Annotated in this window: 56 protein-coding genes and 1 riboswitch (1 of these 57 running past the window's edge); of the genes, 38 read left to right on the top strand and 18 right to left on the bottom strand. The window is 60.2% G+C overall.

Features of this window, described 5'->3' with window-relative positions; genetic code table 11:
- Positions 1–257, bottom strand: partial view of an MFS transporter gene (locus WA225_RS01035; RefSeq protein WP_008088041.1) — the 5' end (the start) only. 1,066 nt of this gene lie to the left of the window's left edge; only the first 257 of its 1,323 coding nucleotides appear in the window; it begins with the start codon at positions 255–257; the stop codon falls past the left edge of the window.
- A gap of 193 nt (positions 258–450) precedes the next feature.
- On the opposite strand from WA225_RS01035, the gene WA225_RS01030 reads away from it, so the two are divergent.
- Complete coding sequence (locus WA225_RS01030; protein WP_422606535.1) at positions 451–2,187, top strand: IlvD/Edd family dehydratase; 1,737 nt, start codon at positions 451–453, stop codon at positions 2,185–2,187.
- Positions 2,188–2,372: 185 nt separating this feature from the next.
- A complete protein-coding gene (locus WA225_RS01025) occupies positions 2,373–3,092 on the top strand; it encodes a FadR/GntR family transcriptional regulator (RefSeq protein ID WP_047598391.1) in 720 nt (239 codons plus the stop codon).
- Positions 3,093–3,369: 277 nt separating this feature from the next.
- On the opposite strand, the gene WA225_RS01020 is transcribed toward WA225_RS01025, so the two are convergent.
- Both WA225_RS01020 and WA225_RS01015 read right to left on the bottom strand, forming a co-directional pair.
- The gene (locus tag WA225_RS01020) at positions 3,370–5,754 is read right to left on the bottom strand and encodes an efflux RND transporter permease subunit (protein WP_422606534.1); all 2,385 of its coding nucleotides are present in this window, start codon (positions 5,752–5,754) and stop codon (positions 3,370–3,372) included.
- Positions 5,751–6,794, bottom strand: coding sequence for a WD40/YVTN/BNR-like repeat-containing protein (locus WA225_RS01015; RefSeq protein WP_422606533.1), 1,044 nt, complete (start codon positions 6,792–6,794; stop codon positions 5,751–5,753). The genes WA225_RS01020 and WA225_RS01015 overlap by 4 nt, the downstream gene beginning before the upstream one ends.
- A gap of 437 nt (positions 6,795–7,231) precedes the next feature.
- Here WA225_RS01015 and WA225_RS01010 point away from each other — a divergent pair, with 437 nt between their 5' ends.
- The 7 genes from WA225_RS01010 to WA225_RS00980 all read left to right on the top strand — a co-directional run bounded on the left by WA225_RS01010 (position 7,232) and on the right by WA225_RS00980 (position 12,559).
- Positions 7,232–7,822 carry an amino acid synthesis family protein gene (locus WA225_RS01010; RefSeq protein WP_098964278.1) on the top strand — a complete coding sequence of 197 codons (591 nt, stop codon included), beginning with the start codon at positions 7,232–7,234 and terminating at the stop codon, positions 7,820–7,822.
- Between the two features lie 31 nt (positions 7,823–7,853).
- The gene (locus tag WA225_RS01005; protein WP_175554561.1) at positions 7,854–8,687 is read left to right on the top strand and encodes an alpha/beta fold hydrolase; all 834 of its coding nucleotides are present in this window, start codon (positions 7,854–7,856) and stop codon (positions 8,685–8,687) included.
- On the top strand, positions 8,684–10,165 hold the full coding sequence (locus WA225_RS01000; RefSeq protein WP_422606532.1) for an aldehyde dehydrogenase: 1,482 nt from the start codon (positions 8,684–8,686) through the stop codon (positions 10,163–10,165). The genes WA225_RS01005 and WA225_RS01000 overlap by 4 nt, the downstream gene beginning before the upstream one ends.
- A gap of 12 nt (positions 10,166–10,177) precedes the next feature.
- Positions 10,178–10,663 (top strand): flavin reductase family protein, encoded by a 486-nt coding sequence (locus tag WA225_RS00995; protein ID WP_007917997.1) that lies wholly within the window; start codon positions 10,178–10,180, stop codon positions 10,661–10,663.
- Positions 10,664–10,794: 131 nt separating this feature from the next.
- Entirely contained in the window at positions 10,795–11,199 is a 405-nt protein-coding gene (locus tag WA225_RS00990; RefSeq protein WP_034155594.1) for a carboxymuconolactone decarboxylase family protein, read from the top strand.
- Between the two features lie 42 nt (positions 11,200–11,241).
- Positions 11,242–11,994 (top strand): GntR family transcriptional regulator, encoded by a 753-nt coding sequence (locus WA225_RS00985; protein WP_422606531.1) that lies wholly within the window; start codon positions 11,242–11,244, stop codon positions 11,992–11,994.
- Position 11,995: 1 nt separating this feature from the next.
- Positions 11,996–12,559, top strand: a complete 564-nt coding sequence (locus WA225_RS00980; RefSeq protein WP_422606530.1) for an NUDIX hydrolase — start codon at positions 11,996–11,998, stop codon at positions 12,557–12,559.
- 145 nt (positions 12,560–12,704) lie between these two features.
- Here WA225_RS00980 and WA225_RS00975 read toward each other — a convergent pair whose 3' ends face one another.
- The gene (locus tag WA225_RS00975; protein ID WP_422606529.1) at positions 12,705–13,001 is read right to left on the bottom strand and encodes a DUF1330 domain-containing protein; all 297 of its coding nucleotides are present in this window, start codon (positions 12,999–13,001) and stop codon (positions 12,705–12,707) included.
- A gap of 68 nt (positions 13,002–13,069) precedes the next feature.
- Between WA225_RS00975 and ribBA the strand changes: the two genes are divergently transcribed.
- The 5 genes from ribBA (at position 13,070) to WA225_RS00950 (ending at position 18,501) form a co-directional block, all read left to right on the top strand.
- Positions 13,070–14,179 carry a bifunctional 3,4-dihydroxy-2-butanone-4-phosphate synthase/GTP cyclohydrolase II gene (gene ribBA, locus WA225_RS00970; protein WP_064119862.1) on the top strand — a complete coding sequence of 370 codons (1,110 nt, stop codon included), beginning with the start codon at positions 13,070–13,072 and terminating at the stop codon, positions 14,177–14,179.
- A 365-nt stretch (positions 14,180–14,544) separates the two neighbouring features.
- On the top strand, positions 14,545–15,570 hold the full coding sequence (locus WA225_RS00965) for an ABC transporter substrate-binding protein (RefSeq protein ID WP_422606528.1): 1,026 nt from the start codon (positions 14,545–14,547) through the stop codon (positions 15,568–15,570).
- Complete coding sequence (locus WA225_RS00960) at positions 15,567–16,514, top strand: ABC transporter permease (protein WP_422606546.1); 948 nt, start codon at positions 15,567–15,569, stop codon at positions 16,512–16,514. Before WA225_RS00965 ends, WA225_RS00960 begins: the two co-directional genes overlap by 4 nt.
- Positions 16,515–16,520: 6 nt before the next feature.
- Positions 16,521–17,330 carry an ABC transporter permease gene (locus WA225_RS00955; RefSeq protein WP_422606527.1) on the top strand — a complete coding sequence of 270 codons (810 nt, stop codon included), beginning with the start codon at positions 16,521–16,523 and terminating at the stop codon, positions 17,328–17,330.
- Between the two features lie 16 nt (positions 17,331–17,346).
- Positions 17,347–18,501 carry an ABC transporter ATP-binding protein gene (locus tag WA225_RS00950; RefSeq protein WP_422606526.1) on the top strand — a complete coding sequence of 385 codons (1,155 nt, stop codon included), beginning with the start codon at positions 17,347–17,349 and terminating at the stop codon, positions 18,499–18,501.
- A gap of 202 nt (positions 18,502–18,703) precedes the next feature.
- Here WA225_RS00950 and WA225_RS00945 read toward each other — a convergent pair whose 3' ends face one another.
- Positions 18,704–19,429: a transporter substrate-binding domain-containing protein gene (locus tag WA225_RS00945; RefSeq protein WP_422606525.1), complete on the bottom strand. Its 726-nt coding sequence runs from the start codon at positions 19,427–19,429 to the stop codon at positions 18,704–18,706.
- 81 nt (positions 19,430–19,510) lie between these two features.
- Positions 19,511–20,086 carry a TetR/AcrR family transcriptional regulator gene (locus WA225_RS00940; protein ID WP_008088096.1) on the bottom strand — a complete coding sequence of 192 codons (576 nt, stop codon included), beginning with the start codon at positions 20,084–20,086 and terminating at the stop codon, positions 19,511–19,513.
- A gap of 149 nt (positions 20,087–20,235) precedes the next feature.
- On the opposite strand from WA225_RS00940, the gene WA225_RS00935 reads away from it, so the two are divergent.
- Together WA225_RS00935 and WA225_RS00930 are read left to right on the top strand one after the other, a co-directional pair.
- Positions 20,236–21,033, top strand: coding sequence for a crotonase/enoyl-CoA hydratase family protein (locus tag WA225_RS00935; protein WP_159814598.1), 798 nt, complete (start codon positions 20,236–20,238; stop codon positions 21,031–21,033).
- A gap of 31 nt (positions 21,034–21,064) precedes the next feature.
- Positions 21,065–21,958 carry an alpha/beta fold hydrolase gene (locus WA225_RS00930; protein WP_422606524.1) on the top strand — a complete coding sequence of 298 codons (894 nt, stop codon included), beginning with the start codon at positions 21,065–21,067 and terminating at the stop codon, positions 21,956–21,958.
- Positions 21,959–22,067: 109 nt separating this feature from the next.
- Here WA225_RS00930 and map read toward each other — a convergent pair whose 3' ends face one another.
- The 3 genes from map to WA225_RS00915 form a co-directional block, all read right to left on the bottom strand.
- Positions 22,068–22,859 carry a type I methionyl aminopeptidase gene (gene map, locus WA225_RS00925; RefSeq protein ID WP_212546102.1) on the bottom strand — a complete coding sequence of 264 codons (792 nt, stop codon included), beginning with the start codon at positions 22,857–22,859 and terminating at the stop codon, positions 22,068–22,070.
- Positions 22,856–23,083 (bottom strand): ParD-like family protein, encoded by a 228-nt coding sequence (locus WA225_RS00920; protein WP_007918027.1) that lies wholly within the window; start codon positions 23,081–23,083, stop codon positions 22,856–22,858. The genes map and WA225_RS00920 overlap by 4 nt, the downstream gene beginning before the upstream one ends.
- 64 nt (positions 23,084–23,147) lie before the next feature.
- Entirely contained in the window at positions 23,148–24,005 is an 858-nt protein-coding gene (locus tag WA225_RS00915) for a LysR substrate-binding domain-containing protein (RefSeq protein WP_422606523.1), read from the bottom strand.
- 109 nt (positions 24,006–24,114) lie between these two features.
- Between WA225_RS00915 and phnD the strand changes: the two genes are divergently transcribed.
- From phnD to WA225_RS00860, 11 genes are all read left to right on the top strand, one after another.
- A complete protein-coding gene (gene phnD, locus WA225_RS00910) occupies positions 24,115–24,981 on the top strand; it encodes a phosphonate ABC transporter substrate-binding protein (protein ID WP_422606522.1) in 867 nt (288 codons plus the stop codon).
- A complete protein-coding gene (gene phnC, locus WA225_RS00905) occupies positions 24,978–25,769 on the top strand; it encodes a phosphonate ABC transporter ATP-binding protein (RefSeq protein ID WP_422606521.1) in 792 nt (263 codons plus the stop codon). Before phnD ends, phnC begins: the two co-directional genes overlap by 4 nt.
- A 2-nt stretch (positions 25,770–25,771) precedes the next feature.
- A complete protein-coding gene (gene phnE, locus WA225_RS00900; RefSeq protein ID WP_422606520.1) occupies positions 25,772–26,590 on the top strand; it encodes a phosphonate ABC transporter, permease protein PhnE in 819 nt (272 codons plus the stop codon).
- Positions 26,591–26,699: 109 nt separating this feature from the next.
- On the top strand, positions 26,700–27,791 hold the full coding sequence (gene psrA / locus WA225_RS00895) for an iron-containing alcohol dehydrogenase PsrA (RefSeq protein WP_422606519.1): 1,092 nt from the start codon (positions 26,700–26,702) through the stop codon (positions 27,789–27,791).
- A gap of 131 nt (positions 27,792–27,922) precedes the next feature.
- Complete coding sequence (locus WA225_RS00890; protein ID WP_422606518.1) at positions 27,923–29,218, top strand: MFS transporter; 1,296 nt, start codon at positions 27,923–27,925, stop codon at positions 29,216–29,218.
- Between the two features lie 10 nt (positions 29,219–29,228).
- On the top strand, positions 29,229–30,098 hold the full coding sequence (locus WA225_RS00885) for a LysR substrate-binding domain-containing protein (RefSeq protein ID WP_422606517.1): 870 nt from the start codon (positions 29,229–29,231) through the stop codon (positions 30,096–30,098).
- A 74-nt stretch (positions 30,099–30,172) separates the two neighbouring features.
- The gene (gene phnX / locus WA225_RS00880; RefSeq protein WP_422606516.1) at positions 30,173–31,000 is read left to right on the top strand and encodes a phosphonoacetaldehyde hydrolase; all 828 of its coding nucleotides are present in this window, start codon (positions 30,173–30,175) and stop codon (positions 30,998–31,000) included.
- A 367-nt stretch (positions 31,001–31,367) separates the two neighbouring features.
- Positions 31,368–32,303 carry a Ppx/GppA family phosphatase gene (locus tag WA225_RS00875; protein WP_422606515.1) on the top strand — a complete coding sequence of 312 codons (936 nt, stop codon included), beginning with the start codon at positions 31,368–31,370 and terminating at the stop codon, positions 32,301–32,303.
- A gap of 42 nt (positions 32,304–32,345) precedes the next feature.
- Positions 32,346–32,540, top strand: a riboswitch (cobalamin riboswitch).
- A 144-nt stretch (positions 32,541–32,684) separates the two neighbouring features.
- Positions 32,685–33,698, top strand: a complete 1,014-nt coding sequence (locus tag WA225_RS00870) for an ABC transporter substrate-binding protein (protein ID WP_422606514.1) — start codon at positions 32,685–32,687, stop codon at positions 33,696–33,698.
- 8 nt (positions 33,699–33,706) lie between these two features.
- Positions 33,707–34,711: a FecCD family ABC transporter permease gene (locus tag WA225_RS00865; RefSeq protein ID WP_172828195.1), complete on the top strand. Its 1,005-nt coding sequence runs from the start codon at positions 33,707–33,709 to the stop codon at positions 34,709–34,711.
- Positions 34,708–35,472 carry an ABC transporter ATP-binding protein gene (locus WA225_RS00860; protein WP_422606513.1) on the top strand — a complete coding sequence of 255 codons (765 nt, stop codon included), beginning with the start codon at positions 34,708–34,710 and terminating at the stop codon, positions 35,470–35,472. The genes WA225_RS00865 and WA225_RS00860 overlap by 4 nt, the downstream gene beginning before the upstream one ends.
- Here WA225_RS00860 and WA225_RS00855 read toward each other — a convergent pair.
- Entirely contained in the window at positions 35,411–35,962 is a 552-nt protein-coding gene (locus tag WA225_RS00855; RefSeq protein WP_422606512.1) for a GNAT family N-acetyltransferase, read from the bottom strand. The two genes, WA225_RS00860 and WA225_RS00855, sit on opposite strands and share 62 nt — an antisense overlap.
- Before the next feature lie 138 nt (positions 35,963–36,100).
- Positions 36,101–38,389, bottom strand: a complete 2,289-nt coding sequence (gene metE / locus WA225_RS00850) for a 5-methyltetrahydropteroyltriglutamate--homocysteine S-methyltransferase (RefSeq protein WP_422606511.1) — start codon at positions 38,387–38,389, stop codon at positions 36,101–36,103.
- Between the two features lie 424 nt (positions 38,390–38,813).
- Here metE and WA225_RS00845 point away from each other — a divergent pair, with 424 nt between their 5' ends.
- The 6 genes from WA225_RS00845 (at position 38,814) to yecR (ending at position 43,411) form a co-directional block, all read left to right on the top strand.
- Positions 38,814–40,190: a pyridoxal-phosphate dependent enzyme gene (locus tag WA225_RS00845; protein WP_422606510.1), complete on the top strand. Its 1,377-nt coding sequence runs from the start codon at positions 38,814–38,816 to the stop codon at positions 40,188–40,190.
- A complete protein-coding gene (locus WA225_RS00840; RefSeq protein WP_007918059.1) occupies positions 40,187–41,359 on the top strand; it encodes a cystathionine gamma-synthase in 1,173 nt (390 codons plus the stop codon). Before WA225_RS00845 ends, WA225_RS00840 begins: the two co-directional genes overlap by 4 nt.
- Before the next feature lie 664 nt (positions 41,360–42,023).
- Positions 42,024–42,161: a hypothetical protein gene (locus WA225_RS00835; protein ID WP_422606509.1), complete on the top strand. Its 138-nt coding sequence runs from the start codon at positions 42,024–42,026 to the stop codon at positions 42,159–42,161.
- Positions 42,162–42,167: 6 nt separating this feature from the next.
- Positions 42,168–42,521, top strand: coding sequence for a hypothetical protein (locus WA225_RS00830; RefSeq protein WP_422606508.1), 354 nt, complete (start codon positions 42,168–42,170; stop codon positions 42,519–42,521).
- A 234-nt stretch (positions 42,522–42,755) separates the two neighbouring features.
- Positions 42,756–43,070 (top strand): hypothetical protein, encoded by a 315-nt coding sequence (locus tag WA225_RS00825; RefSeq protein WP_422606507.1) that lies wholly within the window; start codon positions 42,756–42,758, stop codon positions 43,068–43,070.
- A gap of 32 nt (positions 43,071–43,102) precedes the next feature.
- Positions 43,103–43,411, top strand: coding sequence for a YecR family lipoprotein (gene yecR / locus WA225_RS00820; protein ID WP_422606506.1), 309 nt, complete (start codon positions 43,103–43,105; stop codon positions 43,409–43,411).
- An 85-nt stretch (positions 43,412–43,496) separates the two neighbouring features.
- On the opposite strand, the gene WA225_RS00815 is transcribed toward yecR, so the two are convergent.
- Entirely contained in the window at positions 43,497–45,125 is a 1,629-nt protein-coding gene (locus tag WA225_RS00815; protein WP_422606505.1) for a hybrid sensor histidine kinase/response regulator, read from the bottom strand.
- Between the two features lie 114 nt (positions 45,126–45,239).
- Here WA225_RS00815 and WA225_RS00810 point away from each other — a divergent pair, with 114 nt between their 5' ends.
- Positions 45,240–45,842 carry a LuxR C-terminal-related transcriptional regulator gene (locus WA225_RS00810; protein ID WP_422606504.1) on the top strand — a complete coding sequence of 201 codons (603 nt, stop codon included), beginning with the start codon at positions 45,240–45,242 and terminating at the stop codon, positions 45,840–45,842.
- A gap of 34 nt (positions 45,843–45,876) precedes the next feature.
- Here the strand turns inward: WA225_RS00810 and WA225_RS00805 are convergent, their stop codons facing one another.
- Complete coding sequence (locus WA225_RS00805; protein WP_422606503.1) at positions 45,877–46,875, bottom strand: bile acid:sodium symporter family protein; 999 nt, start codon at positions 46,873–46,875, stop codon at positions 45,877–45,879.
- 84 nt (positions 46,876–46,959) lie between these two features.
- On the opposite strand from WA225_RS00805, the gene WA225_RS00800 reads away from it, so the two are divergent.
- Positions 46,960–47,748 carry an AraC family transcriptional regulator gene (locus tag WA225_RS00800; RefSeq protein WP_422606502.1) on the top strand — a complete coding sequence of 263 codons (789 nt, stop codon included), beginning with the start codon at positions 46,960–46,962 and terminating at the stop codon, positions 47,746–47,748.
- Here the strand turns inward: WA225_RS00800 and WA225_RS00795 are convergent, their stop codons facing one another.
- The gene (locus WA225_RS00795) at positions 47,749–48,693 is read right to left on the bottom strand and encodes a Dyp-type peroxidase (protein ID WP_422606501.1); all 945 of its coding nucleotides are present in this window, start codon (positions 48,691–48,693) and stop codon (positions 47,749–47,751) included.
- Between the two features lie 164 nt (positions 48,694–48,857).
- On the opposite strand from WA225_RS00795, the gene WA225_RS00790 reads away from it, so the two are divergent.
- Entirely contained in the window at positions 48,858–49,832 is a 975-nt protein-coding gene (locus WA225_RS00790; RefSeq protein ID WP_422606500.1) for a TerC family protein, read from the top strand.
- Between the two features lie 126 nt (positions 49,833–49,958).
- On the opposite strand, the gene WA225_RS00785 is transcribed toward WA225_RS00790, so the two are convergent.
- Both WA225_RS00785 and WA225_RS00780 read right to left on the bottom strand, forming a co-directional pair.
- Positions 49,959–51,059: a polyamine ABC transporter substrate-binding protein gene (locus tag WA225_RS00785; RefSeq protein ID WP_422606499.1), complete on the bottom strand. Its 1,101-nt coding sequence runs from the start codon at positions 51,057–51,059 to the stop codon at positions 49,959–49,961.
- Positions 51,060–51,308: 249 nt separating this feature from the next.
- Positions 51,309–52,715: a purine-cytosine permease family protein gene (locus WA225_RS00780; RefSeq protein ID WP_422606498.1), complete on the bottom strand. Its 1,407-nt coding sequence runs from the start codon at positions 52,713–52,715 to the stop codon at positions 51,309–51,311.
- Between the two features lie 324 nt (positions 52,716–53,039).
- Between WA225_RS00780 and WA225_RS00775 the strand changes: the two genes are divergently transcribed.
- Positions 53,040–53,525, top strand: a complete 486-nt coding sequence (locus tag WA225_RS00775) for a flavin reductase family protein (RefSeq protein WP_016987069.1) — start codon at positions 53,040–53,042, stop codon at positions 53,523–53,525.
- A 148-nt stretch (positions 53,526–53,673) separates the two neighbouring features.
- On the top strand, positions 53,674–54,717 hold the full coding sequence (locus WA225_RS00770; protein WP_422606497.1) for an LLM class flavin-dependent oxidoreductase: 1,044 nt from the start codon (positions 53,674–53,676) through the stop codon (positions 54,715–54,717).
- Positions 54,718–54,779: 62 nt separating this feature from the next.
- Here the strand turns inward: WA225_RS00770 and WA225_RS00765 are convergent, their stop codons facing one another.
- On the bottom strand, positions 54,780–55,142 hold the full coding sequence (locus WA225_RS00765; RefSeq protein ID WP_422606496.1) for a hypothetical protein: 363 nt from the start codon (positions 55,140–55,142) through the stop codon (positions 54,780–54,782).
- 65 nt (positions 55,143–55,207) lie between these two features.
- Complete coding sequence (locus tag WA225_RS00760; protein WP_277761771.1) at positions 55,208–55,456, bottom strand: hypothetical protein; 249 nt, start codon at positions 55,454–55,456, stop codon at positions 55,208–55,210.
- Between the last annotated feature and the right edge of the window lie 283 nt (positions 55,457–55,739).

Raw genomic sequence — 55,739 nt, 5'->3', positions numbered from 1 at the left:
ATGATCCGCGCGAACCAGCGTCGTGCGCCGAAGCGTTCGAGCATCAGGTTGCTGGGAATTTCGAGGAGGAAGTAACCAATGAAGAACAGCCCGGCGCCGAGGCCGTAAGCCGCATCGCCAATGCCGATGTCGGCGCCCATGTGCAGCTTGGCGAAGCCGACGGCGGAGCGATCCACATAGGCGATCAGGTACAGCAGGATCAGGAAGGGAATCAGTTTCAGCGTGATGCGCCGTATCAGCCGCAGTTCCTGGCTCATGAGATCGGTCTCCGATTGTTGTTTTTATAGAACCTCGGGGGACGCCTCTCACGGAAAACCGTCAGGGCCATCCCTCCGTCGAAAACGACTATATAGTAATACTAATTCACCAACAACACTTCCAAACCTAGGATTTTGCGCTTAGATTAAGCCGTAGCTGGAACACTATAGTCATACAATAAGAGAATCGATCATGTCTGATAAGAAACCCACTCTGCGCTCCGCCCAATGGTTTGGCACGGCCGACAAGAACGGCTTCATGTACCGCAGCTGGATGAAGAATCAGGGCATCGCCGACCACCAGTTCCACGGCAAGCCGATCATCGGCATCTGCAACACCTGGTCGGAACTGACCCCGTGCAACGCGCACTTCCGCCAGATCGCGGAGCACGTCAAACGCGGGGTGATCGAGGCTGGCGGTTTTCCAGTGGAATTCCCGGTGTTCTCCAACGGCGAATCGAACCTGCGCCCGACCGCCATGCTCACCCGTAACCTGGCGAGCATGGACGTTGAAGAGGCGATTCGCGGCAACCCGATTGACGGCGTAGTGCTGCTGACCGGTTGCGACAAAACCACCCCGGCGCTGCTGATGGGTGCGGCCAGCTGCGATGTGCCGGCGATTGTTGTGACCGGCGGGCCGATGCTCAACGGCAAGCACAAGGGCAAGGACATCGGTTCGGGCACGGTGGTCTGGCAGCTCAGCGAGCAGGTCAAGGCTGGCACCATCACCATCGACGATTTCCTCGCGGCCGAGGGCGGCATGTCGCGTTCGGCGGGCACCTGCAACACCATGGGCACCGCATCGACCATGGCCTGCATGGCTGAAGCACTGGGCACTTCGCTGCCGCACAACGCGGCAATTCCGGCGGTGGATGCGCGGCGTTATGTGCTGGCGCACATGTCTGGCATGCGTGCGGTGGAGATGGTTCGTGAAGATTTGAAGCTGTCGAAGATTCTGACCAAAGAAGCCTTCGAAAACGCTATCCGCGTAAACGCCGCCATCGGTGGTTCGACCAACGCGGTGATTCACTTGAAAGCCATCGCCGGGCGCATCGGTGTCGAGCTGGATCTGGACGACTGGACGCGCATCGGTCGCGGCATGCCGACCATTGTCGACCTGCAACCGTCGGGGCGTTTCCTGATGGAAGAGTTTTATTACGCCGGTGGTTTACCTGCGGTGTTGCGCCGTCTCGGTGAAGCCAATCTGATTCCGCATCCGAATGCGCTGACCGTCAACGGCAAATCCATCGGCGAGAACACCAAGGACGCGCCGATCTACGGCGAAGACGAAGTGATCCGCACGCTCGACAATCCGATTCGCGCCGACGGTGGCATCTGCGTGTTGCGCGGTAACCTGGCGCCACTGGGCGCGGTGCTCAAGCCGTCCGCAGCGACCCCGGAATTGATGCAGCACCGCGGTCGCGCGGTGGTGTTCGAGAACTTCGACATGTACAAGGCGCGCATCAACGATCCGGAGCTGGACGTCGATAAGGATTCGATTCTGGTGATGAAGAACTGCGGGCCGAAGGGTTATCCGGGCATGGCCGAAGTTGGCAACATGGGCTTGCCGGCCAAGCTGTTGGCACAGGGCGTGACCGACATGGTGCGCATTTCTGATGCGCGGATGAGCGGCACGGCGTATGGCACCGTGGTTTTGCACGTGGCGCCGGAGGCGGCGGCCGGCGGGCCTTTGGCGACGGTGCAGGAAGGCGACTGGATCGAGCTGGATTGCGCCACCGGGCGTTTGCATCTGGATATTCCGGACGCCGAACTGGCCGCGCGCATGGCGGATCTGCAGCCACCGCAGCAATTGTTGGTGGGCGGCTATCGTCAGCTGTACATCGACCATGTGCTGCAGGCGGATCAGGGCTGTGACTTTGACTTCCTCGTTGGCTGCCGAGGCGCCGAAGTGCCGCGCCACTCTCACTGATCACACAAATCCCTGTGGGAGCGAGCTTGCTCGCGAAGACGGCGGTACATTCAACAGTTATGTTGTTTGACCCGCCGCTTTCGCGAGCAAGCTCGCTCCCACAGTTGTTCTTTACCCGCCTCAAGATTGTGCCGTGCCTGCTATGATGCGCGGCATCTCCATCGCTCAGGATTGCCCCGCTCCCCATGGATTACCGCAAACCTTCCGACCGTAAAAGCATGCACTCGCGCATCGTCCAGGAACTGGGCATGCAGATCGTCTCCGGACGCTTCTTGCCCGACGACAAACTGCCCGCCGAAGCCTTGCTCTGCGAGGAGTACGCGGTCAGCCGGCCGGTATTGCGTGAAGCCACGCGGGTGTTGGTGGCCAAGGGGCTGGTGTATTCCAGACCGCGAGTGGGAACGGTGGTCAAGGCGCGCCGCGAATGGCACATGCTCGACCCGGACGTACTGCACTGGCTGATGCAAAGCAGCCCGCAGAATGAGTTCTTCAATGTGCTGACCAGTGTGCGCAGCATCATCGAACCGGCGGCCGCCGCCCTCGCCGCTCAACACGCGACCGAGGCGGATATTGCCGCGATTGGTGAGGCGTACCAGCGCATGGAAGCGGCGCCGACCCCGGAAGCGTTGTTGCAGCCGGATCTGGATTTCCATAGCCGGATTGCCGATGCGACGCACAATGATCTGTTGGCGAACCTGTGCAATATGTTGTCGGTGGCGATTGCCGAGGCGTTGAAGCATTCGAATCAGCGGCCGAATCTGCATGAATTGGCGTTGCCGCGGCATAAGGCGATTTTGACGGCGATCGAGAATCGTGATGCGCTGGGTGCTCGGCATGCGACGTTGGTGCAGCTGGATGATGCGCGTAGTGCACTAAGTGTCGTGCTCGGAACAGAACTGTCTTAACGCTTGAATCCTCTTGCCCTCACCCTAGCCCTCCCGAAACGTCGGACCGCCCAGAGGTAGAGGGGACCGACCGAGTTGTGCTTCGTCATACATCGACCTGAAAAACCGAGTCGATTATGGATTCACAGCAAATCGTTCAAGTCGGTGTAAATCGCCAATCTCCCCCAATCAGTCCCCTCTCCCTCCGGGAGAGGGCTAGGATGAGGGGCTCTTGATCTTAAAACACAAAAAAAGCCGCAACCCTAAGGTTGCGGCTTTGTCATTTCAGCCTTTCAGATCAGTGGGCAAACAGCGAATTGCCCTTCTGCCCCGCCAGTTTCTCCGGCTTGATCAGGAACTTCGCCAGTGCCGGCAGCAGCCACAGCGCACCGAACATGTTCCATAGCAGCATGAAGGTCAGCATCAAGCCCATGTCGGCCTGGAACTTGATCGCCGAGAAGATCCAGGTGCACACACCGATCGCCAGGCACAGGCCGGTGAACAGTACCGCTTTACCGGTGGATTTCAGCGTTTGGTAATAGGCTTCCTGCAACGGCAGCCCGGCACGCAGGAAACTCTCCAGACGGCTGTAGATGTAGATGCCGTAGTCGACACCGATCCCCACACCCAGCGCCACCACCGGCAGGGTCGCAACCTTCACGCCGATGCCCATGAACGCCATCAGCGCGTTGCCGAGCACCGAGGTCAGCACCAGCGGCAGGACGATGCACAGGGTCGCCGCCCACGAACGGAAGGTGATCATGCACATCACCGCCACGCAGATGTACACCAGAATCAGGATGGTCAGCTCAGCCTGTTTGATGACTTCGTTGGTGGCCGCTTCGATCCCGGCGTTACCGGCCGCGAGGATGAATTCCAGGCCGTCCTTGTTATTGTCCTTGGCGAATTCCTGTACCGCATGCACCGCCCGATCGAGGGTTTCAGCCTTGTGATCGTTGAGGAACACCAGCACCGGCGCCAGCGAGCAACTGTTGTTGTACAGACCGTCGGCGCGGGCGATCGAGTTGTTCAGCACGTCCGGGTTGCGCGACAGGGTTTCCCATTTCAGGTTGCCCTCGTTCATGCCCTTGATCATCTGCTTGGACACGGTCACCAAAGAGATCGCCGACTGCACGCCCTCGGTGTTCTGCATCTTCCACATCAGTTCGTCGATCGGCGCCATGGCTTCGTAGCGTGAGCAGCCTTCAGCCTTGGTCTTGACCATCACCACCAGCACGTCGGAACTGGTCGAGTAGTTGTTGATGATGAAGTTGTTGTCCTTGTTGTAGCGCGAATCCGGACGCAGTTCCGGTGCGCCCTGGTCGAGGTCGCCGATTTTCAGGTTCTGGCTGTACCAGAGACCGCCACCGAAGGCGATCAGCGCCAGCACCACCGAGATGCGTGCGACTTTCGGATTGGCGAAATTCGACAGCAGGCGCCAGAACGGGTGTTCGCGGTTGGCGTCCTTCTTGCTCCTGGCAATCGCGCGTTTACTGATGCCGACATAGGAGATGGCGACCGGCAGCAGAATCAGGTTGGTGAACACGATCACCGCCACGCCGATCGACGCGCCGATGGCCAATTCACGGATCACGCCGATGTCGATGATCAGCAGTGTGATGAAGCCCACCGCATCCGCGAGAATCGCGATCATCCCCGGCAGGAACAGTTGCCGGAAGGTGCGCCGCGCGGCAGTCAGCGCGTTGTCGGCCTCGCTGGATTGCAGGGCGATACCGTTAATCTTCTGCACGCCGTGGGAAATGCCGATGGCGAAAATCAGGAACGGCACCAGCATCGAATACGGATCGAGCCCGAACCCGAAGAAGTGCATCAGGCCGAGTTGCCAGACCACCGCCACCAGCGTCGTACTCAATACCGCGATGGTGCTGCGCAGGCAGTTGGTGAACCACAACAGCAGGATCAGGGTGATGACGAAGGCGATGCCGAAGAACATCACCACCATCACCAGACCGTCGATCAGGTCGCCGACCTTCTTGGCGAAACCGACGATGTGGATCTTGACGTTGGGGTTCTGCGCTTCGAACTTGTTGCGGATCTTGTCTTCGAGTTCATGGGAGAACTTGCGATAGTCCAGGGCGAGCAACTTGCCCTGGTCTTCAGGGTCCGGGTAAGACTCCAGCAACGGGATGTCGACGATGCTCGACTTGAAGTCGTTGGCCACCAGACGCCCGACCTGGCCGGACTTGAGCACGTTGTTGCGCAGCAGGTCGAGGCTGTCCTGCGAGCCGTTGTAGCTCTGCGGGATCACTTCACCGCCGGCGAAACCCTCTTCGGTCACTTCGGTCCAGCGCACGCTCGGGCTCCACAGCGACTTCAGCCCGGAGCGGTCAACGCCAGAGATGTAGAACACCTCGTCGTTGATCTGACGCAGGGTCTCCATGTATTCCTTGGAGAAGATGTCGCCATCTTTGGCCTCCACCGAAATGCGCACGGTGTTGCCCAGGTTCGCCAGATCGTTGCGGTGCTCCATCATCTTCTCGATGAACGGATGCTGGAGCGGGATCATTTTTTCAAAACTGGTCGACGGCCGGATCAGCGTCGCCTGCCAGAACAGGAAAATACTCACCACCAGGCAGATGAGGATGACTGCCGGGCGGTTATTGAAGATCAGACGTTCAAGATACGTCGCCTTTTCCTGCTGAGGAGTGATCAAGGAAGTCATAGCCCCGCCTTCTTATTATTTACTTCGGCGCCGTTTGGCTGCGTGGTGTGAACGCCACCCTGCCCGGTCAGAATCAGGTTGCCGTCGCCGGCAGCGGTGACGGAAGACAGCGAGATGCGATCCGGGCGGTTGAACACGCTGAAGGTTTCGCCATTGTCACTGCTGCTGATCACCGAACCGCCGTTGCCGACGATGACGATCGAACCGTCGGGGAGCAAGGTTGCGCCGGACAGACCGAACTCCAATGCACCACGGGCGGCTTTCAGTTCGACCTGCTCCCAAGTGCTGCCGAAATCGGTGGAGCGGTAGAGGTTGCCGCGCAAGCCGTAGGCCAGCAGGGTTTGTGGTTGCGCCGTGCCGATCACGCCGAACAGCGAGCCTTCGTATGGGCCTTCGAGTTTTTCCCAGGTCTGGCCCCAGTCGGCGGAGCGAAACATGCTGCCCGACTCGCCAACGATGAACAGCCCGGCGTCTTTCACCGCGGCGATAGCGTTGAGGTGGAATTGATCTTCGTTGTCGAGGCGGTCGCTGACGTCTTGCCAGTTTTTGCCGCCATCGGTGGTTTCCAGCAGTGCGCCATAAGCGCCCACGGCCATGCCGCTGTTGACGTCCTTGAACCAGACATCGAGCAGCGGCGATTCACGTTTGAGGTCTTCGAATTGCTTGGTCCAGGTCAGACCGCCGTCTGCGCTGGCGAGGATTTGCGCGTCGTGCCCGACCGCCCAACCGTGCTTGTCGTCGACAAAATACACCGCGGTCAGCAGTTGCCGGCTCGGCACTTTGGCCTGGGTCCAGGTCTTGCCCTGGTCGTCGGAGTAGACAATGTGCCCGCGATCCCCGACCGCCACCAACCGTGTGCCCGCGTGGACAACATCGAGAATCAGGCTTTTCGCGGCTTTGGCGGATTCGGTGGCATAGACCACGTCGGCTGGCGCCTCGGCGGCCATCACCGGTGCCGATAACGTGGCCAAGCCCAGCAGAGAGAGTGCTGTGGCCAGCAACGCGGTGTTGCGTAACGCCGGCGGGCGGCAACGACTCATAGACCTTCCCCTATTTATTATTGTTAGGCCATCTGGCCTTCAAGGGCGCCGCAAGTGTGCTCCGCTGATGGCTGGTCAGAAGCATAGTCCTGAAACCCGCAATCCAGAGCCACTTCGGAAGCTGGCTCATCCTATCGGGCTTTCGAAACGTCTGACAATCGGCGCCACGTTATCTTTTGTTAACCGAAAGCGGCCTCTGTAACAAAGAAATTCCCCTGTGCTCGCGAAGGCGCTGGGTCAGGCAATGAACATGTCGACTGGAAGGGCCTCTTCGCGAGCAAGCTCGCTCCCACAGGGGTTGGTGGTGGTGGTGGGATTTGAATACATGACCATTCGCCGGAGTGATGCGGCAAAAGTCATCGAGAGGACTTGCACGATCGGTATTATGGTATACCATCAGACGCACTGACACTCTCAATCCCCCAACGGAGCAGCTCATGAGTTTCGAAATTCGCAAGATCGTCAGCTATGTCGAAGAAACCTTCATCGAAGGCGGCAAGGCCACTGACAAGCCAGTGACCATGGTCGGCCTCGCCGTGGTGATGAAAAACCCTTGGGTGGGCAACGGTTTCGTCGAAGACCTCAAACCGCAGATCCGCGCCAATTGCTCAGACCTCGGTGCACTGATGGTCGAGCGTCTGGTCGGCATCATCGGCGGCGCGGAGAAGATCGAGGCCTACGGCAAAGCCGCCGTGGTCGGCGCGGATGGCGAGATCGAACACGCCTCCGCGGTGATCCACACCCTGCGCTTCGGCAACCACTACCGCGAAGCGGTCAAGGCCAAGAGCTACCTGAGCTTCACCAACAAGCGCGGCGGCCCGGGCACCTCGATTCAGATCCCGATGATGCACAAGGACGACGAAGGTCAGCGTTCGCACTACATCACCCTGGAAATGCAGATCGAAGATGCGCCGCGTGCCGACGAAATCGTCGTCGTGCTGGGTTGCGCCGACGGTGGCCGCCTGCACCCGCGCATTGGCAACCGCTACATCGATCTGGAAGAACTGGCCGCCGAAAAGGCCCAGTAATCACAATAAAAAGGCATTGCAGGAGCGCTCCATGATTCGGCTCACCGCTGAACTCACCCCGGCTGGCACCAGTTACCTGGCGACCGGCCAAGGCCAGCCCGTGGTTTTGATCCACGGCGTGGGCCTCAATAAAGAAATGTGGGGCGGCCAGATTGTCGGCCTGTCCAGCCAATACCGGGTGATCGCCTACGACATGCTCGGCCATGGCGCCAGCCCGCGACCGGCCAGCGGCACCAACCTGCTCGGTTATGCCGATCAGTTGCTGGAGCTGCTCGATCACCTGAATCTGCCGCAGGCAGCGGTGATCGGTTTCTCCATGGGCGGTCTGGTCGCGCGGGCCTTTGCCCTACATTACCCGCAGCGCCTGCAAAGCCTGGTGGTGTTGAACAGTGTGTTCAATCGCAGCGAAGAACAGCGTGCCGGCGTCATCGCGCGCACCGCGCAAGCCGCTGAACATGGCCCGGACGCCAATGCCGAAGCCGCGCTGTCACGCTGGTTCAGCCGTGAATATCAGGCGGCCAACCCGGCGCAGATCGCCGCATTGCGCCAGACCCTCGCCAATAATGATCCGCAGGGTTACCTGACCACCTACGAATTGTTCGCCACTCAAGACATGTACCGCGCCGACGACCTGGGCAGTATTCAGGCGCCGACGCTGATCGCCACCGGCGAACTCGATCCGGGTTCGACTCCGGAAATGGCCGAGCAACTGGCCCGGCGCATCCCCGGTGCGAAGGTTGCCGTGCTGCCTGAGCAACGGCATATGATGCCCGTAGAGTCGCCGCGTCTGGTCAATCAGACGCTGCTGGAATTTCTCCAATTCGCACACTCCCGACAAAACCATATAAAGGGGATCGTTGCATGACACTCGCACGCTTCCAGATGTGCATCGGCGGAGAATGGGTCGACGCCCTCTCCGGCAAGACTTTCGAAAGCCTCAACCCGGCGACGGCACAAGCCTGGGCCGAACTGCCTGACGCTGATGAAGCGGACGTCGAACGTGCCGTGCAATCGGCACAGACCGCTTTCGACAGCCCGGCATGGCGTGGCCTGACTGCCACCGCACGCGGCAAGTTGCTGCGCCGTCTCGGTGATTTGATCGCCGAAAACAAGGAACAACTGGCGCAGCTGGAAAGCCGCGACAACGGCAAGCTGATCCGCGAAACCCGTGGCCAGGTCAGTTATCTGCCGGAGTTCTTCCACTACACCGCAGGCCTCGCCGACAAGCTCGAAGGCGGCACGCTGCCGCTGGATAAGCCTGACCTGTTTGCCTACACCGTTCACGAAGCCATGGGCGTGGTTGCTGCGATCATTCCGTGGAACAGCCCGCTCTATCTGACCGCAATCAAACTCGCTCCGGCCCTCGCCGCCGGCAACACGATTGTGATCAAACCGTCCGAGCACGCCTCGGCGACCATTCTTGAGTTGGCGCGGCTGGCCCTCGAAGCCGGGATTCCGCCGGGCGTGGTCAACGTCGTCACCGGTTACGGGCCGAGCACCGGCTCCGCCCTCACCCGCCATCCGCTGATCCGCAAGATCGCCTTCACCGGCGGCGCAGCGACGGCGCGGCACGTGGTGCGCAGCAGCGCGGAGAACTTCGCCAAGCTGTCGCTGGAACTCGGCGGCAAGTCGCCGAACATCATCTTCGCCGACGCCGATCTCGACAGCGCGATCAACGGCGCGATTGCCGGGATCTACGCCGCGTCCGGGCAGAGTTGCGTGTCCGGTTCGCGCTTGTTGGTGCAGGACGAAATCTACGACGAATTCGTCAATCGCCTGGTCGAACGCGCCCAGCGCATCCGCATCGGCAACCCGCAGGAAGACAACAGTGAGATGGGCCCGATGGCCACCGCGCAGCAACTGGCGGTAGTGGAAGGTCTGGTGGCTGATGCTATCGCCGAAGGCGCGCGTTTGCGCACTGGCGGCAAGCGCCCGACCGATCTCGGCGACGGCTGGTTCTACGAGCCGACGCTGTTCGAATGCGACCGCAATTCGATGAAGATCATGCAGGAAGAAGTCTTCGGCCCGGTGGCGTCGGTGATCCGCTTCAAAGATGAAGCCGAAGCGCTGGCGATCGCCAACGACTCGCAATTCGGCCTTGCCGCCGGCATCTGGACTCGTGATCTGGGCCGCGCCCATCGTCTGGCGCGCGATGTGCGCTCGGGGATCATCTGGGTCAACACTTACCGCGCGGTGTCGGCAATGGCGCCGATTGGCGGCTTCAAGAACAGTGGCTATGGACGCGAAAGCGGCATCGATTCGGTGCTGGCCTACACCGAACTGAAAACGGTGTGGATCAACCTTTCCCAGGCGCCAATGCCTGATCCGTTTGTGATGCGCTAGGAGTCCTGCGAAATGATCGAACCCGGCATTTACAAAGACGTCATGAGCTCGTTCCCGTCCGGCGTCACGGTGGTCACCACCCTCGACCCGGATGGCGGCATCGTTGGTATCACCGCCAGCGCCTTCAGCGCGCTGTCGATTGACCCGGCGCTGGTGCTGTTCTGCCCCAACTACGCTTCCGACACTTACCCGGTGCTGCGTGACAGCAAGAAGTTCGCAATCCATTTGCTGTCGGCTGACCAGACGGCTGAGGCCTATGCGTTTGCCGGTAAAGGCAAGGACAAGGCCAAGGACATCGAGTGGCATCTGAGCGAACTCGGTAACCCGATTCTGGCCAAGGCGACGGCGATCATCGAGTGTGAGTTGTGGCGTGAATATGACGGTGGTGATCACGCGATTATCGTTGGCGCTGTGAAGAACCTGATCCTGCCGGCGCAACCGGTGACGCCGATGATTTACCACAAGGGCAAGCTCGGGCCGTTGCCGACCCTGGCCTGAGGCGACAATGCAAAACCCTGTGGGAGCTGGCTTGCCAGCGATGAGGGCTTAACGTTCAACATTGATGTTGGCTGATAGTCCGCTATCGCTGGCAAGCCAGCTCCCACAGGGATTGAGGTGAGGCAAAGAATATGAGTAACGAAAAGTACGAAAAAGGCCTGAAGATCCGCACTCAGGTATTGGGCGAAGCCTACGTGCAGCGTTCGATAGAGAACGCCGACGACTTCACCCGTCCCCTGCAGGAAATGGTCACCGAATACTGCTGGGGCCATGTCTGGGGCCGCGAAGGTTTGTCGCTCAAGGAGCGCAGCATGATCAACCTGGCGATGATCTCGGCACTCAACCGTCCGCATGAACTCAAGCTGCATGTGCGTGGCGCCTTGCGTAACGGCCTGAGTCGTGAGCAAATACGCGAAATTCTGCTTCAGGTCGGCATTTATTGCGGCGTTCCGGCAGCCGTGGACAGTTTCCGGCTGGCCCGTGAAGCCTTTGCCGAAGCCGACGCCGAAGCCTCAGTTAACCCCTCGGCTGTTTAGATGCCCGTCTGGCATGGACAGCCAACCGAAAGAGCGGACCCCATGAAACGCCAGCCACTCGACGACAGCTTCAAGGTCAATCGCAACCCCGTTACCCTGCGCGAAATCGTGCTGGATAAACTGCGTAGCGCGATCATGAATTTCCAGCTCATGCCAGGCGATCGTCTGGTCGAACGCGATCTGTGTGATCGCCTGGGCGTCAGCCGCACCTCTGTGCGTGAAGCCCTGCGCCACCTTGAATCCGAAGGTTTGGTCGAGTTCGCCGATGCCAAAGGCCCGCGTGTCGCCATCATCACTTTGGCCGACGCCGTCGATATCTACGAATTGCGTTGCGTGCTGGAAGGCTTGATCGTTCAGCTGTTCACCCTGCGCGCCAAGGCCAAGGACATCAAAGCCCTGGAAAAAGCCCTCGACGACAACCGCAAGGCGCTCAAGGACGGCGAACTGCAACAGGTGATCGACTCGGTGCAAGGCTTCTACGACGTGCTGCTCGAAGGTTCGGGCAACCATGTCGCGGCAACGCAACTGCGTCAGTTGCAGGCGCGCATCAGCTACTTGCGCGCGACTTCGGTTTCGCAGGAAAACCGTCGCGGCGCGAGTAATCAGGAAATGGAAAAAATGGTCGCGGCGATCAAAAGCGGCGATCCGCTGGTGGCGCATCAGGCCTGCGTCGATCACGTACGCGCGGCGGCTGCCGTGGCCCTCGATTACCTAAAGCGCAAGCAGGAAGAGACTGGCGCTACGCCTGCGATCACCCTGCCGATCGCGCTGAAAGAACCCCGTATAGGTCACTGATATGTTCAGCCCGAGCTTTTGCCCGAAATGCGGTGGCCCTGACCTCGGTCAGCAGATACCGGCGGGCGATACGCACGAGCGCCTGATGTGCCGCGGCTGCGGCTACATCCACTACGTCAATCCGAAGATCATTGCCGGCTGCATCATCGAGCAGGACGGCAAATATCTGCTGTGCCAACGGGCGATTCCCCCGCGCCCGGGCACCTGGACGCTGCCGGCCGGTTTCATGGAAAGCGGCGAAACCACCGAACAAGCGGCGATCCGTGAAGTCTGGGAAGAAAGCGGCGTGCGCGCGGAAATCGTCTCGCCGTATTCGATTTTCAGCGTGCCGAAGATCAGCGAGGTGTACATCATCTTCCGCGCGATCGCGCTGGAGATTACCGGGCAGTTCGGGCCGGAGACCATGGATTACAAATTCTTCGCACCGGAAGAGATTCCGTGGGAACAGATCTATTACCCGGCGATCCGGCAGATTCTCGAGCGCTATATCGAAGAGCGCCAGGCTGGGGTGTATGGGATTTACATGGGCAATGACGACAGCGGCAAGATCCACTTTATCCGCTGATCACCACCTATCCCCCTGTCTGATCGTTCCCACGCTCCGCGTGGGAATGCAGCCCGGGACGCTCCGCGTCCCTTTCAAAGCCGAACGCGGAGCGTCCGAAGAGGCATTCCCACGCGGAGCATGGGAACGATCAATACCCTAGGCTTCAGAGTGGGGCGATGCCTTCGACGATGACGATTTCCGCCCGCGCCCATTCTTCGCGATACCTTTTCGCCTCCTGGTACGCCGCCGAGTGGTAGCACGCCACAGCCTTCTCATAGCTCTCGAACTCGATCACCACGCTGCGTTGTGGCGTCTCGCGCCCTTCCATCGCCTCGTTGCGCCCGCCTCTGGCCAGAAACTTCGCGCCAAACTCGGCAAAGGCGGCCGGCGCGCGCTGGGTGTATTGGCTGTAGTGATCGGCATCGGCTATATCCACATGAGCAATCCAGTACGCCTTCATAGTGACCTCTTTGTTGATTTTGTATTATGGTATACCAATATATTTCCAACGAACCCTGAGAGTCCAGCATGGCCTTCAATAGCATCGAAGAAATCATCGAAGATTATCGCCTCGGCAAAATGGTCCTGCTGGTCGATGACGAAGACCGCGAAAACGAAGGCGACCTGCTGCTGGCCGCCGACCGCTGCACGCCTGAGGCGATCAGCTTCATGGCCCGTGAAGCGCGCGGGCTGATTTGCCTGACGCTGACCGACGCACATTGCCAGCGTTTGGGCCTGGAGCAAATGGTCCCGGCCAATGGCAGCGTGTTCAGCACCGCGTTTACCGTGTCGATTGAAGCGGCGGTTGGCGTGACCACCGGCATCTCGGCGGCAGATCGCGCCTGCACCGTTGCTGCCGCTGTCGCACCGAATGCCCGCGCGGAAGACCTGGTGCAGCCGGGCCATATCTTCCCGCTGCGGGCCAAGGAAGGTGGCGTGCTGACCCGTGCCGGGCATACCGAGGCGGGTTGTGACCTGGCACGCCTCGCCGGGTTCACCCCGGCCTCGGTGATTGTCGAGGTGATGAACGACGACGGCACCATGGCCCGTCGCCCGGATCTGGAAGTGTTCGCGCGCAAGCACGGGATCAAGATCGGCACCATCGCCGACCTGATCCACTATCGCCTGAGCACCGAGCACACCATCGAACGGATTGGCGAACGTGAGCTGCCAACGGTGCATGGCACCTTCCGCCTGATCACCTTTGAGGATCGCATCGAGGGCGGCGTGCACATGGCGATGGTCATGGGCGATTTGCGTCGTGAAGAACCGACGTTGGTGCGCGTGCACGTGATCGATCCGCTGCGCGATCTGGTCGGTGCCGAATACAGCGGGCCGACGAATTGGACGCTGTGGGCGGCGTTACAACGGGTTGCGGCTGAAGGGCACGGGGTTGTGGTGGTGCTGGCCAATCACGAGTCGTCGCAGGCGCTGCTTGAGCGGGTGCCGCAATTGACTCAGCCGCCTCGGCAGTTCAGTCGTTCGCAATCGCGGATTTATTCGGAGGTGGGGACTGGGGCGCAGATTTTGCAGAATCTGGGGGTGGGTAAGCTACGTCATCTGGGCCCTCCTTTGAAATACGCTGGCCTGACCGGGTATGACCTGGAGGTGGTCGAAAGTATTCCGTTCACTGAATAAAGCTGCCCTCACCCCAGCCCTCTCCCGGAGGGAGAGGGAGCTGACCGAGTTGTTTAGTCGCTATACGCCGACCTGAGATACCGAGCCGAACTCAGGTTTTGAACAGCCTCCAATCAGCCCCCTCTCCCGAAGGGAGAGGGCTGGGGTGAGGGGCTGGATCTGACATTCACAAAAAACATCCAAGCCGAACGCATCAAATAACCGCCCGGCCAGATAACCGGTAAGGCAAAGTGCTTGCACAAAGTTTGGAATACCATAATATGATATTCCATAGACCGGACACTCCAACGAACGTCCATCTACTGCTCCCGACAGGCGGGCAACAACGCAAGCCCGCTCAAAAACACAACAATGAGGGCGTAAAAATGGTGTTGAACAAAGCTGCAACCGCGATCTTTTTTGCGGGACTGCTCAGCGTCACCGGCCAGGCTGCAATGGCGGCCGACAGCGTGAACTTCGTCAGTTGGGGCGGAAGCACCCAGGACGCGCAGAAACAGGCCTGGGCCGATCCGTTCAGCAAGGCCAGCGGCATCACCGTCGTGCAGGACGGCCCGACCGACTACGGCAAACTCAAAGCCATGGTCGAGAGCGGCAACGTGCAGTGGGACGTGGTCGATGTCGAAGCCGATTTTGCCCTGCGCGCCGCGGCTGAAGGCCTGCTCGAACCCCTCGATTTCAAAGTGATCCAGCGCGACAAAATCGACCCGCGTTTCGTCAGCGATTACGGCGTCGGCTCGTTCTTCTTCTCCTTCGTCCTCGGCTACAACGAGGGCAAACTCGGCACCAACAAGCCGCAGGACTGGAGCGCGCTGTTCGACACCAAGACCTACCCCGGCAAACGCGCGCTCTATAAATGGCCAAGCCCTGGCGTGCTCGAACTGGCGCTGCTGGCCGACGGCGTGCCTGCCGACAAGCTCTACCCGCTGGATCTGGACCGCGCCTTCAAGAAACTCGACACCATCAAGAAAGACATCGTCTGGTGGGGCGGCGGCGCGCAGTCGCAGCAACTGCTGGCGTCCGGTGAAGCGAGCATGGGCCAGTTCTGGAACGGTCGCATTCACGCCCTGCAAGAAGACGGCGCGCCGGTCGGCGTGAGCTGGAAACAGAACCTGGTCATGGCCGACATTCTGGTGATTCCAAAGGGCTCGAAAAACAAGGACGCAGCGATGAAGTTTCTCGCCAGCGCCAGCAGCGCCAAAGGCCAGGCCGACTTCTCCAACCTGACCGCCTACGCCCCGGTCAACCTCGACAGTGTGGAGCGTCTGGATTCGGCGCTGGCCCCCAACCTGCCGACTGCCTACGCTAAGGATCAGATCACTCTTGATTTCGCGTACTGGGCCAAAAACGGCCAGGCCATCGCGACACGGTGGAACGAATGGCTGGTCAAATGAAAATGGCGGCCACCGCGTCCCGTCCCTCCACTGCCACCGGCAGCGCCCAAAGCGCTGCCGGCTCGGCCCACGGAACACAGGCGGTTGCGATGCAGCAAGCCCCGTCCCTCAGACAACGCTGGCGCGGCGCCGGCAACCTCGTGCCAGCGCTGCTGTTCATCGGCCTGTTCTTTCTCGCGCCGTTGATTGGCCTGCTGTTGCGCGGCGTGCTTGAACCTGTGCCCGGCCTTGGCAACTATGAACAACTGTTCGCCAACTCGGCCTATGCCCGAGTACTGCTGAACACCTTTTCGGTGGCCGGGCTGGTAACGCTGTTCAGCCTGTTGCTGGGTTTTCCGCTGGCCTGGGCGATCACTTTGGTGCCGCGCGGCTGGGGTCGCTGGATCCTCAACATCGTGCTGCTGTCGATGTGGACCAGCCTGCTCGCCCGCACCTATTCGTGGCTGGTACTGCTGCAAGCCTCGGGCGTGATCAACAAGGCGTTGATGGCGATGGGCATCATCGATCAGCCGCTGGAAATGGTGCATAACCTGACCGGCGTGGTGATCGGCATGAGCTACATCATGATCCCGTTCATCGTCCTGCCGTTGCAGGCAACGATGCAGGCCATCGACCCGATGATTCTGCAGGCTGGCTCGATCTGCGGCGCCAGTCCGTGGACCAACTTCTTCCGGGTGTTCCTGCCGCTGTGCCGGCCGGGTCTGGCCTCCGGTGGCTTGATGGTGTTCGTGATGTCGCTCGGTTACTACGTGACCCCGGCGTTGCTCGGTGGGGCGCAGAACATGATGCTGCCGGAGTTCATCATTCAGCAGGTGCAATCGTTCCTCAACTGGGGCCTGGCCAGTGCCGGCGCCGCGTTGCTGATCGCGATCACTTTGGTGCTGTTCTACTTCTACCTGAAGCTTCAACCGGAATCCCCGGTTGGCGCCAGTAACGCGAGGTAAGCCGACATGCTCCTGACTCCCAATGCGATGAGCCGCCGGATGCGTTTCGGCCTCTATGCCACTACCGGGCTGATCGGTTTGTTTCTGCTGTTGCCGATCGTGTTTATCGTGCTGCTGTCGTTCGGTTCCTCGCAGTGGCTGGTGTTTCCACCACCGGGCTGGACGCTGAAATGGTACGGCCAGTTCTTCTCCAACCCGGACTGGATGAACGCCGCAGCCGCCAGTCTCAAGGTCGCTGTGCTGACCACGATCTGCGCCGTGGCCCTTGGTATGCCGACGGCGTTTGCACTGGTGCGCGGACGTTTTCCCGGCCGGGAAATGCTCTACGGTCTGTTCACCCTGCCGATGATCGTGCCGCTGGTGATCATTGCCGTGGCGGTGTATGCGCTGTTCCTTAAGCTCGGTTACACCGGGACCATGTTCGCATTTGTCGTCAGCCATGTGATCGTCGCGTTGCCGTTCACCATCATCTCGATCATCAACTCGCTGAAGCTGTTCGATCAGTCGATTGAAGACGCCGCGGTGATCTGCGGTGCTTCGCGCCTGCAAGCGGTGTTCAAGGTGACGTTCCCGGCGATCCGCCCGGGCATGGTCGCCGGCGCCCTCTTCGCCTTCCTCGTTTCGTGGGACGAAGTGGTGCTCAGCGTGATGATGGCCAGCCCGACCCTGCAAACCCTTCCCGTAAAAATGTGGACCACCCTGCGCCAGGACCTGACGCCAGTGATCGCCGTCGCTTCGACGTTGCTGATCGGCTTGTCGGTGTTGGTCATGGTCATCGCCGCCGCGCTGCGCCGGCGCAACGAAATCAGCGCCTGAGCGCCAGGAGTACGACATGAGTGCCGTGATCAAAGATGCTTCCCAGCAGAACGACAAACCCCTGGTCAGCCTGCGCAACCTGAACAAGCACTACGGCGACTTTGCCGCCGTCGACAACATCTCGCTGGACATCAAGGACGGCGAGTTCCTGACCTTCCTCGGCTCCAGCGGCTCGGGTAAAAGCACCACACTGTCGATGCTCGCCGGGTTTGAAACACCGAGTAGCGGCGAGATTCTCGTCAACGGCCAGTCGCTGGTGAACGTGCCGCCGCACAAGCGCGACATCGGCATGGTGTTCCAGCGCTATTCGCTGTTCCCGCACCTGTCGGTGCGCGACAACATTGCCTTCCCGTTGGCGATTCGCAAACTGGCGACGGCTGAGCGCGAGAAGCGTGTCGATGCGATGCTGAAACTGGTGCAACTGGAACAGTTCGCCCATCGCCGCCCTTCGCAACTCTCGGGCGGCCAGCAACAACGCGTGGCTATTGCCCGGGCGCTGGTTTACGAACCGCGCATTCTGCTGATGGACGAACCGCTCGGCGCGTTGGATAAAAAGCTGCGCGAGGATTTGCAGGATGAATTGCGCCAACTGCATCGTCGTCTGGGCATCACCATCGTTTACGTGACCCACGACCAGGAAGAAGCCATGCGTTTGTCGCAGCGCATTGCGATTTTCAGTCACGGCAAGATTGTGGGATTGGGCAGCGGTTATGACCTTTATCAGAATCCGCCGAATGCGTTTGTGGCGTCGTTCCTCGGTAACTCGAACTTCCTCAAGCTCAAGGCGCAGGGTAATGCGGCGGCTTCGTTTGAAGGGCAGTCATTGTCGATTCGACTGACCGCTGGTTTGCACACCGATCAGGATGTGTTGCTGATGGTGCGGCCGGAAAAGGCACTGGCGTTGAGCGTGGCGCAGGCGAGCAGCGAACCGCTGCCGTCGGGGTGGAATGAGGTTTCAGCGAAGGTGGTGGAAGTGTTGTTTCTCGGTGAGAGCCAGACGTGCAGTGTGGTCACGTCGGGCGGGACTTCGATGACGGTGAAAGCGTTGTCGGCTGCTGGCATGCCGCTCAAGGCCGGGGATCCGGTGCAGGTGCGCTGGGCTACTGCCGACGCCTGTGTCTACACCGAATGGACTGAAAGCGACCTGAACAAAGCCGCCGGCTCCCACTGAAATCCCCTGCGGCAGCTCCTACAGGAATGCATTCCGAATGTGGGAGCGAGCTTGCTCGCGAAGGGGCCGTGTCAGTCACCAGCAATATTGAATGACACACCACATTCGCGAGCAAGCTCGCTCCCACAGGGTCTGCCGTCATTTCAACAATGTCCCCCTCAGGGCCACCCCAGCGTCGGGCTGCGGTGGCTCTTTTTTTATCTCAAGGCGCCACCGTCACATCGCCCTGCCCGCTCTCGGCGAGCGCTGCAGCGACAAACCCTTCAGCCTTCTTGCGCTCAACGAACGCCCGCACATACGCCGCGCCGGCCCTGCGCCCACGGGGCACGGCCATGGCCTGGCGAATCGCCGTGAATGCACCGTCCAGCACGCGGTAACGCGCGTCGGCATCCGCGACTTTCTGCAATGGCTGACGAACCCCGGCGGCGGCATCCAGGTGTTGCTCGATAAACAGGTCAACGGCACCCGCCGAGGTTTCGGCACGCTCCAATTGTGCGTGCTTCAGCGTGCGACTGAGGAACAGGTCATAGGCTGCGCCTTTGCCAACGGCCAGTCGCAATCCTGGCTGATCGAGATCCTCGACGTTGCGATACGGTGCCTGCGCTTCGATCAGATAAGTCCCTTCAATAATCACGTACGGCTCGCTGAACGCGATCTGCGCCTCACGCACCGGCTCGATCGCAAGAAACGCCAGATTCCATACGCCCTCTTCCAACGCCGCGAAGACCTTGCCCGCCGCATCAAAGGTGCGCATCTCCAATTCGACACCCAACTCGGCAGCCAATGCTTTGGCCAATGCCACCGAAACACCCTGCGGCGCACCGTCCGCCCCGCGCTGTGCCAGCACCGGGTTGCCAAAATTGATGGCGGCATGCAGCACGCCGTCGGGCGCGAGATCGGCCATTACGGCCGGGGTGATTGCACTCATGGTGTTGCTCCCTGATCGGATAAAAAGTCAGTGTGCGTCGTGGCTGACACTGTCGAGGACACAACACACAGCGCGTAAGCCTTATGTCGGTGCCTGACAGGCACTCAAGTGTTCCAGCGCCCGACGCGTCACCGCATCGATGTAAGCCGCGTCACCATAGACCCGCGCCAGCAGAATCGCCCCCTCGTAATCCGCCACCCATTGTCGAGCGGTCAGCAAGGCTTGTCCCTCATCGACCTGGCCTTCCAGCAAATGCGCAAACGCCTTGGCCCATGCATCGAAAAATCCGCGAATCGGCTCCAGCAATTCACTTTTACCGTACGCCGCATCGACCGCCACCACGCCCATCAGGCAACCAATCGAGTCATCCTGAAACAGCCGCGCAGCCTTGCGGCCCATTTTGCTCAGGCGTTCTTGTGGCGTGAGTTTTTCGTCGAAGGCAACGGCAAACAAGGTCTGGTTGATGACCTGATGCGTCCAGTCGAGCACGTCACGCAGCAAGGCCTCCTTGTTCGGATAGTGGTGATAGAACGAAGCCTTGGTAAAGCCGCAAGCGGACGCGAGTACGTCCATGGTGGTGCCATGGTAGCCGAGGCGTTTGAAGGTATTGGCGCACCGCAGAAGCAGCTCTTCACGGGGGATTTTCAACGGTCGCACGGGTATTTCCTGATCCGGATAACTGGCGGTGATTCTATGACATAAGCCTGCCCTTCTCAATTTGACGGTTACCAACTGTTCGTTTAGTTTCTATTAACCGAACAGATGGTCAGTAACTGGCCGCCGACAAAAAATCAGGGAGAGCAGAGATGAACGAAGCCAACAGTGGCCCCGGCCGAGTCACCCGCGAACAACGCGGTCAGTTGTTTTTGATCGGTCTGGATCGCGCCGGCAAACGCAACGCATTCGACAGTGCAATGCTGACGGACCTGGCATTGGCCATCGGCGAGTATGAGCGCAATGACGAACTCCGCTGCGCCGTGCTGTTCGCGCATGGCGAGCACTTCACCGCAGGCCTGGACTTGATGGAGCTGACGCCGAAACTGGTGTCAGGCGCCTTCAAGTATCCTGAAGAAGGCATCGACCCATGGGGCGTTTCCAAACCGCGCAGGCGTAAACCGGTGGTGGTTGCCATTGAAGGCATTTGCTGGACGGCGGGCATCGAATTGATGCTCAACGCCGATATCAGCATTGCCGCCACCAATGCCCGTTTCGCTCATCTGGAAGTGTTGCGCGGGATCTCTCCCGCCGGCGGTTCCACCGTGCGCTTCACCCGCGCAGCGGGCTGGACCGCCGCCATGCGCTACATGCTCACGGCGGAAGAGTTCGATGCCGATGCCGCCCTGCACATGCGCCTGCTGACCGAAGTGGTCGCACCCGGCCAGACTCTGGCACGCGCCATCGAATACGCCGAACGCATTGCCAAGGCTGCGCCTCTGGCGATTCAGGCGACGCTGCAATCGGCGTTTCTGGCGCAGGATCAGGGTGACGATGCGGCACTGTCGAAGCTTGATGAACAACTGCTGGCCCTGATCAAAACCGAGGATGTCCGCGAAGGCGTCATGGCGATGATGCAAAAGCGCGAACCGCAGTTCAAAGGTCGCTGAAGGCTTTGCTCAACTCACTCGGAACAATTTCATGAACACCATGGCCGCAGCCTTCACCGAATCGATCCAGAGACAGGACATCGCCCTCATTGCCCGCGATGGTTATCCGTTGTCAGCCAAGCGCTACAGCGCGCCGGGCGCGGTCAAAGGCAACCTGATCATGGCCGGCGCCACCGGGGTGCAACAGCGTTTTTATCGGCGCTTTGCCGAGCATGCAGCGCGTCAGGGCTTCAATGTCCTGACCCTCGATTACCGGGGCATCGGTGAATCGAAGCCGGCTTCCCTCAAAGGCTTTGAGATGTCTTATCTGGATTGGGCTTATCAGGATCTGGCGGCGGCAGTGGATCTGCTAAGCCAGGAAGCGTTGCCGTTGTATTGGGTCGGCCATTCGTTTGGTGGTCACGCGATTGGTCTGTTGCCCAATCACCCCGCCCTGACAGCTTGCTACACCCTGGGCAGTGGCGCGGGGTGGAGCGGCTGGATGTCCCGAACCGAGGCCTGGAAAATCCGTCTGATGTGGACGTTTGTGCTGCCGGTGATTGTCGCCCGCAAAGGCTACATGGCCTGGAGCATGCTGGGCATGGGCGATGATTTGCCGCTGGGCGTTTACAACGACTGGAAACGCTGGTGCAAATTCCCCCACTACTACTTCGACGACCCCCAGATGAGCCATCTGCATGCGCTCTACGCCGAGGTCACAACGCCATGCGTTTTCGCCACGTCGGTCGATGATCCGTGGGCGCCACCGCGTTCGCGCGATGCGTTTGTCAAAGCCATGGTGAATGCACCGCTGACATTGCTGGATCTGCAGCCGCAACTGGGCAGCAAACCGTACGGGCACATGGGTTACTTCCGTGAAAGCGCACAGCCGTTGTGGGATGAGGTGCTTGATTGGCTGCAAAGCGTCCCTGCACACACCACATAACTTGTAGGAGCTGCCGCAGGCTGCGATCTGTTGATCTTGCTGTTAAAAACAAGATCAACAGATCGCAGCCTCGTTTCACTCGACAGCTCCTACAGGGGTTTTGTGGTGTTTAGGTGATCGGGGAATAGCCTTCGATTTCGTCCGGCCAGGCGGTGAGGATTTCGAAGCCGGTTTCGGTCACCGCGACCATATGCTCCCACTGCGCCGACAACGAGCCATCCTTGGTCAGCACCGTCCAGCCATCGGGCATGTTTTTCACATGACGCTTGCCGGCATTGAGCATCGGCTCCACGGTAAAAATCATCCCGGCCTTAAGCTTCATCCCCTGATTGGGAAAGCCGTAATGCAGAATCTGCGGCTCGTCGTGATAGACCTTGCCAATCCCGTGCCCGCAATACTCGCGCACGACGCTGAAGCCTTCCTTCTCCGCCAGGCTCTGAATCGCGTGGCCGATGTCGCCCAACGTCGCGCCCGGTTTCACCACGCGAATACCCGCGCACATCGCTTCGTAAGTGGTCTTGATCAAGTGCTGCGCCTCAAGCGTCGCCTCACCGACCACGTACATGCGGCTGGTGTCGCCGAACCAGCCGTCCTTGATCACGGCGATGTCGAGGTTGACGATGTCGCCATCCTTCAACGGCGTCCCCGATGGAATCCCGTGGCAGACCACGTCATTAACCGAGGCGCAGACGGTTTTCGGAAAGCCGTGATAGCCGACGTTGGCCGGCACCGCTTTCTGCACGTTGACGATGTAGTCGTTGCACAGCCGATCCAGTTCATCGGTGGTCACGCCGGCCTTGACGTGCGGCACCAGCATTGCCAGCACTTCAGCGGCGAGTTTGCCGGCAGCGCGCGATTGCGCGATGTCGGCCGGGGTGTTGATCTTGATCTGGTTTCTCATGCGCTGACGGCTTCCTGAGTCAGTTGTTGCAGGTCGAGCCCGCCATTTTGTTCGGCGCGAATCAGCAAGCGGCAGATCGCACTGTGGTCGAGGTTGGGGTGCAGTTCGGCGAGCATGCCGATGCGCATCCAGTGCTCGGCTTGCGCGTTGATCGAGCGGCTGAGGGCGTTGCTGGAGATCCGCAGGTTCTCGTGCATGTCCTCTGAAATCTTTACGATGCCCATATATGAATCCGATACGATGTGTATATGGATCGTATATTAGCCAAGCCTTAAGCGAAATTGCAAATCAACTCAGCGCCGCATCGAAAAACGATGAGATAAGCCGACTGGAACGCCGCTCGGCCAGGCAGTACAGATAAGTCTCGGTAAAGAGTTCTTCGCCTTCGATTCTGATCGTGCGGATTTTTGGATCAGCAATGAACTCCGCTTCCGACACCACGCCCAACCCGAGCCCGCGCACCACCGCCTCACGCAACGCCTCGCGACTGCCGATTTCCATGGCGATGCGCGGTTTGACCTGCGCCGCATTCAGCGCCTGTTCCAGCACCAGCCGCGTGGTCGAACCGGGCTCACGTTGCAGCAGCCGCTGCCCTTCCAGTTCCTCCAGGCGCACGCTGCCACGATTGGCCAGCGGATGCTCATGGTGCGCAAACAAGATGATCGCATGCCGTGCATAACGCACCGAACACAACGCCGGATCATCCTGCCGCCCGGCCAGCACGGCGATGTCGGTCACGTAGTTTTCCAGATCCGACAGCACTTGCGCCGAGTTGCCCACGCGGATCGACACATCGATATTCGGATGCTGCTGCAAATAGCTGTCGACCATTTCGATCACATGAAACGGCCCCACCGCACCGACCTTGAGCTGGCCGCTGTCGAGCCGTCCGGAGTCGCGCAGCAGGTTGTGCGCCTCCAACTCCAGCAAGGCAAGCCGTTGCGCGATCGGCAGCAGTTGCCGTCCCACATCCGACAACTCGATCCGCCGCCCACGGCGATGGAACAGCTCGACATTGTGCTGACGTTCCAAGGCTTGCACCTGAGTGGTCAGGGTCGGTTGACTCAAGCCCGACGCGCGCGCACCGGCACTGAAACTGCCGTGACGGGCAACGGCGAGAAAGGCCCGCAATTTGGCGCTCGACATCCATAGACTCCATCAATAGTTAGCTGCGGTTTCGCATATTGAATTGATTGAATGACTGTCACGTGACAGCCCTAGCCTGTGGCAACTCCCAACCACACCGTGGAATGCCATGAAAACAATCAAACAGTTTCTGCGTGTCGCCAGCCTTGCCGTACTTGCCCTGAGTGCCAGCCAGGTCTGGGCCAAGGACAAACTGACCATTGGCCTCATCCCCTCAGAAGATTCCCAGGCGATGATCGAATCGAGCAAACAAGTGCTCGACGATCTGCAAGCCAAAATCGGCATGCCAGTGGTGCCGTTCGTGGCCACCGACTACAACGGCATTATCGAAGCGCTGCGCTCAGGCAAACTCGACGTCGCCTACCTCGGGCCGTTCTCCTACGTGCTGGCGACCTCAGTGGCGGACGTCGAAGCGTTCTCCGTGGCAGTAACCAAGAAGACCGGACAGAGCGCATACAAAAGCGTGATTCTGGCGCGCAAGGACAGCGGCATTCATACGTTGGCCGACCTCAAGGGCCATACCTTCGCCTTCGTCGACCCGAGTTCAGCATCTGGTCACCTGTTCCCAAAAGCAGGTCTGGAACAAGCCGGTTTTGCCCCGGACAGCCTGTTCAAACGGGTGATTTTCTCCGGTTCCCACGACGCCAGCATCCTCGCGGTCGAGAACAAGAAAGTTGACGCGGCAGCCGTGGCTGACCGCATCTTCGCCAGCGCCGTGGCCAAAGGTGTGGTGAAGCAGGATGACTTTGAAATCGTCTGGAGCTCCAAGCCGATTCCCGAATCGCCGATGGTCTGGCGCAAGGCGCTCGATCCGGAACTGAAGAAGAAAGTCGCCGACGCACTGGCCTCGATCAAGGACGTGCCGTGGGGTGATCAGGGCGTGCTCAATGGTTTCCAGCCGACCACCGACGCCTCTTACGATGTGGTGCGCGAAACCGCCAAGGTGCTCGATCTCGATTTGCGGAGCATGAAATGATCAGCATCCGTCAACTGACCAAACACTACGGCAGCAACCCGGTGTTGCGCGGCATCGACCTTGAAGTCGCTGCGGGCGAATTCGTCGTGGTGCTCGGTCAGTCCGGCGCCGGTAAATCGACCTTGCTGCGCTGTATCAATCGCTTGGTGCAGGCCGACAGCGGCACGCTGAGCGTGGCGGGCATTGATGCCCTCGCCTGCCCCGACACCAGCGTTTTGCGCCGTGAAGTGGCGATGATTTTTCAGCACCACAACGTCGTGCCGCGCCTCAGCGTGCTGAAGAATGTGCTGACTGGTCGCCTCGGTTCCGTCGGCACCCTCGCCTCGATTCTGCAACTGTTTCGCCGTGACGATGTGGCGCTGGCAATGCAATGCCTGGAGCGCGTCGAACTGGCGCACAAGGCCGGCGAGCGCACCGATTCATTGTCTGGCGGGCAGAAGCAGCGCGTCGGTATTGCCCGCGCCTTGGCGCAACGGCCGCAGGTGATTCTGGCGGATGAACCGATCGCCAGTCTCGACCCGAAAACCGCGCGTCTGGTGCTGCAGTACCTGCGCGATGCCACCCGCGAACTGGGCATCACCGTGCTGTGCAATCTGCATCAGGTCGAATACGCCCGCGAGTTCGGCGACCGCGTGGTCGGCCTCGCGCACGGGAGTCTGGTGTACGACGGCGACGCGTCGGGCATGACCGAGGCCGATCTCGCGCGAATCTATCCCGGGCATTCGGCAGAACACTCCGCTGACGTCCCGGCGCCCACCCTGTCCTACCGCACTGCCTCGAGGGCCTGAGCATGCAATCGCAAAACTATCAGTGGGTCGGCGAGCGGCCCCGTGGCACGCGCGGTTGGCTGACCACCGCCGGTATCGTCCTGATCGTGCTGTGGACGCTGAACTGGAGCGCGCAAGGTGCGCAACTCAGCCTCGGTGAACTGGCGGCGGGTTTGCCGCAGATTGGTGATTTTCTCTCGCGCACCTTTCCGCCGGACCTGAGCATTCTTCCTCGTCTGCTCGCGCCAGCGGTGGAGACCTTGCAGATCGCCATTTGGGGCACCCTGCTCGGTGTGTTGCTGGCAATTCCGCTGTCCTTTCTCGCGGCGCGCAATCTGAGCCGCAACCGCTGGGTGTTTCACGCCACCCGCCAGGCACTGAATTTCACCCGCAGCATCAACGAACTGATCCTCGCGCTGATCTTTGTTTCAGCCGTCGGCCTCGGCCCGTTCCCCGGTGTCCTGGCGCTGGCACTGCATGGCCTGGGCATGCTCGGCAAGTTCTTCGCCGAGAGCATCGAAGAGATCGACCAAGGCCCGATCGAAGCGCTGCAAGCGACCGGTGCGCGGCCACTGCAGGTGATCGTGTTTGGCGTTTTGCCGCAAGTCATCACCGCGTGGATTGCCGTGATTCTGTACCGCTTCGAAGTCAACCTGCGCTCGGCCACGGTGCTGGGCATGGTCGGCGCTGGTGGCCTGGGCTTTGAACTGGTGAGCAGTCTCAAGCTGTTCAAATATCAGGAAACCGCGACCTGCATCATCGTCATCACTTTCATGGTGATCGTCGCCGACGCCGTATCGAGTCGACTGCGTGCCGCCATCCAGAGCGGTTCGACGCATTAACCGCCGCTGTTATCGGCTCAGCCGATTCAAACCTGCGATTTATCGATTTGTACCGTTGTCGACCGCCATCGAGTATGTGGCCACACGACAACAACAAGAAGGATCCACCATGACTGCCCGTTTTCAGAACCCCGTCGATACCCGCTTCGGCTGGGGCAGCCTGCAAGACCTCGCTGCCATTACCGACCAGCAGACCGTGGCCCTCGTTACCTTCCCTGAGGCCCGTGGGCTGGGGCTGATCGATCGCCTGCAAGCGTTGCTCGGTGAGCGTCTGGTCTACGTGTTCGAAGACGTTCAGCCCAACCCGGACGTCGCCCATCTGCGCAGCACGTATGAGCAGTTCTGGCAGCGGGCCGCCGATTGCGATGTGGTGCTCGCGGTTGGTGGTGGCAGCGCCATCGACACCGCCAAAGCCTTGATCGTCGGCACCGAATCCGGGCATTTCGATGAACTGTTGACACTGCTGGCGACCGGTGAACCGTTCACCCCGGCACGCTGCAAACAGTTGATCGCCGCGCCAACCACCGCCGGCACCGGCAGCGAAGTCACGCCGTGGGCGACGATCTGGGACAGCGCCAGCCAGAAGAAATACTCGCTGCATCTGGATTGCACCTGGCCACGGGTGGCGATCATCGACCCGCAACTGATGCTCACTGTGCCGGCCAGCGTCACCGTCTCTACCGGGCTCGATGCGTTGTCCCATGCGCTGGAAGCGATCTGGAACGTCAACGCCAATCCGGTCTCGGACACCTTCGCGATCTCCGCGATCGAGGACATCCTCGAATGCCTGCCGCGCCTGCACAAGGACCTCTCCAGTCACGAATTGCGCAGCCGCATGGCACTCGCTGCGCTCAAGGCCGGGCTAGCGTTTTCCAACACCAAAACCGCGCTGGCGCATTCGATTTCCTATGAGATGACCTTGCGCCACGGCTTGCCCCACGGCATCGCCTGCTCCTTCACCTTGCCGCTGGTATTGGGTTTGGCTTGGGGTCAGGACGCCACTCGCGACCGTACCTTGCAACGGGTATTCGGCGCGGACCTGGGCAAAGCCCAACAGCAACTTCGCGAGTTCCTGCACAGCCTCGGGGTGAAGACCGAGTTTGCCGATTACGGCGTCTCGGCCAAGGACGCCGACGCCATCATCCACCTCGCGATGCAGGGCGCGCGCGGCAAGAACTTCATCGGTTCGCAAGCCGCCTGACGTCGCCCGAAAACTGAACGACCCAAGCACAGCCGGCGGCGTACAACGCTGCGGTGATTTCCTGTCGCACCGAAAAAGAGTGCACCCGCCGACGACAAACGGCGGGACTCCACAACAATAAGGAAAAGATCATGAATCGTGCCCAAACCATGCCTGGTCTCGCCGTCCGTTCTGCCTCGTTCCGGGTCGCGCAGTGGCGCATGCTGCTGGCGGCGATGTTCTGTTACCTGTTTTTCTACACCGGCCGGCAGACCTTCGGTTTTGCCATTCCGGGGATTCAGGCCGAGTTCGGTTTGAGCAAGGAAACCCTCGGCTGGGCCTCTGCTGCGATGCTTTGGGCCTACGCGATTGGTCAGGCCATCAACGGCAACCTCGCCGACAAGTTCGGTGGCCGGCGCATCATGACCCTCGGCGCGGTGCTGTCTTGCGGTGCCAACTGGGTGACCAGTTTTGCCGGCGGTTTCAGCAGTCTGATTCTGCCGTGGGGCGTCAACGGCTACTTTCAGGCCTTGGGCTGGGCGCCGGGTGGTCGGTTGATTGCCAATTGGTGGGCAGCGGGTGAACGCGGCAAGGTCTATGGTTTTTACACTTTCGCTGCCGGTTGCGCGTCGATTCTGTCGTACGTCACCTCCATCGTCGTGCTCGAAGTGCTGCAACTGGAATGGCGCTGGATCTTCCGCTTGCCGGTGCTGCTGATGCTCGCCGGCGGGATCATTTTCTATCTGGTCGCCCGCGAACGGCCGCAGGATCTGGGCTTTGAGCCCGTGGGCGATACCGGCGTGGCCAACGCTGACGACAAACATCAGGAAGCCGCGCAGGGCGAAGTCGAGTCCTCGGCGCAACGCTATAAAGCGGTGCTGAAGAATCCGCGTTTGCTGATCGCCGCGCTGTCCCTGGGCTTTCAAAACGCGGCGCGCTACGGCTTGATCGTCTGGGTGCCGGTGCACTTTCTCGGCGCCAACTGGAAAAGCGGCGACAGCATGGTCGATCCGAAATGGATCACCGTCGCCCTCCCCGTCGGCATGGCGGTCGGCGCGTTGAGCAACGGCTGGGTGTCGGACAAGTTGTTCGGCTCCAAGCGTTACCTGGCGATCATGCTCTATATGGTGCTGGGGGCGGCGACCAGTCTGTGGATGTGGAGCCTGCCACCGCACAGCGTGATCGGCCTGGTGGCGCTGTTCCTTTGCGGCTTCTTCGTCTACGGCCCGGCCTCGAGTTTCTGGGCTCTTTGTCCGGACCTGGTAGGTGCCAAACGCGCCGGCACCGCGACCGGGATCATGAACTTCTCGTCCTACCTGTTCGCCGGGCTGGCCGAGCCGATGATCGGTCGTTTGCTTGACACCACGGCAAACACGTCTCTCATCTTTATTGTGGTCACCAGCGCCTGCCTGTGCAGCGCGGCAGTGGCATTGTTCATTCGACGCTGACGGGGCTTGCATGTACCAGTATCACAAGTGGTTGCGTTCGTTTCATGCGGTGGCGAAAACCGGCAGCTTCACCCTCGCGGCAGAGTACCTCAGCGTCGGCCAGCCGACCGTCAGCGAGCAGGTCAACGCGCTGGAGAACACCTTCTCGGTGGAGCTGTTCCATCGCCGTGGCCGCTACATCGAAATGAGCGCGGCCGGGCACAAACTCTACGCAATCACTCAAGGTCTGTTCGGCCAGGAAGATGAAGCAGTGCAACTGCTGCAGAGTTTCAAACAACGTAAAAACGGCATGTTGCGTCTCGGCGCGGTGTCGCCGCCGATTGCCATGAACCTGACCTATGAGCTGATGCAGCGCCATCCGGATATCGAACTGGAAACTTCGTTTTCCTCGGAAAAGGACACCTTGGCGCGGTTGTTCAACTTCGATATCGATGTGGCGATTCTGGCCTTGTCGGAATTCGATGAGCGCTTCCATACGCGCCTGTATCACCGCTATCCGATTATCGCCGTGGTGCGCGATGACCATCCGTGGGCCAGTCAGGCGCAGGTTCACATCAGCGAAATCAGCCGCGAGAAATGGGTGATGCGCGAGCAAAGTGCGCGTACCCGGCAACTGGTCGAAGAAAGCTGCAAGCGCCTCGACATCGACCTCAACCGCGTCATGCAACTCAACAGCCGCGAAGCCATCGTGCACGCCATCGTCAAAGGCATCGGTATCGGGTTTGTCTCGGCCGTCGAGTACGCCGAAACTCCGGGCACCACGCCGATCACCTTCGTCGATCACCCGTTCTTTATCGAATACCACCTGTGCTGCCTCGGCATCCGCCGGAACCGGCCAGTGATTGCCGAACTGTTTGATGCGAACCCACCGCTGAGCTGATCAGCACTGACCCTTGAGCCGCCTACCTCATTGCCGAGGGACGGCCCACGCTTACCTGAAAACGGAGATTGACCATGCAGTACCAACAACCGACTCACCTGCAAGCCGCGATCCTCGACTGGGCCGGCACCGTTGTCGATTTCGGCTCGTTTGCACCGACGCAGATTTTCGTCGAAGCCTTTGCCGAGTTTGGCGTCGCGGTGTCGCTGGAAGAAGCGCGCGGGCCGATGGGCATGGGCAAGTGGGATCACATCCGCACCCTGTGCAACCTGCCGCAGATTGCCGAGCGTTATCGTGCAGCGTTTGATCGCTTGCCAAGCGACGAGGACGTGACGGCGATCTACGAGCGCTTCATGCCGCTGCAGATCGAGAAAATCGCCCTGCATTCGGCGCTGATCCCCGGTGCGCTCGAGGCGATTGCCGCGTTGCGTGGCAAGGGTTTGAAAATCGGTTCGTGCTCCGGTTATCCGGCGGTGGTGATGGCCAAGGTTGTCGAACTGGCGCGGGAAAATGGCTACATCGCCGACCATGTCGTCGCCACTGATGAAGTGCCGAATGGCCGGCCGTATCCGGCGCAGGCGCTGGCCAACGTGATTGCCTTGGGCATCAGTGACGTGGCGGCGTGCGTCAAGGTCGATGACACCTGGCCGGGGATTCTCGAAGGGCGCGCGGCGGGCATGTGGACGGTGGCGTTGACCTGCTCCGGCAACGCACTGGGCCTGACCTATGAGCAATACAAGGCGTTACCGTCGGACCGACTGGCTGAGGAGCGCGCGCGGATCGGCAAGATGTTCGCCCCCTCGCGCCCGCACTACCTGATCGACACCATCGCCGAGCTGCCTGAAGTCATTGAAGACATCAACGCGCGCCTGGCCCGAGGCGAAACCCCGCAGTCCTGCTGATTGATCGTTCCCCCTCTGCGCTGATCGTTACCCCTCTGCGCTGATCGTTCCCACGCTCCGCGTGGGAATGCAGCCCGTGACGCTCCGCGTCACTGGACGCGGAGCGTCCCTAGAGGCATTCCCACGCAGAGCGTGGGAACGATCAGGGGCCAAATCGCAGGCAAAAAAAAGCTGCCAAAAATGGCAGCAAAAACTTTAAGAACACGCGATGTATTGGCCTAAGCATAGACGCCGGATAATGACAGTGTCATGACAGCCACACATTCATCGAACCGCCCCCACCCCGTCATCAGGGTGTCATCAAGATCACGGCAGAATCCTCGCAAACCGTCTTGAGCCTCGCGACGGAAGTTTTGCAGGGATTCCCATGAAAGAAGACGCCTCGCTGTTTGCCGCCATCGACCTGGGTTCGAATGCCTTTCGCCTGATGATCGGCCAGTCGGTGCGCAGCCGAAAGGGCTTGCAGATTCAGGAAGTGAAAACCTTGCGTGAACCGGTGCGCCTCGCTGAAGGTTTTGACGGCGGCACGCTCGACACGATGGCACTGGATCGCGGCTGGCAGGCGTTGGCGCGGTTCGGCAAGAAGCTGCGCGGTTTCGAAGCCGGCCGGGTTCGCGCGGTGGCGACCAGCGCGGTGCGTGAGGCGGACAATGCGCAACTGTTTCTCGCCAGCGCCGAACGGCATCTGGGCTTTCCCATCGACGTCATTTGCGGCCATGAAGAGGCGCGACTCGTCTACGCCGGCGTGACCCACGCCTTGCCGAGCGCCGAAGACATGCGCCTGGTGGTCGACATTGGCGGCGGCTCCACCGAGCTGATTCTCGGCCAGGGCGCGCAACCGTTGCTGACCGAAAGTATCGCCATTGGCAGCGGCACCCTCGGGGCCCGCTATTTTCCCGATGGGCGGATTTCTCCCGGCGCACTGCAAGAAGCCGAGCGCGTCGCCATCCTGCAATTTGAACACGTCGCCAAGCGCTATCGCGCGCAAGGCTGGCAGCAAACCATCGGTTCTTCCGGCACTGCGCGCATGCTCGCCAAAGTGCTCAAGGCCAATCGCCTCAACGACTTCGGCCAGGACGGCATCACCTACGGCGGGCTGCTGCGCCTGTCGTTGCTGTTGCTGAAGGTGAAGAACGTCCAGCAACTGAAACTGACCGGGCTGCAACCGCATCGCCAGAGCATTCTGCCCGGCGGGCTGGTGTTGATGCTGGCGGCGTTCAAGGTATTTGGTATTGCCCAGATGGAACCGTCCGAACCGGGCCTGCGCCTGGGCGTGTTGCACGGTTTGATGAGCAAGCACTGATCCTCACCACAGCAGATTCGTCTCCCCTTCAGCGGCTTGATCGACTACCATGCCGCCGCTGGTTCCCGAACGGGACTAACAGGGAATCCGAGGTGCTTGCACAGCATTGATCGGAACTGCCCCCGCAACTGTAGGTGCCGAGCCTGCTCCACGACTGCCACTGGGTGAACCCCGGGAAGGCCGGAGCCAAGGCGATGACGCATCAGTCAGGAGACCTGCCGGCACAGTGATTACTAACCGGCGGGGTGTCCGGGAAGGACATCGTGCCGTGCGCGTCTTCGTTGGCTGCCCGGCCTTGCGCTGTTTTCCTGACCGCGTTCGATGGTGTGTTTCCAGACCGTACTCTCCCGCTCCCCGTACGGTTCCTTCGGAGACTGCCCCATGCTGCTGCCCCGCATTGCTACCCTCATCACCGGCCTGAGCCTTGGCGCCATGGCGCAGGCGGCACCGACTGCCTACCCGCTGACGATCGAAAACTGCGGCAGCACCCTGACCTTCCAGCACGCCCCGACGCGCACCGTGACCATCGGCCAGGCGGGCACGGAAATGCTCTACGCCATGGGTCTGGGCGACAAAGTCGTCGGCACTTCGCTGTGGTTCAACAACGTGCTGGACAAATACAAGGCGCAGAACGACCAGATCGAACGCCTGGCCGATAACGAACCGAGTTTCGAATCGGTGATCGGCAAACGTCCGGAACTGGTCGCCGTGGAACTGGAATGGATGGTCGGCCCGCAAGGCGCGGTCGGCACCCGCGAGCAGTTTCATGAATTGAAGATTCCGACCTACCTGCTGCCCTCAGATTGCGAAGCCAAGGACAACCTCGTCGGCGCCGACGGTACGCGGCTGGCGCCGTTTCGCATCGACACCATCTACAAGAGCTTGAGCCAACTGGCGCAAATCTTCGATGTGCAGGCGCGTGGCCAGCAGCTCAACGACCAACTCAAGGCCAGCCTCGCCCATTCGATTGCCACCGCCCAAGGCAAAAAACTGAAGGACGCCAGTGCGCTGGTGTGGTTCTCCAGCGCGCAAATGGACATCGAGCCATTCGTGGCCGGGCACAAAGGCATTCCCGACTTCATGCTCAGCACCCTCGGCGTGCGCAACGTGGTGGAGTCCGATGAGGAGTGGCCAACCGTCGGCTGGGAAACCATCGCCAAGGCCAACCCGACCTTCCTCGTCATCGCACGGATGGACCGTCGGCGCTTCCCTGCCGACGACTATGAAAAGAAGCTCGCCTTCCTGCGCAGCGACCCGGTGACACGCAACATGGAGGCGGTGAAACACAACCGCATCATCATTCTCGACGCGATGGCCATGCAGGCCAGCCTGCGCATGTTTGATGGCATCGAGCAATTGGCCACGGCCATCAACGGCTATGACCTGTCGCAATGAATGCCAGCCTGATCCGCACGTTACTGGCCTTGGCGACCCTGTTGATTGCAGTGGTCGCTGGCGTGGCCATTGGTGAGACCTCGATTGAACCGGGCGTGGTCGTGCAGGTGCTGGCGAACAAATTGTGGGGCGCCGGGTACGCGCTGGACCCTATCGATGAAGGCATCGTCTGGAACTACCGCCTGACCCGCGCACTGGTCGCGGCCGCGTGCGGTGCCGGTCTGGCGACCTGCGGGGTGATTTTGCAGTCGCTGTTGCGCAACCCGTTGGCCGATCCGTATCTGCTGGGGATTTCTGCCGGGGCTTCGACCGGGGCGGTGATGGTGGCGTTGCTCGGGGTTGGCGCCGGGCTGGTGTCATTGTCCGTCGGCGCCTTCGCCGGCGCGGTCACGGCGTTCGTGCTGGTGATTGTGCTGGCGCGAGTCAGCGGCTCAGCGAGCGGCACCGGGCAGATCATTCTCGCCGGGATCGCCGGTTCGCAGCTGTTCAACGCGCTCACGGCGTTCTTGATTACCCGTTCGGCCAGCTCCGAACAGGCGCGCGGCATCATGTTCTGGCTGCTGGGCAATCTGGGTGGCGTGCGCTGGCCGTCGGTGTGGCTGGCGGTGCCGGTGGCCGTGCTCGGGTTGGTCGTGTGCCTGTGGCATCGGCGGGCGCTGGATGCGTTTACCTTTGGTGCGGACTCGGCGGCGTCCCTAGGCATTCCGGTGCGCCGGGTGCAGATTCTGCTGATCGGCTGCGCGGCGCTGGTGACGGCGGTGATGGTGTCGATCGTCGGCTCGATCGGCTTTGTCGGGCTGGTGATCCCCCATGCGGCGCGCCTGTTGCTCGGCACCGGGCATGCACGTTTGTTGCCGGCCAGTGCGTTGGGCGGCGCAGTGTTTTTGATCGCCGCCGATGTGTTGTCGCGCACCTTGATCAAGGGTCAGGTGATTCCGGTCGGGGTGATTACAGCATTGGTCGGTGCACCGGTGTTTGCCTTGATTCTGGTGGGTCGGAGATCGGCGCGATGAGCAGTGTTTTGAGTTGTTCTGGTCTGAGCTTCAGAGTGCGCGGCGCCGAGTTGCTCAGCGGTGTCAGCCTTGAAGTTCAGCGTGGCGAAACCCTGGGCATCGTCGGGCCGAACGGTTCAGGCAAGTCCACCCTGCTCAAACTGTTGGCCGGGTTGCGTGAACCGAGCGCTGGCGAGGTCCTGCTCGAAGGTCAGCGCTTGGGCAAAATGGCCCGGCGCAGCATTGCGCAAAAGCTTGCGGTGGTCGAACAACAAGCCGACACCGATGACGGCATTCGCGTGTTCGACGCAGTGGCGTTGGGGCGTACGCCGTGGCTGTCGGCGCTGCAACCGTGGTCGCAGGCGGACGACGCCATTGTTCAGCAGGCGTTGACCGACGTTGACGCAATGCACCTGCGCACGCGTCTGTGGCGCAGCCTGTCCGGCGGTGAACGGCAGCGGGTGCACATTGCTCGGGCATTGGCGCAGCGCCCGCAAATTCTACTGTTGGATGAGCCGGCCAATCACCTCGACATTCAGCATCAGCTGACCATTCTCAACGTCGTGCAGGCGTTGCCGGTGACCACGCTGATCGCGCTGCATGATCTCAATCAGGCGCTGAAGTGTGATCGTCTGGCGGTGCTGGAACGCGGGCGACTGGTGGCGCTGGGCGAACCGTTGGCGGTGCTGACACCGCAGCGGTTACAGGAGACGTTCGGGGTCAGGGCGCATTACCTGACGGACCCGTTCGATGGGGCGCAGATTCTTCGATTCCATTCATAAGGCTGTGCATGTGGGTGGTCTGCCACACCGGGTCAGCGTCGACATCGATGATCTCGAAGCCCTGCCGTTGCCAGAACGCGATGGCGCCCGGCAAGAATGGATGGGTGTGCAGGTAGATCACCTCGACTCCGCCGGCGAGTGCCAGGTCCCTGAGCGATCGGTACAACGCGCCGGCCAACCCGGATCGCCGCTGTGAAGGCACGACGAACAGGCGGACGATTTCCACCACTTTGAGGTGCGGATAGGGCAAGTGCGGGAAGCGCCGGTCATAGGCGAGATAGCCGATGGTGGCAACGATCTGCCCTTCATGGCGAGCAATCAGAAAGCGCCCTTCCCCACGCAGATAAACCTCGGTGAACCGCGCCAGATCGTCAGGCATGCCGGTCGCGCTGAGCTTGGGGAAAAGCTCGGCGCGGGCCTTTAAGACAAAACTCAGAATTTCAGGAATGTCGGCGTCGGACACGGTTTGGATAACGGGTTGATCACTCATGTAGCGGCAAATACCTGGAATGCGGCTGGGCACAGTAGCAACAACAGGTCCCGCGAAGCCATCCAATCGCCTGACTTACGCAAAACCCTGTGGGAGCGAGCTTGCTCCCACAGGGTCGGATGTCATACCGATTGAGCGTTACGCCAGCTCTTTACGCAGCTGTCGGGCGGCGGTGACCATGTGCACCAGCGCCGCTTCAGTCTCCGGCCAGCCACGGGTTTTCAGACCGCAATCCGGGTTGACCCACAGCCGCTCGGCCGGAATGCGCTTGGCCGCCTTGCGCAACAAATTGGCCATTTCCGCGGCCTCCGGCACCCGTGGCGAGTGGATGTCATAGACGCCGGGGCCGATTTCGTTGGGGTAAGCGAAGGCTTCGAACGCCTCCAGCAGTTCCATGTCCGAACGCGAGGTCTCGATAGTGATCACGTCGGCATCCATCGCCGCGATGGACTCAATCACATCGTTGAACTCGCTGTAGCACATGTGCGTATGGATCTGCGTTTCGTCGCGCACGCCGGAAGCACACAGCCGGAACACTTCTGTCGCCCAGTCCAGATAAGGCTGCCACTGTGCCTGACGCAACGGCAGACCTTCACGGAACGCCGCTTCGTCGATCTGCACGATCTTGATGCCGGCGGCCTCCAGATCGACCACTTCGTCGCGGATCGCCAGCGCCAGTTGCCGCGCCTGCACTTCACGGCTGACGTCTTCACGCGGGAACGACCACATCAGCATGGTTACCGGACCGGTCAGCATGCCTTTCATGACCTTGTCGGTCAGGCCTTGGGCATAGCGGATCCACTCCACGGTCATGGCTTGCGGGCGGCTGAGGTCGCCGAAGATCACCGCCGGTTTGACGCAGCGCGAACCGTAGCTCTGCACCCAGCCGAAGCGGGTGAACGCGTAGCCATCGAGTTGCTCGGCGAAGTATTCGACCATGTCGTTACGCTCGGCCTCACCGTGCACCAGCACATCAAGACCCAGACGCTCCTGGATTTCCACAGCATGACGAATCTCGCTGTACATCGCTTCGGTGTATTCGGCTTCGCTCAGCTTGCCTTGCTTGAATGACTGACGGGCGAGGCGGATCGACGCGGTTTGCGGAAACGAACCGATCGTCGTGGTCGGGAACAATGGCAGATCGAGTCCGGCGCGCTGCTTGGCGATGCGCTGGGCGAACAGTGATTGACGCTGGCTGTCCTTGGCCGTAATCGCCGCGACCCGCGCCTGAACCGCAGGTTTGTGAATGCGCGGCGAAGCAGCGCGAGCGGCCTGCACCGAACGGCTTTCGGTCAATGCTCGCAGCACTTTCGGCGCTTCCGGCTCATTGATGGCATGCGTCAGAACAGCCACTTCTTCACACTTCTGAACGGCAAAGGCCAGCCAGCTTTTCAGCTCGGCATCGAGCTTGTCTTCACGGCCCAGATCCACCGGGCTGTGCAGCAGCGAGCAGGACGGCGCGACCCACAAACGATCACCCAGACGCTCATGGGCATGCTGCAAGGTCGCCAGGGCATTTTCCAGATCGCAGCGCCAGACGTTACGGCCGTTGACCACGCCCAGGGACAACACTTTGTAGGCCGGCAGACGATCGAGAATGGTCGGGTATTGCTCCGGTGCGCGCACCAGATCAATGTGCAAACCGTCGACCGGCAGGTTGGCGGCCAGACCGAGGTTTTCTTCCAGACCACCGAAGTAAGTGGCGAGCAGTTTTTTCAGCGGATCACGCTGAATCTGGTTGTAGGCACGCTCGAACGCGTTCTTCCATTCCTGCGGCAGATCGAGCACCAGAATCGGCTCGTCGATCTGCACCCACTCGACGCCTTGGGCGGCGAGGCGAGCGAAGATTTGCCCGTACAGCGGCAGCAAACGATCAAGCAAATCCAGCTTGTCGAACTCGGCGCCTTTGGCCTTGCCCAGCCACAAATACGTCAGCGGGCCGATGATCACCGGTTTGACGTTATGGCCCAGAGCGCGGGCTTCTGCGACTTCCTCGAACAACTGCTCCCAACCCAACTGAAACTGCTGGTCGGCGCTGAATTCCGGGACCAGATAGTGGTAGTTGGTGTCGAACCACTTGGTCATTTCCTGAGCGTGCGCACCGCCGCAGCAACTGTCGCTGACACCCCGTGCCATGCGGAACAGGGTGTGCAGATTGGCTTTGCCATCGTGCGGACGGAAGCGCTCAGGGATCACGCCGAACATCAGCGAGTGCGTCAGGACCTGGTCGTACCAGGCGAAATCGCCGACCGGCAGCAACTCGATGCCGGCGTTTTTCTGCAGGTCCCAATGGGCCTTGCGCAGTTCACGACCGACGTCACGCAAGCCTGCCTCGTTCAGTTCTCCTTTCCAGAACGCCTCTTGCGCTTTCTTCAGTTCGCGGTCGCGACCGATGCGCGGAAATCCAAGGGAATGGGCCAGTGCCATAACAAACAACTCCAATGCTTTGCTGATGGCGGCCATTGTCGACAGCAAGCCTCAGTGAGACAAACTCATTTTAATATTGATGATCACAAGTATTGCTCATGATCAGATCATCACTTGCTGGCGCTTGAGAACACGCCTGCGTGGCGGACCGTCATCGATGCCACTGCGTTTTCGGAGCAGGATTTTCCTTCACAGATCAAGCGATTGATGGCAGTGACGACGCCCTTTGAATACTCAATGACGCGTCTATATAAACGCAGATAAACCGTGCCCTGCAGCCCTCTGATTTCGTTCTATCGTTAGATCGAACTGGCTGTATTTACGACCGACTAAAGGTTGCGACAGCCGATGTCTGAGCCTATGTTGCACGCGAGTCTTTTCCCCCGCGATTGGAACGCGATCAACACCATTAAGAGGTGAAGAAATGTCAAAGGAATCACGCCCTGCCGTACTTGGGCTGATCGGCAATACTCCGCTTGTGCAAGTCACCCGCTTTGATACCGGGCCGTGCACGCTGTTTCTCAAACTCGAATCGCAGAACCCCGGCGGTTCGATCAAGGACCGTATCGGTCTGGCGATGATCGACGCCGCCGAGCGTGATGGTCGTCTGCAACCCGGTGGCACCATCGTCGAAGCCACCGCCGGCAACACCGGCCTGGGCCTGGCACTGGTTGGCCGCGCCAAGGGCTATCGCGTGGTGCTTGTCGTGCCAGACAAAATGTCCACCGAGAAAGTCCTGCACTTGAAGGCCATGGGCGCCGAAGTGCACATCACCCGTTCCGATGTCGGCAAGGGTCATCCCGAGTATTACCAGGACGTCGCAGCGCGTTTGGCGAAAGACATTCCCGGTGCGTTTTTCGCCGACCAGTTCAACAACCCGGCCAACCCGCTGGCCCACGAATGCAGCACCGCACCGGAGATCTGGGCGCAGACTGAACACGATCTGGACGCGATCGTTGTCGGTGTCGGTTCGGCCGGCACGCTGACGGGCCTGAGCCGCTTCTTCAAACGCGTGCAGCCGGATCTGGAAATGGTCCTGGCCGACCCGGTCGGTTCGGTGATGGCGCAATACAGCCGCGACGGCTCCCTGCCGACGCCCGGTTCATGGGCGGTGGAAGGTATCGGCGAGGACTTCATTCCGTCGATTACCGACCTCTCCAGCGTGCGCCACGCCTATTCGATCAGCGATGAAGAAAGCTTCGATCACGCCCGCCAGTTGCTCAAGGCTGAAGGCATTCTCGGCGGCTCGTCGACCGGCACCCTGCTCGCGGCGGCGCTGCGGTATTGCCGCGAACAGACAGAGCCGAAACGCGTGGTGAGTTTCGTCTGCGACACCGGCACGCGCTATCTGTCGAAGGTCTACAACGATCAGTGGATGACCGATCAAGGCCTGTTGCAGCGCAAAGGCTATGGCGACCTGCGCGACCTGATCGCCCGCCGCTTCGAGGACGGCCGCGTGATCAGCGTCGGCCCCGACGACACCCTGCTGACCGCGTTCCAGCGCATGCGTCTGGCGGATGTCTCGCAATTGCCCGTGCTGGTGGAAGGCAAGCAACTGGTCGGCGTGATCGACGAATCGGACATCCTCCTGCCGGTGCACGAAGACGCCGCGCGCTTCAGCCAATCGGTGTCCAGCGTGATGACTGACAAACTGCAAACCCTCGCCCCAGGCGCCACTCTTTCCGAGCTGGAAGCGGTGCTCAGCCGTGGCCTCGTCGCCATCATTGCCGACGCCTCGGGCTTCCATGGCCTGATCACCCGCACCGACATGCTTAACCAATTACGGAGATCCCTCGCATGAGTCAGCACGACGATAAATCCCAAGGCTTCGCAACCCGGGTGATCCACGCCGGGCAGACGCCGGACCCGACCACCGGCGCGCTGATGCCGCCGATCTACGCCAACTCCACTTACCTGCAAGACAGCCCCGGCGTGCACAAGGGTTTCGACTACGGCCGCTCGCACAACCCGACGCGTTTTGCCCTGGAGCGTTGCGTGGCGGATCTTGAAGGCGGCACCCAGGCGTTCGCGTTCGCCTCCGGGCTGGCGACGATTTCCACGGTGCTCGAACTGATCGATGCCGGTTCGCACGTCATCTCCGGCAATGACTTGTACGGCGGCACGTTCCGCCTGTTCGACAAGGTCCGTCAGCGCAGTGCCGGACATCGTTTCAGCTACGTCGATCTGACTGACCTGGCGGCGTTCGAAGCGGCGCTGCAGGACGACACACGCCTGGTGATTGTCGAGTCACCGACCAACCCGCTGCTGAGCCTGTCGGACCTCGCCGCTATCGCCCGTATCTGCCGTGCACGCGGGATCATCAGCGTGGCCGACAACACCTTTGCCAGCCCGTATATCCAGCGGCCGCTGGAGCTGGGTTTCGACATCGTGCTGCACTCGACCACCAAATACCTGAACGGTCACTCCGACGTCATCGGCGGCATCGCCGTGGTCGGGCAGAACCAAGAACTGGCCGAGAAACTGGGCTTCTTGCAGAACGCGGTCGGTGCGATTGCCGGGCCGTTCGATGCGTTTCTGACCTTGCGTGGGGTGAAAACCCTGGCGCTGCGCATGGAGCGTCATTGCAGCAACGCGCTGGATCTGGCGCAGTGGCTGGAACAGCAGCCGCAGGTCAAACGCGTCTACTATCCGGGGCTGGCCTCGCACCCGCAGCATGAATTGGCCAAGCGCCAGATGCGTGGTTTTGGCGGGATGATTTCCGTGGACCTGAACAGCGATCTGGACGGTGCGCGACGCTTCCTCGAGAACGTGAAAATCTTCGCGTTGGCGGAAAGTCTCGGTGGCGTTGAAAGCCTGATCGAGCACCCGGCGATCATGACCCACGCGACCATTCCGGCTGATACCCGCGCGAAACTGGGGATTGGCGATGGTCTGGTGCGTCTGTCGGTGGGCGTCGAAGACGTCGAAGACCTGCGCGCCGATCTGGCGCAGGCGCTGCAATCGATCTGACCTTGCAGGAACGACAAAGCCCGCACGAAGCGGGCTTTGGTGTTCGAGCAGGCGGCCAGTGCTGGTCTCTGGCTTACAAGGTTTATCGGGCTTCCCACAGTACCGGGCCACATTGAAAAGGTACGGCCTCGGCTGCTTCACACGGCATAAGGGCTGGATCTCAGCGCGGAGATCTTTCTAACCGTGTACCTTTCGGAGCGCGCCCCACGCCCCCTTGCTATCCGATTGCGCATCAGTCTGCGTCTTCGCCTACATCTTTGAGCCTAGCAAAGGCTCGTCGACATGAATCAGTGTTTTTAGACTGATTCGAGCTTTGCCCGCATCGGGCAGGAAGCGAAGCGCCTAACGCCCGTCGATCCCCCCGCCGCACCGCCTCGCTATCGCGATCTATACTCAATCAGTTCGATCATGTTTCTGTCGACACCCGCACGCCTGACGGTGTGCCCGTGCCTTTCGCCAACCAGATTAACCCGAGCCAAATGAGTCGTAGCGCCGGCGAACACGCGGCGCTCGATGCCTTATCGCTTTGTGGCTGCTGGGTCGTGGAGAAAAACTATGAAACACAAGCTGTTGTCAGGCGTGCTTCTGGCGGTCGTGGCGTCCGTGGTGGTGCCCAATGTCTGGGCGGCGCAACCGCAGGCGCTGGCGTCCGATGGGTCGGATCATGTCGGTGCAGGCGCGGTGGCTTCTGATGGGGCTGATCATGTCGGTGCGGGCGCAGTCGCTGCTGATGGCGCCGATCATGTCGGTGCCGGTGCGGTGGCTTCTGATGGGGCTGATCGTGTCGGTGCGGGCGCGGTAGCTTCTGATGGTGCTGATCATGTTGGTGCTGGAGCGGTCGCGTCCGATGGTGCTGATCATGTCGGCGCAGGCGCGGTGGCTTCTGACGGTGCCGATCATGTCGGTGCAGGCGCGGTGGCTTCTGACGGTGCCGATCATGTCGGTGCGGGCGCGGTGGCTTCTGATGGGGCTGATCGTGTCGGTGCCGGTGCGGTGGCTTCTGATGGGGCTGATCATGTCGGTGCCGGTGCGGTGGCTTCTGATGGGGCTGATCATGTCGGTGCGGGCGCGGTGGCCTCAGATGGCGCCGATCGTACCGGCGTCAACCGGGTGGCCTATTCGCGCGTCGGCGTTGGCTCTGATCGTGTTGCCTCCGCGTTGATGACGGGCAGTTATTCCGACCAGTTCAACAGCCCGCAGTAATCTTCCCTCGGCCCAACGGGCGGCTCCGGCGAGCCGTCTGTTGCGCGCCGCACTAGCACATTTGTGCTAATCGACCGCCCTGTCCGCTGGCGGTATATTCCCCCGCAACCCCCGATGTTCCTCAACGTTGCCCGTTCGCAGCGTGCGGGATCGTTGTGCCTGGAAATCAGAACAACACCAAGGAAGACACACCATGAAACTCCACACAAACCTCTGCAAGATCGCCCTGGTCGGCGCTGTGCTGCTCGGCATGGCCGGCTGCCAGACCGTCAAACCCACTGAAGCGAGCATGAAAGAACGCGCGCAAACGGTGATCGGTAAACCGGTGTCGAAAATCGACAACATCCGCAACGACAGCACCCTCACCTACTACACCGCTTACACCCCGGTCGGGGAATACAACTGTGAATTGCCCAGTGGCGTAATCATCGCCGTGGCGAGCATGGGCATCATGTCGCCGCCGCTGTCATGCCTGCCGAAAGGCGCCTCGCCGATTCCGTTGCAGTAACTTCCCCGCCCGGTAAAGGACACCGTTTACTTATGAAAACCCTGATCGCAACACTCACCCTCAGCGCGCTGTTCCTCACTGGCTGCGCCACGCCGAAACAATGGGAAGCCACTGGCGGCAGCAAAAACGATGGCGTCGTCCAGGTCTCCTATGACCTGGGCCAATTCGAAAGCGGCCAGACCAGCGCCGAACAAGGCCTGACCGTCGCCGCACAACGCTGCAAGACCTGGGGCTACAAAAACGCCGAGGTTACCGGCTCCGAGAAAAACATCTGCCGCACCATGGGCCAATACAACTGCCTGCAAACCACCATCACCCAGGATTACCTGTGCAAGCGCTGATCTGAAAATGTGGGAGCCAGCCCGCTGGCCAAATCGCTAGCAGGATAGCTCCCACAGGGATCTTTGGTGTGTCCGCGATGATCATTCACGAAACGCTTTCAGCGGGTTCGGATTGCCGGTCGCGCAGGGCTCGCAAGGTTGCGCGCAGTTCGGCCGGGCGTACCGGTTTGGACAGAATGGCAATGTCGCGGTCGTGCAAGGCTGCCTGGATTTTCTCGACGTCGTGCCCGGTAATGATCATCGCCGGCACCGCCCAGCCTCTCTGCTTGCGCACATCGTCGATACATTCGACGCCGGTGGCATGGGTGCCGAGGTCATAATCGGCGACGATGATGTCGCAGTCGCTGACCAGGTCCTGAGCCGTCAACTCGGCCTGAACCACACAGCCCCAACGCTCCAGCAACGCTGAAGTCGCCAGCAGCACATTGCGGTCATCTTCCACCAGGCACACCTTCAGCCCGGTCAGCAAACCGACTTGGCGCGCCTCATTCCGATTAACCGTTAACGGCACTGGCGCGGCGATCGGCAATCCGTACAAAGTCACCGCCGTTCCGCGCCCAAGCCGTGAACGCAGAGTAACGCCGACACCAATCAACTCACCCAGACGCTTGACGATAGACAGCCCCAGCCCGACGCCTTCGACATCCTTGTCGCGCACTTGCCGCACCCGATAAAACTCCTCGAACACCTTGCCCAGATGCTCTTCGGCGATGCCGTTGCCACGGTCATAAATCACGATGGCCAGCCCTGCCCCGCGCCGGCGCACGCCGATCAATATCGGTCGATGTGCACCGTACTTGAAGCAGTTGGACAGCACGTTCTGCACCATGGTCGCCAGCAACGCCGGATCGGTCTGAACCCAGTACGGACAAGGACGCAAACGCAGCTCAACGCCGGCCCAGCGTGCGGCTTCGGCATTCTGGCGAATCAGCTCCGCCAGCCATTCGCCCAGGTTCACGCTTTGCAATTTCGGCAGCACACGACCGTTATCGAGGGTGTACAGGTCGAGAATCGAGCGGAACAGTTGAGAGACGTTGAGCAGCGAGCGGTCGATGTTGTCGACCAACCGCCGCTCTTCATCACCCAAGCGCGACTCACGCAGGCACGCGGTAAACAGGCCAATCGAATGAATCGGCTGACGCAGATCATGACTGGCCTGGGCAAGAAACCGCGACTTTTCCAGATTCGCCGCCACCGCTTCTTCGGAAGCCTTGCGCGTACGTTCCAGCAACAAGTGCGCATAAAACGGAATCACCGTGCTGGTGAGCATCAGCATCAACACCATGAACGGTTGCGCCTGCCACACCGGCGTCAGGCGATAAACACACAGCAATGCCAGCAACGCCAGCCCGGTGGCAATCGCCAGATAGCGCGAGCCGTAGCGCATGCCGTTACCAAGGTTGACCCAAATGATCACCGCATACAGCGGCAACGCCATCTCACCGCCCACCACCAGACCAAAGCAGGTGCCGGTGTAATCGTGGATCATGGCGAAAATCCGTCGCGCCGGGTAATGCCCCGGCCAGCGCGAAATCGCTTGGCGCAGGGCGATCGAGGCCAATAAAAACAGGATGATGTAGGTAATGATCGGCAGGTACGTATCGAAGCGCTGGCCCGGCAAAAAGCCCAGTATCAGCATATAAACCACGGCGATACTGGCGATGATAATGCGCAGATTGGCCTGGTCGAGTTCGGTGTTTTTCTCGAACTTCATGGTAAACGTCCTTGTGCGGCACTCGTCAGATTCAGCAGCAACCTACAGGCAACCCTCGCGCCCGATGCTAAGGTGCATGCCTTGAGTAATGTCTGATCCAGGGAGGGTCATGCCATGACATGCCGAATTATCATAGCCGACGATCACCCGTTGTTTCGCGAGGCGATGCTGCGCACGGTTCAACGGTTGTTGCCTGATGCAGCCCTTGAAGAGGCCGGTGACCTCGACGCCGTGCTGGCCCTGTTGCCCCTGGGCGACGAGCCGGACACGCTGATTCTTGATCTCAGATTTCCCGGACTGACCGGCGTCAGCCAACTCGCCGAGCTGCGTCGGCGCCTGCCGCGCACCACGTTGATCGTGGTGTCGATGGTCGATGATGAGTCGCTGATCAACGAAGTCATGGCCGTCGGGATCGACGGTTTCATCGGCAAGAACATCGCCCCCGATGAAATCGGTCAGGCGATTCTGGCGATTCGCCAAGGTGAAGTGCTGGTGAAGTTTGCACCGTCGGGCCTGTTGCCGCTGGAAACCAGCGCAGCCCTCACGCCGCGTCAACAAGAGGTGCTGCGCTTGATCGCGCAAGGCAAGACCAACAAGGAAATCGCCCGTGAACTGGATATTTCACCGTTCACGGTGCGCATTCATGTGTCGTCTTTATTACGCACGCTGAATGTACCCTCGCGGGCGGCTGCGGCGGTGAAATATTCAGGCCTGTGAGTGGCGCCTGCGGCAGCGCCGAAAGGGGTTCGCGTTATGGATCGACTTGCGCCATCAACTCCGGCACCGATTCCTGGCGTTTCGCATAACGCTGGGCCAGCACCGCGCAAACCATCAACTGGATCTGATGGAACAGCATCAACGGCAGAATCAACACGCCAATCGTGCTACCGGCAAACAACACCTGCGCCATCGGCACACCGGTGGCCAGGCTCTTTTTCGAGCCGCAGAACAGGATGGTGATGCGGTCTTCCTGGCTGAAGCCGAACGCCTTGCCGAGCAGTGTCGAGGCCAGCAACACCAGCGCCAGCAGGATGCAGCAGACCACCACCAATCCCAGCAGATCAACGACCGGAATCTGATGCCAGATACCTTCGTTGACCGCCTCGCTGAATGCGCCGTAGACGACCAGCAAAATCGAGCCCTGATCGACAAACTTCAGCCAGTTCTTGTTGCGCCCCACCCACGCACCGATCCAGCGCCGGGCGATCTGCCCGGCAATGAATGGCAGCAGCAGTTGCACGCTGATTTTCAGGATCGCATCGAGGGTTGAGCCGCCGTCACCGTGCACGTCGAGCAGCAACGTCACCAACAGCGGCGTGAGGAAAATCCCGAACAGGCTCGACGCCGCCGCGCTGCAAATCGCTGCCGGGATGTTGCCCCGTGCCAGAGAGGTGAAAGCGATAGCCGACTGCACTGTGGCCGGCAACGCGCACAGGTAGAGCATGCCCATGTACAACTTGTCGCCGATCAGCGGTGATAACAGCGGTTTGAGCGCCAGCCCGAGCAGCGGGAACAGCACAAATGTCAAGCCGAACACCAGCAAATGCAGGCGCCAGTGACCGGCACCGGCAATGATCGACTCGCGCGAGAGCTTGGCGCCATGCAGGAAAAACAACAGGGCGATGGCGAGGTTGGTCAGCCAGCCGAAACCGACGGCGACCTGGCCGCTGGCCGGCAGGAAACTGGCCAGCAGCACGACGCCAATCAGCGTCAGGGTGAAGTTGTCGGGCAAAAAACGTGGGCGGGTCATGGTCGGTTCATCCGGGGGTTGCCAGTGCGTGCTGACGACTCTAACGTGACTGCCAATTACCGACTAACGCCGAAGGGCCACAAGATGCCGCCTAAAGGACATGACAAGAGCGTGCGTCGCAGCATTCCCGGGCTGCCCAGCCTGCCGCGTCCACTCTATGGGCGCACCGAATCGCTGCCCAATCGCGCCCTGACCCGGCGCCATAGCCACCCGTGGGTGCAGTTGTCCTATGCGATTCAGGGTGTGCTGGAAATCCAGACCAGCGCCGGCCGCTTTGTCGCGCCGCCGGAGCGCGCCGTGTGGATCCCGGCGGGTGTGCCGCATCGCGTGTTCAGTTCGCCGCACACGGAAATGCGCAGCCTCTACATCGATTGCAGCGTCGCCGAATGGGCGCTCGAGCGCTGCCACGTGCTCGGCGTCAACGATCTGCTCAGGGAACTGATTCGCGCGTTCAGTGAGGTTCCGGTGGAATACGACCAGAGCGGCCCACACGGGCGCTTGGCTCAAGTCATCCTCGACCAATTGGCCGAGGCGCCGCAGATCGACCTGATGCTGCCGTTGCCGCAAGACGCCCGCTTGAAGCAGATCTATCAAAGCCTTGAACAACACCCGGAACAGCAGACCACGCTGAGCCATTGGAGCGAGAAGTTCGGCGTCACCGAAAAAACCCTCACGCGCCTGTTTCTGCGTGACACCGGCCTGACCTTCCGCGCCTGGCGTCAGCGCTTGCGCCTGCTCGGCGCGCTGACACCGCTGGAGAAAGGCGAACGCGTCACCGACGTCGCGCTGGCCTGCGGTTACGACTCGACGTCGGCGTTTATCGCGGCGTTTCGTCAGCAGTTTGGCGAAACGCCGGGGGAGTTTTTTCGCTGATCAGCGATCCGCCAGCTCTTCCAGCAAATCCGCTGACGGCACGAAATACAGGCCGCCGGTGACCGCTGTGCTGAAGTCCAGCAACTTGTCGTAGTTGCCCGGCGGCTTGCCGACAAACATGTTTTCAAGCATTTGCTCCATCGGCTCAGGCGAACGCGCATAGCCGATAAAGAACGTACCAAACTCCCCTGCCCCCGGCCGGCCGAACGGCATGTTGTCGCGGAGGATTTTCACTTCCTCGCCGGCTGCGTTAGTGATGGTGGTCAGCGCACTGTGCGAATTGCTCGGTTTGACCGCGTCATCCAGTTCGATATCGGACAGCTTGGTGCGACCGATGACGCGCTCCTGAGCTTCAACGCTCAAGCCGTTCCAGGCGGTCATGTTGTGCAGGTATTTCTGCACCAACACATAACTGCCGCCGCTGAAGTCCGGATCTTCGTCACCGACGATGGTGAAATTCACCGCTTTGCGCCCGACCGGGTTTTCCGTGCCGTCGACGAAACCGATGATGCTGCGCATGTCGAAATAGCGGAACCCCTGCACCTCATCGACCACGGTCACCGCATCGCCGAGGGCCGCCATGATTTGCGTAGCCAGCTCAAAACACAGGTCCATTTGATCGGCGCGAATGTGCAGTAAAAGGTCACCCGGGGTGGCCGGAGCGTGCCGCCCTTCCCCGCCAAACTCGCGAAAACCGTGCAGCGACGCCGGGCGCGGACTGCCGAACAGGCGATCCCAGGCGTCCGAGGAAAAGCCGCAGATGCACGTCAGATTGCCTGTCGGTACGCGTTTGCCCACCGACCGTACCAACCCGGCGACATCGCCGCACCAGTCTTTGACGGTTTGCGTGGCTTCAGCCCCGGCATTCAGCGTCGCGACAATGAAAATTGCGCTGCTGGTGATCGGACTGCACACCGCTTGAGGTTCGAGAATGTCGGTATTCATCGCTGAAAACATTGCTCCGTAAAAAGTGCCCGAGCTGTTAACGAGGGCTGATACTTCGTTTTTAACGAACTGTTGCGCAGAAATAAACGATTTTTCTTTGGCGCAAACTCGTCGCTAGCATGGCCTCGTCTGACCCCAATCCAAGAATAGACAGGGAGCGTGACATGCCAGCCACCAACATCAATATCGGCGAACCGTGGATGTGGGCCGCCTTCATCGTTTTCGTGCTTGCCATGCTGGCATTGGACCTGTTTGTCTTCGGCGGGCGCAAGGCGCATCGGGTCTCAGTGCGTGAAGCCTTGTCCTGGGTCATTGCCTGGTGTTTGTTGGCGCTGAGTTTTGCGGCGCTGCTCTGGTGGTATCTGCACGGCGCGTTTGGCGCTGAAATCGCCCGACAAAAAACCCTCGAATTCCTCACCGGTTATCTGATCGAGCAGTCGCTGTCGATCGACAACATGTTCGTCTTCGTGATGATTTTCAGCTACTTCGCGGTGCCGCCGGAGCTGCAGCGGCGGGTGCTGCTGTACGGCGTGCTCGGCGCGATCGTGATGCGCGCGGTGATGATTTTTGCCGGTGTGTGGCTGGTGTCGCAGTTCGAATGGCTGCTGTATGCGTTCGGCGTGTTCCTGATCATCACCGGAATCAAGATGCTGGTGTTTGCCGAGCATCAGCCGGACCTGGACAAGAATCCGCTGCTGCGCTGGGTGCGTGGGCATATGCGCATCACCAGCGGCTTTCATGGCGAACGGTTTTTCATCCTGCAGAACGGCGTGCGCTGGGCCACGCCGATGTTTCTGGTGCTGGTGCTGATCGAGGCCAGTGACCTGATGTTCGCGGTCGACAGCATCCCGGCGATCTTTGCCGTGACGACTGACCCGTTCATTGTCTTCACTTCGAACATCTTCGCGATCATGGGCTTGCGGGCGCTGTACTTCCTGCTGGCGGACATGGCAAACCGCTTTCATCTGCTCAAGTATGGTTTGGCGATTGTGCTGGTGTTTATCGGCGGCAAGATGGTGTTGATGCCGTGGCTGCACATGCCGGTGGAGTGGTCGCTGGCGGTGGTGGGTGGGGTGATTCTGGGGTCGGTGCTGCTGAGTTTGGTGATGACTAGAGAAAGCGAACGCAGCACGGAATGACACACCACCAAAACCTGTGGGAGCGAGCTTGCTCGCGAAAGCGGTGTGTCATTCAACGATGATGCTGGATGATCCGACGCCTTCGCGAGCAAGCTCGCTCCCACAGGGATTTCATTTAACCGATAGTTATTTATCGGACTTGATGCTGGTCCATACGCGAGTACGTACGCGCTCAAGTTTCTGCGGCAACGGCTGCACCACGTAGAGGTTTTTCAGCGCTTGCGGGGTCGGGGTCAGGTTCGGGTTGTCGGTGATTTCCTTGTTGATCAGCGGGATCGAGTCCTTGTTGGCGTTCGGGTAGCCAAGGAAATCGCTGATCGGCGCAATCACTTTCGGGTCGAGCAAGGTGTTGAGGAACTCGTGGGCCTCGGCGACGTTTTTCGCGCTCTTGGGAATCGCGAAGGTGTCGAACCAGATCGGCGCGCCTTCCTTGGGCAGACGCCAGTCGACCACTACGCCGTTTTTCGCCTCTTTGGCGCGGTTGCCGAACTGATAGAAGCTGCCGGAGTAACCGATGGCCACGCAGATGTCGCCGTTGGCGATGTCGGTCATGTATTTGGCCGAGTTGAAGTAGGTCACGTACGGACGCACCTTGAGCATCAGCTCCTTGGCTTTTTCATAGTCGGCGGGGTTCTGGCTGTTCGGGTCGAGGCCCAGATAATGCAGAGCCAACGGGAGGATTTCCGTCGGCGAATCGAGCATCGCCACGCCGCAGGATTTGAGTTTTTCCATGTTCTCCGGTTTGAACACCAGATCCCAGCTGTCCACCGGCGCGTTGTCGCCCAGTGCCGCTTTGACCTTGGCCGGGTTGAAGCCAATCAGCACGGTGCCGACCATATAAGGCACGCCGTACTGGTTGCCCGGATCGTTCTTGCCCAGCAGTTTCAACAGCTCCGGATCCTGATGGCTCCAGTTCGGCAGTTTCGATTTGTCGAGTTTCTGGAACACGCCGGCCTTGATCTGCGTTTCAAGGAACTGGTTCGACGGCACGACGAGGTCGTAACCGGAGTTGCCGGTGAGCAGTTTGGCCTCCAGGGATTCGTTGGTGTCGAAGGTGTCCCAGGTCACTTTGATGCCGCTTTTCGCAGCGAAATCCTTGGGCACCGAGGGCAGGATGTAATCCGCCCAGTTGTACACCCGCAGTTCGCGCTGCTCGGCCTGGACCGCGCTGGCCAACAGCGTCAGCCCACACACGGTGGCACCCAGAATGCGTTTCATCGTGACCATGGTTGTTTCCCCAAAATGCGGCGTGAGTTCGATGGTTTTTATGTTCTGTACACGGCAGCGGCTTGAAAGGTAGCCAAGGGCAAAGAAGTCCAGCGATTAATTGTGGTTTTGATTCTTGCTGACAGCGTCGCCCGAGCACAGTGGGTGATCGGCCAAAAGGGGATCGATATGGCCAATTTGAATGACCGTCAGAATGCGTAAACGACAATGCCCGGCACTTGGCCGGGCATTGTCGAGTAACGGATCAGCTCAGTCGGTGTAACCCAATCTCGCCGCCCTGCTCTGCTGTGTCTGGCCGCGGGTCGCCAGGCAGTAATACAACGGCACGGTGACCACCAGGCCGACCAGCCAGGACAGATCCGCACCGTCGACCAGATTGGCGTAAGGCCCGACGTACAGCGACGTATTGGCGAACGGCAACTGCACGATGATGCCGATGAAGTAGGCAATGATCGCGTGCAGGTTGAAACGCCCATAAACCCCGCCATCAGCGCGGAAAATCGATGTGATGTCGTAGTTGCCGCGCTTGATCAGGTAGAAGTCGATGAGGTTGATCGACGCCCACGGCACCAGCACCAGCAGCAGCGCCAGAATCAGGCCGATAAACTGGGAAATGAAATCCGCCGACGCACCGAGCGCCACCACGCAGCAACCGGCCAACACCACACTCGACAACACCACGCGCACTTTGATGCTCGGCGTCCATTGACTGGCGAAAGTCTGGATCGAGGTGATGATCGACAGCACCGCGCCATACAGATTGAGGGCGTTGTGGCTGATGATATTCAGCAGGAACAGCACCATCAGGATAGGCCCGAGCCACCCGGTGGACTGCTTGACCGCCGCCATCGCTTCGGTACCTTCCGGAGTCGCCAGCACGGCCACCGCGCCGAAACTGAACGACAGAATCGTGCCCAGCGTCGCACCCAGATAGGTCGCCCAGAACGGTTTGGCGATACCAATGTCGGCCGGCAGGTAACGCGAATAGTCAGAGACGTACGGCGAGAAGCTGATCTGCCAGATAATCCCCAGCGATACTGTCGCCAGCCAGCCGGACAAGTTAAAACTGCCGCGCGTGAGAAAGTCCGCCGGCAAGTCATGGGCGAAGATATAGATGAACCCGGCGAGCAACGCGCTGCCCATCACCCAGGTACCGATGCGGTTCAGCGTGTGAATGAAGTTGTAGCCGATCACGCCAATCGCCGTGGCCGCCAGCGCGCCGATCAGGATGCTCATCGGCGCCGGCACCGACGGCGCGATGCCGACGATGGATTTACCCGCCAACACAATGTTGGAAATGAAGAAACCGATATAGATGATCGCCGCAAAAAACACGATCAACAGCGCGCCATAACGACCGAACTGGCCGCGGCTCTGGACCATTTGCGGAATGCCCATGCGCGGGCCCTGAGCCGACGCCAAGGCAATCACCACGCCGCCGATCAGGTGCCCCAGCGCAATCGCCAGCAACCCCCAGAGCAAATCGAGATGGAACACCTGAACCACCATGGCGCCGGTGACGATGGGCAGTGGCGCAATGTTGGTGCTGAACCACAGGGTGAAAAGGTCGCGGGCCTTCCCGTGGCGTTCCGCGAGTGGGACGTAGTCGACCGTGTGATTCTCGATCAACGGATCTTGCCGGGACATCTGGGACATATGCATGAACTCGAGTTGGTCTGTTCTTATCGTTGTTTGAAGCCAAACCGGGGGAGCTCTTTGGCCGCCCCTCAGATGCAGACCATATTATGGTATTCCAAACAATTCACAAGACTGATCCGTAGTTTACGACGCCAGCTGATACGCCATCCTCGCTGAAACCGTGGCCTGTAGACCAGCCGAAAGCCCCGTAAACGCTGAGTTTCCGACGAACGCGGCACGTTTATCGGTTCAGCTGAAAAGCCCTTGCAAAGATCGAATACTGGTATACCATCAGACCAACAAACACATAAAAACAGCGTCACAACACCCGAGGACCGACCAATGATCGATGCCGCCATCTACAAACAAGTCATGGGCTCGTTCCCGTCCGGCGTAACCGTCATCACCACGCTGGACGATGACGGCCAGATCGTCGGCCTGACCGCCAGCGCCTTCAGCTCGCTGTCGATGGACCCGGCGCTGGTGCTGTTCTGCCCCAACTACAGCTCCGATTCCTACCCGGTGCTGATCAAAAACAAACGCTTCGCGATCCACGTTCTGTCCGGCGGCCAGCAAAGCGAAGCCTACGCTTTCGCCCGCAAAGGCAAGGACAAGGCCCAAGGCATCGAGTGGACCTTGAGCGAACTGGGTAACCCGATCCTCGCCAACGCGACAGCTATCATCGAGTGTGAACTGTGGCGCGAATATGAAGGCGGCGACCACGCCATCATGGTCGGCGCGGTGAAAAACCTGATCGTCCCCGAGCAAATCGCCGGGCCGCTGGTGTATTGCCACGGCAAGATGGGCGCCCTGCCCGTCCTGGCCTGATCGTCAGCCCTGCACAAATCAACTGTGGGAGCGAGCTTGCTCGCGAAGGCGCCTTGTCAGTCGCCATAGATGCTGGCTGTTACACAGCCTTCGCGAGCAAGCCCGCTCCCACATGTAGCCTCAACAACAAAAGATCCGAGGAAGCGTCATGAAATTTTCCCTGTTCATCCACATGGAACGCTGGGACGAAAGCGTCAGCCACCGCCAACTGTTCGAAGACCTCACCGAACTGACCCTGATGGCCGAGGCCGGTGGTTTCAGCACCGTGTGGATCGGCGAACACCACGCGATGGAATACACCATCTCGCCGAGCCCGATGCCATTGCTCGCCTACCTCGCCGCCAAAACCACCACCATCCACCTCGGCGCCGGCACCATCATCGCGCCGTTCTGGCACCCGTTGCGCGTCGCCGGTGAATGCGCGTTGCTCGACGTCATCAGCAACGGCCGCATGGAAGTCGGCCTGGCCCGTGGCGCTTATCAGGTTGAATTCGATCGCATGGCCGGCGGCATGCCTGCCTCATCTGGCGGCCAGGCATTGCGCGAAATGGTCCCGGTGGTCCGCGCCCTGTGGCAAGGCGACTACGCCCACGACGGCGACATCTGGAAATTCCCCACCTCCACCAGCGTGCCGAAGCCGATCCAGAAGCCGAACCCACCGATGTGGATCGCCGCCCGCGACCCGGACTCGCACAACTTCGCCGTGGCCAATGGCTGCAACGTGATGGTCACGCCGCTGATGAAGGGCGACGAAGAAGTCCTCGACCTGAAGAACAAGTTCCAGACCGCGCTGGACAACAATCCAGACGTACCGCGCCCGCAATTGATGGTGCTGCGCCATACCCACGTGCACACCGCTGACGATCCGGATGGCTGGAAAGTCGGCGCGAAAGCCATCTCACGCTTCTATCGCACCTTCGATGCGTGGTTTGGCAACAAGCAGACCCCGGTCAATGGTTTCCTTGCGCCAAGCCCGGAAGAGAAGTTTACCGGGCGCCCTGAGTTTGAGCTGGAGAGTTTGCACAAAACGGCGATGATCGGTACGCCGGAAGAGATCATTCCACGGATCAAGTACTACCAGGAACTGGGGGTGGATGAGTTCAGTTTCTGGTGTGACAACAGCTTGCCGCATGAGGAGAAGAAGAAGTCGCTGGAGCTGTTTATCAAGCATGTGGTGCCGGCGTTTCGGTAAACACTTTGCAGGTTCAGCCCGGTAAATGAAAACGCCCCGATAGAGTTCGGGGCGTTTTAGTTTTACGTGGGCTCATCGTCCCAGAAATTTCCGGCGGGTGCGTATTGTCCATCTCGAAATACAGTGCACCAACCAAAGCTTCGATAGAACATTTCAAGATCAATGATCTGGTAAAGGCCTTCGCTAATTTTACTTAAGGTAATCAGACTGTTCGCATAGTGGGTGTATTGACCACCCGCCCCGGCGATTGCCCGTCGCTCCAGCTCCTCACGATTCCAGCCCGATACGATCCCGGATGATTCGGGGACTGTATCCGAGAAGGAAATCTCGAACTGCGTTGAGACCTTGCAAAGGCAGGGAATCCGTTGCTGCCTGAGCAAGTCATCAGAGATGAGGTTGTCAGGGAAATGAATGTTCAATTTCAAATGGCTCAGGCTCCGATAAAACTGGTAAAACTGGGAAAGACCGTCAGTCCCCATTTATTCCACGATTATTCAAATTCGATGGAGTCGAGAATTGTTTGCAGTTTGACGGGATCAGCTGCACCACCAAAATAGTATTCATTCCCGCCCAAATCCTTCAAATCGTCCGGGGTTCCCTTCCAGTAGAGGACGAAGAATTTTTCATCCAGCAAATCTTCCATAGCCCCTCCGTCCTGAAATGACGACACCCGAATGTAGGGTCCATAAATATTGTCAATGCACACCACAACCCGCTTTCCAGTTACTGAATCAATCATAGTTTCAATCCCACTTTATACTGTTGAACCAGTCGAGGTCCTCCTTGGTTGGCGTAAAACTGGGACAGCCCCTGAGGGATCCCCACAAATCTACTCCAGGCTCTGCGCCTGATGATGCACCTCATCACGCAGAGCTTTCTCCAATGTTTCCCAGTCTCCGCTGCCTCCGAACTCTATGCATCTACACCAATACTCCAGGCCCAGTCGCCACAATGAGAGCACTCGTCGTTCTCTGAGACTGTTGCTTTGATAGCGCCGCTCAAGGTTACTTTTTCGAGCCTGA

It is taken from the genome of Pseudomonas sp., from assembly GCF_049300855.1.
Taxonomy (GTDB): domain Bacteria; phylum Pseudomonadota; class Gammaproteobacteria; order Pseudomonadales; family Pseudomonadaceae; genus Aquipseudomonas.
This window is presented reverse-complemented; position numbering and strand designations above follow the sequence as displayed.

Excerpts from the sequence above, each read along its gene's own strand:
- WA225_RS01020 (WP_422606534.1), bottom strand. The coding sequence starts at position 5,754 with ATGACTTCCTTGATCACTCCTCAGCAGGAAAAGGCGACGTATCTTGAA.
- WA225_RS00830 (WP_422606508.1), top strand. The coding sequence starts at position 42,168 with ATGGTGCTGATCATGTTGGTGCTGGAGCGGTCGCGTCCGATGGTGCTG.
- WA225_RS00985 (WP_422606531.1), top strand. The coding sequence starts at position 11,242 with ATGAAACGCCAGCCACTCGACGACAGCTTCAAGGTCAATCGCAACCCC.
- WA225_RS00835 (WP_422606509.1), top strand. The coding sequence starts at position 42,024 with ATGTCGGTGCAGGCGCGGTGGCTTCTGATGGGGCTGATCATGTCGGTG.
- WA225_RS00890 (WP_422606518.1), top strand. The coding sequence starts at position 27,923 with ATGAATCGTGCCCAAACCATGCCTGGTCTCGCCGTCCGTTCTGCCTCG.
- WA225_RS00875 (WP_422606515.1), top strand. The coding sequence starts at position 31,368 with ATGAAAGAAGACGCCTCGCTGTTTGCCGCCATCGACCTGGGTTCGAAT.
- WA225_RS00825 (WP_422606507.1), top strand. The coding sequence starts at position 42,756 with ATGAAACTCCACACAAACCTCTGCAAGATCGCCCTGGTCGGCGCTGTG.
- WA225_RS00775 (WP_016987069.1), top strand. The coding sequence starts at position 53,040 with ATGATCGATGCCGCCATCTACAAACAAGTCATGGGCTCGTTCCCGTCC.
- WA225_RS00995 (WP_007917997.1), top strand. The coding sequence starts at position 10,178 with ATGATCGAACCCGGCATTTACAAAGACGTCATGAGCTCGTTCCCGTCC.
- WA225_RS00815 (WP_422606505.1), bottom strand. The coding sequence starts at position 45,125 with ATGAAGTTCGAGAAAAACACCGAACTCGACCAGGCCAATCTGCGCATT.
- WA225_RS00915 (WP_422606523.1), bottom strand. The coding sequence starts at position 24,005 with ATGTCGAGCGCCAAATTGCGGGCCTTTCTCGCCGTTGCCCGTCACGGC.
- WA225_RS00945 (WP_422606525.1), bottom strand. The coding sequence starts at position 19,429 with ATGAGTGCAATCACCCCGGCCGTAATGGCCGATCTCGCGCCCGACGGC.
- WA225_RS00780 (WP_422606498.1), bottom strand. The coding sequence starts at position 52,715 with ATGTCCCAGATGTCCCGGCAAGATCCGTTGATCGAGAATCACACGGTC.
- phnX (WP_422606516.1), top strand. The coding sequence starts at position 30,173 with ATGCAGTACCAACAACCGACTCACCTGCAAGCCGCGATCCTCGACTGG.
- phnE (WP_422606520.1), top strand. The coding sequence starts at position 25,772 with ATGCAATCGCAAAACTATCAGTGGGTCGGCGAGCGGCCCCGTGGCACG.
- WA225_RS00810 (WP_422606504.1), top strand. The coding sequence starts at position 45,240 with ATGACATGCCGAATTATCATAGCCGACGATCACCCGTTGTTTCGCGAG.
- WA225_RS00965 (WP_422606528.1), top strand. The coding sequence starts at position 14,545 with ATGGTGTTGAACAAAGCTGCAACCGCGATCTTTTTTGCGGGACTGCTC.
- WA225_RS00975 (WP_422606529.1), bottom strand. The coding sequence starts at position 13,001 with ATGAAGGCGTACTGGATTGCTCATGTGGATATAGCCGATGCCGATCAC.
- WA225_RS00855 (WP_422606512.1), bottom strand. The coding sequence starts at position 35,962 with ATGAGTGATCAACCCGTTATCCAAACCGTGTCCGACGCCGACATTCCT.
- phnC (WP_422606521.1), top strand. The coding sequence starts at position 24,978 with ATGATCAGCATCCGTCAACTGACCAAACACTACGGCAGCAACCCGGTG.
- WA225_RS01030 (WP_422606535.1), top strand. The coding sequence starts at position 451 with ATGTCTGATAAGAAACCCACTCTGCGCTCCGCCCAATGGTTTGGCACG.
- WA225_RS00770 (WP_422606497.1), top strand. The coding sequence starts at position 53,674 with ATGAAATTTTCCCTGTTCATCCACATGGAACGCTGGGACGAAAGCGTC.
- WA225_RS00920 (WP_007918027.1), bottom strand. The coding sequence starts at position 23,083 with ATGGGCATCGTAAAGATTTCAGAGGACATGCACGAGAACCTGCGGATC.
- WA225_RS01025 (WP_047598391.1), top strand. The coding sequence starts at position 2,373 with ATGGATTACCGCAAACCTTCCGACCGTAAAAGCATGCACTCGCGCATC.
- WA225_RS01015 (WP_422606533.1), bottom strand. The coding sequence starts at position 6,794 with ATGAGTCGTTGCCGCCCGCCGGCGTTACGCAACACCGCGTTGCTGGCC.
- psrA (WP_422606519.1), top strand. The coding sequence starts at position 26,700 with ATGACTGCCCGTTTTCAGAACCCCGTCGATACCCGCTTCGGCTGGGGC.
- WA225_RS00795 (WP_422606501.1), bottom strand. The coding sequence starts at position 48,693 with ATGAATACCGACATTCTCGAACCTCAAGCGGTGTGCAGTCCGATCACC.
- WA225_RS00805 (WP_422606503.1), bottom strand. The coding sequence starts at position 46,875 with ATGACCCGCCCACGTTTTTTGCCCGACAACTTCACCCTGACGCTGATT.
- WA225_RS00885 (WP_422606517.1), top strand. The coding sequence starts at position 29,229 with ATGTACCAGTATCACAAGTGGTTGCGTTCGTTTCATGCGGTGGCGAAA.
- WA225_RS00990 (WP_034155594.1), top strand. The coding sequence starts at position 10,795 with ATGAGTAACGAAAAGTACGAAAAAGGCCTGAAGATCCGCACTCAGGTA.
- map (WP_212546102.1), bottom strand. The coding sequence starts at position 22,859 with ATGAGAAACCAGATCAAGATCAACACCCCGGCCGACATCGCGCAATCG.
- WA225_RS01010 (WP_098964278.1), top strand. The coding sequence starts at position 7,232 with ATGAGTTTCGAAATTCGCAAGATCGTCAGCTATGTCGAAGAAACCTTC.
- WA225_RS00785 (WP_422606499.1), bottom strand. The coding sequence starts at position 51,059 with ATGGTCACGATGAAACGCATTCTGGGTGCCACCGTGTGTGGGCTGACG.
- WA225_RS00930 (WP_422606524.1), top strand. The coding sequence starts at position 21,065 with ATGAACACCATGGCCGCAGCCTTCACCGAATCGATCCAGAGACAGGAC.
- WA225_RS00960 (WP_422606546.1), top strand. The coding sequence starts at position 15,567 with ATGAAAATGGCGGCCACCGCGTCCCGTCCCTCCACTGCCACCGGCAGC.
- WA225_RS00800 (WP_422606502.1), top strand. The coding sequence starts at position 46,960 with ATGCCGCCTAAAGGACATGACAAGAGCGTGCGTCGCAGCATTCCCGGG.
- yecR (WP_422606506.1), top strand. The coding sequence starts at position 43,103 with ATGAAAACCCTGATCGCAACACTCACCCTCAGCGCGCTGTTCCTCACT.
- ribBA (WP_064119862.1), top strand. The coding sequence starts at position 13,070 with ATGGCCTTCAATAGCATCGAAGAAATCATCGAAGATTATCGCCTCGGC.
- WA225_RS00980 (WP_422606530.1), top strand. The coding sequence starts at position 11,996 with ATGTTCAGCCCGAGCTTTTGCCCGAAATGCGGTGGCCCTGACCTCGGT.
- WA225_RS00950 (WP_422606526.1), top strand. The coding sequence starts at position 17,347 with ATGAGTGCCGTGATCAAAGATGCTTCCCAGCAGAACGACAAACCCCTG.
- WA225_RS00845 (WP_422606510.1), top strand. The coding sequence starts at position 38,814 with ATGTCAAAGGAATCACGCCCTGCCGTACTTGGGCTGATCGGCAATACT.
- WA225_RS00935 (WP_159814598.1), top strand. The coding sequence starts at position 20,236 with ATGAACGAAGCCAACAGTGGCCCCGGCCGAGTCACCCGCGAACAACGC.
- phnD (WP_422606522.1), top strand. The coding sequence starts at position 24,115 with ATGAAAACAATCAAACAGTTTCTGCGTGTCGCCAGCCTTGCCGTACTT.
- WA225_RS00870 (WP_422606514.1), top strand. The coding sequence starts at position 32,685 with ATGCTGCTGCCCCGCATTGCTACCCTCATCACCGGCCTGAGCCTTGGC.
- WA225_RS01000 (WP_422606532.1), top strand. The coding sequence starts at position 8,684 with ATGACACTCGCACGCTTCCAGATGTGCATCGGCGGAGAATGGGTCGAC.
- WA225_RS00860 (WP_422606513.1), top strand. The coding sequence starts at position 34,708 with ATGAGCAGTGTTTTGAGTTGTTCTGGTCTGAGCTTCAGAGTGCGCGGC.
- WA225_RS00760 (WP_277761771.1), bottom strand. The coding sequence starts at position 55,456 with ATGATTGATTCAGTAACTGGAAAGCGGGTTGTGGTGTGCATTGACAAT.
- WA225_RS00840 (WP_007918059.1), top strand. The coding sequence starts at position 40,187 with ATGAGTCAGCACGACGATAAATCCCAAGGCTTCGCAACCCGGGTGATC.
- WA225_RS01005 (WP_175554561.1), top strand. The coding sequence starts at position 7,854 with ATGATTCGGCTCACCGCTGAACTCACCCCGGCTGGCACCAGTTACCTG.
- metE (WP_422606511.1), bottom strand. The coding sequence starts at position 38,389 with ATGGCACTGGCCCATTCCCTTGGATTTCCGCGCATCGGTCGCGACCGC.
- WA225_RS00955 (WP_422606527.1), top strand. The coding sequence starts at position 16,521 with ATGCTCCTGACTCCCAATGCGATGAGCCGCCGGATGCGTTTCGGCCTC.
- WA225_RS00790 (WP_422606500.1), top strand. The coding sequence starts at position 48,858 with ATGCCAGCCACCAACATCAATATCGGCGAACCGTGGATGTGGGCCGCC.